At 41.1% G+C, this 57,671-nt stretch carries 46 protein-coding genes, 1 tRNA gene and 1 pseudogene; 15 read left to right on the top strand and 33 right to left on the bottom strand.

Annotated features, from left to right (window positions below; translation table 11 throughout):
* Nucleotides 1-44: 44 nt before the first annotated feature.
* The gene (locus ACFQ3S_RS08790) at nucleotides 45-1,712 is read right to left on the bottom strand and encodes an alpha-L-fucosidase (RefSeq protein ID WP_377163404.1); all 1,668 of its coding nucleotides are present in this window, start codon (nucleotides 1,710-1,712) and stop codon (nucleotides 45-47) included.
* A gap of 331 nt (nucleotides 1,713-2,043) precedes the next feature.
* On the opposite strand from ACFQ3S_RS08790, the gene ACFQ3S_RS08785 reads away from it, so the two are divergent.
* From ACFQ3S_RS08785 to ACFQ3S_RS08765, 5 genes are all read left to right on the top strand, one after another.
* Nucleotides 2,044-5,436 carry a T9SS type A sorting domain-containing protein gene (locus ACFQ3S_RS08785; RefSeq protein ID WP_377163402.1) on the top strand — a complete coding sequence of 1,131 codons (3,393 nt, stop codon included), beginning with the start codon at nucleotides 2,044-2,046 and terminating at the stop codon, nucleotides 5,434-5,436.
* A 391-nt stretch (nucleotides 5,437-5,827) separates the two neighbouring features.
* Complete coding sequence (locus tag ACFQ3S_RS08780; RefSeq protein ID WP_377163709.1) at nucleotides 5,828-6,622, top strand: alpha/beta hydrolase; 795 nt, start codon at nucleotides 5,828-5,830, stop codon at nucleotides 6,620-6,622.
* A 106-nt stretch (nucleotides 6,623-6,728) separates the two neighbouring features.
* The gene (locus ACFQ3S_RS08775; protein WP_377163400.1) at nucleotides 6,729-7,778 is read left to right on the top strand and encodes a glycoside hydrolase family 53 protein; all 1,050 of its coding nucleotides are present in this window, start codon (nucleotides 6,729-6,731) and stop codon (nucleotides 7,776-7,778) included.
* 106 nt (nucleotides 7,779-7,884) lie between these two features.
* Nucleotides 7,885-10,347 carry a beta-galactosidase GalA gene (gene galA, locus ACFQ3S_RS08770; protein WP_377163398.1) on the top strand — a complete coding sequence of 821 codons (2,463 nt, stop codon included), beginning with the start codon at nucleotides 7,885-7,887 and terminating at the stop codon, nucleotides 10,345-10,347.
* Between the two features lie 182 nt (nucleotides 10,348-10,529).
* Nucleotides 10,530-10,694, top strand: coding sequence for an alpha-L-fucosidase (locus tag ACFQ3S_RS08765; protein ID WP_377163707.1), 165 nt, complete (start codon nucleotides 10,530-10,532; stop codon nucleotides 10,692-10,694).
* A 429-nt stretch (nucleotides 10,695-11,123) separates the two neighbouring features.
* Here ACFQ3S_RS08765 and ACFQ3S_RS08760 read toward each other — a convergent pair whose 3' ends face one another.
* The 17 genes from ACFQ3S_RS08760 to ACFQ3S_RS08680 form a co-directional block, all read right to left on the bottom strand.
* Complete coding sequence (locus ACFQ3S_RS08760) at nucleotides 11,124-12,176, bottom strand: L-rhamnose/proton symporter RhaT (protein ID WP_377163395.1); 1,053 nt, start codon at nucleotides 12,174-12,176, stop codon at nucleotides 11,124-11,126.
* A 39-nt stretch (nucleotides 12,177-12,215) separates the two neighbouring features.
* Complete coding sequence (locus ACFQ3S_RS08755) at nucleotides 12,216-13,229, bottom strand: zinc-dependent alcohol dehydrogenase (RefSeq protein WP_377163393.1); 1,014 nt, start codon at nucleotides 13,227-13,229, stop codon at nucleotides 12,216-12,218.
* Nucleotides 13,230-13,245: 16 nt separating this feature from the next.
* The gene (locus tag ACFQ3S_RS08750) at nucleotides 13,246-14,016 is read right to left on the bottom strand and encodes an SDR family oxidoreductase (RefSeq protein WP_377163391.1); all 771 of its coding nucleotides are present in this window, start codon (nucleotides 14,014-14,016) and stop codon (nucleotides 13,246-13,248) included.
* Between the two features lie 2 nt (nucleotides 14,017-14,018).
* Nucleotides 14,019-14,462, bottom strand: a complete 444-nt coding sequence (locus ACFQ3S_RS08745) for a MaoC family dehydratase (protein WP_377163389.1) — start codon at nucleotides 14,460-14,462, stop codon at nucleotides 14,019-14,021.
* Nucleotides 14,463-14,468: 6 nt separating this feature from the next.
* Nucleotides 14,469-15,551, bottom strand: a complete 1,083-nt coding sequence (locus ACFQ3S_RS08740; protein ID WP_377163387.1) for a Gfo/Idh/MocA family protein — start codon at nucleotides 15,549-15,551, stop codon at nucleotides 14,469-14,471.
* Nucleotides 15,535-16,794 carry an extracellular solute-binding protein gene (locus tag ACFQ3S_RS08735; RefSeq protein ID WP_377163385.1) on the bottom strand — a complete coding sequence of 420 codons (1,260 nt, stop codon included), beginning with the start codon at nucleotides 16,792-16,794 and terminating at the stop codon, nucleotides 15,535-15,537. The genes ACFQ3S_RS08740 and ACFQ3S_RS08735 overlap by 17 nt, the downstream gene beginning before the upstream one ends.
* Nucleotides 16,791-17,945 carry a CaiB/BaiF CoA transferase family protein gene (locus ACFQ3S_RS08730; protein WP_377163383.1) on the bottom strand — a complete coding sequence of 385 codons (1,155 nt, stop codon included), beginning with the start codon at nucleotides 17,943-17,945 and terminating at the stop codon, nucleotides 16,791-16,793. The genes ACFQ3S_RS08735 and ACFQ3S_RS08730 overlap by 4 nt, the downstream gene beginning before the upstream one ends.
* On the bottom strand, nucleotides 17,942-19,093 hold the full coding sequence (locus tag ACFQ3S_RS08725; RefSeq protein ID WP_377163381.1) for a CaiB/BaiF CoA transferase family protein: 1,152 nt from the start codon (nucleotides 19,091-19,093) through the stop codon (nucleotides 17,942-17,944). The genes ACFQ3S_RS08730 and ACFQ3S_RS08725 overlap by 4 nt, the downstream gene beginning before the upstream one ends.
* Nucleotides 19,094-19,121: 28 nt before the next feature.
* The gene (locus ACFQ3S_RS08720) at nucleotides 19,122-20,216 is read right to left on the bottom strand and encodes an ABC transporter substrate-binding protein (RefSeq protein ID WP_377163379.1); all 1,095 of its coding nucleotides are present in this window, start codon (nucleotides 20,214-20,216) and stop codon (nucleotides 19,122-19,124) included.
* Between the two features lie 338 nt (nucleotides 20,217-20,554).
* Complete coding sequence (locus tag ACFQ3S_RS08715; protein ID WP_377163377.1) at nucleotides 20,555-21,349, bottom strand: tetratricopeptide repeat protein; 795 nt, start codon at nucleotides 21,347-21,349, stop codon at nucleotides 20,555-20,557.
* Nucleotides 21,350-21,957: 608 nt separating this feature from the next.
* A complete protein-coding gene (locus tag ACFQ3S_RS08710; protein WP_377163375.1) occupies nucleotides 21,958-22,479 on the bottom strand; it encodes a hypothetical protein in 522 nt (173 codons plus the stop codon).
* A 21-nt stretch (nucleotides 22,480-22,500) separates the two neighbouring features.
* The gene (locus tag ACFQ3S_RS08705) at nucleotides 22,501-22,791 is read right to left on the bottom strand and encodes a hypothetical protein (RefSeq protein WP_377163373.1); all 291 of its coding nucleotides are present in this window, start codon (nucleotides 22,789-22,791) and stop codon (nucleotides 22,501-22,503) included.
* The gene (locus tag ACFQ3S_RS08700; protein ID WP_377163371.1) at nucleotides 22,785-23,039 is read right to left on the bottom strand and encodes a DUF6705 family protein; all 255 of its coding nucleotides are present in this window, start codon (nucleotides 23,037-23,039) and stop codon (nucleotides 22,785-22,787) included. Before ACFQ3S_RS08700 ends, ACFQ3S_RS08705 begins: the two co-directional genes overlap by 7 nt.
* A 570-nt stretch (nucleotides 23,040-23,609) precedes the next feature.
* Nucleotides 23,610-24,116 carry a hypothetical protein gene (locus tag ACFQ3S_RS08695; RefSeq protein ID WP_377163369.1) on the bottom strand — a complete coding sequence of 169 codons (507 nt, stop codon included), beginning with the start codon at nucleotides 24,114-24,116 and terminating at the stop codon, nucleotides 23,610-23,612.
* Nucleotides 24,088-25,227 (bottom strand): hypothetical protein, encoded by a 1,140-nt coding sequence (locus tag ACFQ3S_RS08690; RefSeq protein WP_377163367.1) that lies wholly within the window; start codon nucleotides 25,225-25,227, stop codon nucleotides 24,088-24,090. Before ACFQ3S_RS08690 ends, ACFQ3S_RS08695 begins: the two co-directional genes overlap by 29 nt.
* Nucleotides 25,228-25,247: 20 nt before the next feature.
* Nucleotides 25,248-25,559 carry a hypothetical protein gene (locus ACFQ3S_RS08685; protein WP_377163365.1) on the bottom strand — a complete coding sequence of 104 codons (312 nt, stop codon included), beginning with the start codon at nucleotides 25,557-25,559 and terminating at the stop codon, nucleotides 25,248-25,250.
* Between the two features lie 651 nt (nucleotides 25,560-26,210).
* Complete coding sequence (locus tag ACFQ3S_RS08680; protein WP_377163363.1) at nucleotides 26,211-26,993, bottom strand: S1/P1 nuclease; 783 nt, start codon at nucleotides 26,991-26,993, stop codon at nucleotides 26,211-26,213.
* Nucleotides 26,994-27,358: 365 nt separating this feature from the next.
* On the opposite strand from ACFQ3S_RS08680, the gene ACFQ3S_RS08675 reads away from it, so the two are divergent.
* Nucleotides 27,359-27,431 (top strand) — tRNA-Lys (locus ACFQ3S_RS08675).
* Nucleotides 27,432-27,479: 48 nt separating this feature from the next.
* On the opposite strand, the gene ACFQ3S_RS08670 is transcribed toward ACFQ3S_RS08675, so the two are convergent.
* From ACFQ3S_RS08670 to ACFQ3S_RS08620, 11 genes and pseudogenes are all read right to left on the bottom strand, one after another.
* Nucleotides 27,480-28,013, bottom strand: coding sequence for a protein-tyrosine phosphatase family protein (locus tag ACFQ3S_RS08670; RefSeq protein WP_377163361.1), 534 nt, complete (start codon nucleotides 28,011-28,013; stop codon nucleotides 27,480-27,482).
* Nucleotides 28,014-28,018: 5 nt separating this feature from the next.
* The gene (locus ACFQ3S_RS08665; protein WP_377163705.1) at nucleotides 28,019-28,585 is read right to left on the bottom strand and encodes a diacylglycerol/lipid kinase family protein; all 567 of its coding nucleotides are present in this window, start codon (nucleotides 28,583-28,585) and stop codon (nucleotides 28,019-28,021) included.
* Nucleotides 28,559-28,852, bottom strand: a pseudogene (locus ACFQ3S_RS08660) (diacylglycerol/lipid kinase family protein); the annotation flags it as partial. The gene ACFQ3S_RS08665 and the pseudogene ACFQ3S_RS08660, both read right to left, overlap by 27 nt.
* A 437-nt stretch (nucleotides 28,853-29,289) precedes the next feature.
* A complete protein-coding gene (locus tag ACFQ3S_RS08655; protein ID WP_377163358.1) occupies nucleotides 29,290-30,336 on the bottom strand; it encodes a family 43 glycosylhydrolase in 1,047 nt (348 codons plus the stop codon).
* Between the two features lie 53 nt (nucleotides 30,337-30,389).
* On the bottom strand, nucleotides 30,390-31,610 hold the full coding sequence (locus tag ACFQ3S_RS08650) for a hypothetical protein (protein WP_377163356.1): 1,221 nt from the start codon (nucleotides 31,608-31,610) through the stop codon (nucleotides 30,390-30,392).
* A gap of 486 nt (nucleotides 31,611-32,096) precedes the next feature.
* Nucleotides 32,097-32,408 carry a hypothetical protein gene (locus ACFQ3S_RS08645; protein WP_377163354.1) on the bottom strand — a complete coding sequence of 104 codons (312 nt, stop codon included), beginning with the start codon at nucleotides 32,406-32,408 and terminating at the stop codon, nucleotides 32,097-32,099.
* 598 nt (nucleotides 32,409-33,006) lie between these two features.
* On the bottom strand, nucleotides 33,007-33,870 hold the full coding sequence (locus ACFQ3S_RS08640; protein ID WP_377163352.1) for a transporter: 864 nt from the start codon (nucleotides 33,868-33,870) through the stop codon (nucleotides 33,007-33,009).
* Nucleotides 33,871-34,337: 467 nt separating this feature from the next.
* Entirely contained in the window at nucleotides 34,338-35,807 is a 1,470-nt protein-coding gene (gene guaB / locus ACFQ3S_RS08635; RefSeq protein WP_377163350.1) for an IMP dehydrogenase, read from the bottom strand.
* A 335-nt stretch (nucleotides 35,808-36,142) separates the two neighbouring features.
* Nucleotides 36,143-37,417: a M16 family metallopeptidase gene (locus tag ACFQ3S_RS08630; protein ID WP_377163348.1), complete on the bottom strand. Its 1,275-nt coding sequence runs from the start codon at nucleotides 37,415-37,417 to the stop codon at nucleotides 36,143-36,145.
* A gap of 107 nt (nucleotides 37,418-37,524) precedes the next feature.
* Nucleotides 37,525-38,763, bottom strand: coding sequence for a M16 family metallopeptidase (locus ACFQ3S_RS08625; RefSeq protein ID WP_377163346.1), 1,239 nt, complete (start codon nucleotides 38,761-38,763; stop codon nucleotides 37,525-37,527).
* 112 nt (nucleotides 38,764-38,875) lie between these two features.
* Complete coding sequence (locus tag ACFQ3S_RS08620) at nucleotides 38,876-41,626, bottom strand: family 78 glycoside hydrolase catalytic domain (RefSeq protein WP_377163344.1); 2,751 nt, start codon at nucleotides 41,624-41,626, stop codon at nucleotides 38,876-38,878.
* Between the two features lie 141 nt (nucleotides 41,627-41,767).
* On the opposite strand from ACFQ3S_RS08620, the gene ACFQ3S_RS08615 reads away from it, so the two are divergent.
* On the top strand, nucleotides 41,768-42,316 hold the full coding sequence (locus tag ACFQ3S_RS08615) for a hypothetical protein (RefSeq protein WP_377163342.1): 549 nt from the start codon (nucleotides 41,768-41,770) through the stop codon (nucleotides 42,314-42,316).
* A gap of 12 nt (nucleotides 42,317-42,328) precedes the next feature.
* On the opposite strand, the gene ACFQ3S_RS08610 is transcribed toward ACFQ3S_RS08615, so the two are convergent.
* Nucleotides 42,329-42,679 carry a phosphoribosylpyrophosphate synthetase gene (locus ACFQ3S_RS08610; RefSeq protein ID WP_377163340.1) on the bottom strand — a complete coding sequence of 117 codons (351 nt, stop codon included), beginning with the start codon at nucleotides 42,677-42,679 and terminating at the stop codon, nucleotides 42,329-42,331.
* 447 nt (nucleotides 42,680-43,126) lie between these two features.
* Here ACFQ3S_RS08610 and ACFQ3S_RS08605 point away from each other — a divergent pair, with 447 nt between their 5' ends.
* Both ACFQ3S_RS08605 and ACFQ3S_RS08600 read left to right on the top strand, forming a co-directional pair.
* Nucleotides 43,127-45,856, top strand: a complete 2,730-nt coding sequence (locus ACFQ3S_RS08605; RefSeq protein WP_377163338.1) for a M14 family metallopeptidase — start codon at nucleotides 43,127-43,129, stop codon at nucleotides 45,854-45,856.
* 278 nt (nucleotides 45,857-46,134) lie between these two features.
* Nucleotides 46,135-46,776, top strand: coding sequence for an HAD family hydrolase (locus tag ACFQ3S_RS08600; RefSeq protein WP_377163336.1), 642 nt, complete (start codon nucleotides 46,135-46,137; stop codon nucleotides 46,774-46,776).
* 479 nt (nucleotides 46,777-47,255) lie between these two features.
* Here the strand turns inward: ACFQ3S_RS08600 and cysM are convergent, their stop codons facing one another.
* Together cysM and ACFQ3S_RS08590 are read right to left on the bottom strand one after the other, a co-directional pair.
* Nucleotides 47,256-48,128: a cysteine synthase CysM gene (gene cysM / locus ACFQ3S_RS08595; protein WP_377163334.1), complete on the bottom strand. Its 873-nt coding sequence runs from the start codon at nucleotides 48,126-48,128 to the stop codon at nucleotides 47,256-47,258.
* 20 nt (nucleotides 48,129-48,148) lie between these two features.
* Entirely contained in the window at nucleotides 48,149-48,961 is an 813-nt protein-coding gene (locus ACFQ3S_RS08590) for a serine O-acetyltransferase (RefSeq protein WP_377163332.1), read from the bottom strand.
* Between the two features lie 217 nt (nucleotides 48,962-49,178).
* On the opposite strand from ACFQ3S_RS08590, the gene ACFQ3S_RS08585 reads away from it, so the two are divergent.
* The 4 genes from ACFQ3S_RS08585 (at nucleotide 49,179) to miaA (ending at nucleotide 53,241) form a co-directional block, all read left to right on the top strand.
* On the top strand, nucleotides 49,179-49,778 hold the full coding sequence (locus ACFQ3S_RS08585) for a hypothetical protein (RefSeq protein WP_377163330.1): 600 nt from the start codon (nucleotides 49,179-49,181) through the stop codon (nucleotides 49,776-49,778).
* A 332-nt stretch (nucleotides 49,779-50,110) separates the two neighbouring features.
* Complete coding sequence (locus ACFQ3S_RS08580) at nucleotides 50,111-51,523, top strand: CCA tRNA nucleotidyltransferase (RefSeq protein WP_377163328.1); 1,413 nt, start codon at nucleotides 50,111-50,113, stop codon at nucleotides 51,521-51,523.
* A gap of 42 nt (nucleotides 51,524-51,565) precedes the next feature.
* Nucleotides 51,566-52,219, top strand: coding sequence for an IS1096 element passenger TnpR family protein (locus ACFQ3S_RS08575; protein ID WP_377163326.1), 654 nt, complete (start codon nucleotides 51,566-51,568; stop codon nucleotides 52,217-52,219).
* Nucleotides 52,220-52,320: 101 nt separating this feature from the next.
* A complete protein-coding gene (gene miaA, locus ACFQ3S_RS08570) occupies nucleotides 52,321-53,241 on the top strand; it encodes a tRNA (adenosine(37)-N6)-dimethylallyltransferase MiaA (RefSeq protein WP_377163324.1) in 921 nt (306 codons plus the stop codon).
* Here miaA and rfbD read toward each other — a convergent pair.
* Nucleotides 53,219-54,079 (bottom strand): dTDP-4-dehydrorhamnose reductase, encoded by an 861-nt coding sequence (gene rfbD / locus ACFQ3S_RS08565; RefSeq protein WP_377163322.1) that lies wholly within the window; start codon nucleotides 54,077-54,079, stop codon nucleotides 53,219-53,221. The two genes, miaA and rfbD, sit on opposite strands and share 23 nt — an antisense overlap.
* Before the next feature lie 584 nt (nucleotides 54,080-54,663).
* Here rfbD and porK point away from each other — a divergent pair.
* On the top strand, nucleotides 54,664-56,052 hold the full coding sequence (gene porK / locus ACFQ3S_RS08560; protein WP_377163320.1) for a T9SS ring complex lipoprotein PorK/GldK: 1,389 nt from the start codon (nucleotides 54,664-54,666) through the stop codon (nucleotides 56,050-56,052).
* Between the two features lie 83 nt (nucleotides 56,053-56,135).
* Nucleotides 56,136-57,329: a type IX secretion system ring subunit PorN/GldN gene (gene porN, locus ACFQ3S_RS08555; protein ID WP_377163318.1), complete on the top strand. Its 1,194-nt coding sequence runs from the start codon at nucleotides 56,136-56,138 to the stop codon at nucleotides 57,327-57,329.
* Nucleotides 57,330-57,671: the final 342 nt, after the last annotated feature.

Here is a 57,671-nt window from a genome sequence, read left to right as displayed (position 1 = left end):
ATGTATTCAATTGAAGTTGCTTTAACATTTAAAGATATTTTAGATCAGGCAGAGGTAAGTATTTTGAATACACTGGCATAACTGTCCAAGGGTTTATCCTTTGGCAGTGTTATACGCAAGCCTTCTGGTCTGCGTTCAAACTCCAGCACTTGTTTGGTGCTGAGTAGTTCAACACGTTGGATTGGCCCTTGCAAATTAGCAGACCCATTGGCAAGACTTTTAATAACTATACTATCTGTTTCGGGCCAACCAAAAACTGTAGCAAACAAGATGTTCGGTTTACAGGTGAACCGGATATCTGCCGGCCCAAAGGCCCTTCCTTTACCTTCGTTGAACCCTTCCCGTACCAATTGAGCTTCTGTTTCCTGCGCAGGCCCTTCTCCGAAAATTTTCCAGGGAACGGTGTCATAAATACTTTCTCCATTTACCTTCATCCAGCGTCCTATCTCCTGAACGATCTGTTGTTCTTGATCATCAATAGTGCCATCTCCACGAACGGGGATATTTAAAAGGAGATTTCCATTTTTACTTACGATATCAACCAGCATCTGGATAATGGTTTTTGCTGGCTTATAAGCTTTACGTTCATAGATACTCTGATCATAATGCCAGCTACCTATACAAGTATCGGTTTGCCATGGAAGCGGTTCGATAGCGTTGGTTTTGCCCCGCTCAATATCCCAAACCATCGCTTTGCGCTGATTGAGATCGAGGCCTTTAGCATTCATTACCGCTTTAAGGCTGCCATAGTCTTTAATACTTTTATTGTATAAATGCGCGGTTATTTTCAAACACTCATCACTTAACGGCCAAAATGGTAAAACAGCATCATCAAAATAAACCAGATCCGGATTATAGCTATCAATCAGGTCGATGGTTCTATCGATGAAATTGTTGATGTACCGTTGGGTTGGCTTAGCGGCACCGTTTTGCCAGCGCCATTGCTTATTTTCTAGAATGCCATTAACTCCGCTGTTTTCGCTTAGCGGGTGTTTTTGTTCGTACAATTCCTGCGGATCGAGTCCATTCCACCATTTGCCGGCACCATCCTTTTTTTGCAATTTTCCGTCATATGGCACACCAGCTAAAGACCCTGTTTGATCTGAACGCTGCGCTACTTCGTAAAATGTCCAGGCATGAGAGGCATGAACACTTACCCCAAAAGGTAGCCCCTGCTCTTTCGCTGCTTTTGACCAGCCTCCGATAACGTCTTTTTTTGGACCAACGCGGGTTGAATTCCAATTAGGCTGATATTTGCTACGATATAGATCCAGATTATCATGGTGATTGGCCAGTGCCACAAAATATTGGGCCCCTGCGTTTTTATATAAAGCCACTAAACTTTGAGGATCCCATTTTTCGGCTTTCCATTCATGAATAACATCTTTAAATCCAAATACCGATGGATGCCCATACTTCTTGAGGTGAAACTGATAGGTTTTCGAACCTTCCTCATACATACGTCGTGCATACCAGTCACCTGAGCCAGGCTGGCACTGCGGGCCCCAGTGCGCCCATATTCCAAATTTAGCTTTACTGAACCAGTCCGGTGTGTGGTAGTTCTTTTGTAACGACTCCCAATTGGGTAGAAATGTGCCCGGATGAACTGATGCACCATAATGATCAGGTGATTCGAGAGCTTTTACGTATCGACTGAGGAACAGCGTTGAGGCCGTTAAGCCCATACCTTTAATCAAAGATCTTCTTCTCATAAATTTTTAAATAATGGTTACGGTATAATCTTAAACTGGTTTGTAATATATTGGGTAGCAATATTAATTCAATAAAACCGGTTTTTCATTTTATTTTTAAAAACTTCTATTTTTTCCCGCATGAGATCTGCCAACGAATGTTTTAGATTATAAACCAATCAAATCCGCCTTATAATCAATTAGTTCCTTCAATCATTAATCGTTAAGCTGTATCATACTAAAAATAAAAAAATGTTTGCAAAACCGGTTTTCTTTATTAGGTTTGTTGACCAATTATTGATTACGGCTTAACGTGCCTGTTACCTAATAACCTATTCCAATAAAATCACCTATGAAGACAATCAAATTAGTTTCCATTCTTGGAGTATTTCTTTTAACAAGCCTGACGGCCAGTGCGCAGTTTATATTAGATAATCTTTCTGCCATACCGTCTGCCGCATTCAGCATCCGAAAACTCAAAAGCACGGCTACACTGTCTCTAAAAGTCCGTCGCAGCAGCGATAACACCACCAAGGATATTGGCTTCAACTCAAAGGGAGATTTAGACTTAGGGGGATTAATAACTTTTGTAGGTTCTTCAGGTAACGGTTATGTTGTCACTTGGTATGATCAGTCGGGTAACGGACGGGATGCCACAAATACAACTGCAACGGGTCAGCCACGTATTGTAAATGCGGGTATTATTGATATGCAGGACAATAAGCCTGCTATTATTTGGTCTAACAGCCCATTAACCACCTTAACACCGGCAACACCGTTTATTTCTACAGCAGCTCATACCATTTCAATTGTCAATAAATTATCCCGTACGTCAGGATTTCACGTATTTGTTGGTAATGTGAGCACCAATTACCTGGGTTACACAAGTCCAACGGTTTTTAATCTCGACGTTGGAGGAACCACCTCTGCACAGGCCTATACCACAACCCAAACAACTATATCTAACATTTTAACAAATACCAGAAACGGTGCCAGTGGAGAAGTTTGGAAGAACGGCTCTTTGTTGACTAAAAATACCGGTACCTTGGTTGGTACGGCGGCATCAATGACAGGTTTAGGAGGGTTTAGTACATTTGGTGTATCGGGAAGCACCCCCGAAATCATTATCTTTCAATCAGAGATTTCACCAGCAGACCGCCTTTCTCTGGAAGCAAATCAAAGCGCATATTTTACCATTGCTGTTTCAGGTCAGCCGGTTTTAAATAAAATGACCTCAGCCGCATCGGCAGCCTATAGCCTGCGGCGAGTGAAAAACAATGCTAATTTAGCCGTAAAGGTACGCCGAAGCAATGATAACGCTACTCAGGATATTGGCTTCAATACCGAAGGCTCACTTAACACTACGGCGCTTACTACCTTCGTAGGTTCTGCCAGTGCCTACATAACAACCTGGTATGATCAGTCGGGAAATGGCAGAAATGCAGTCAATACAACAACGTCAGGTCAACCCCGCATAGTCAATTCTGGTGTTATAGAAACGCAAAACGGTAAGCCGACCATCATTTGGTCTAATAGCCCAATCACAACACTAACCGCTCCAACTGCATTTATTTCTACATCTAAACATACCATTTCGGTCGTTAACAAACTGAGCCGCACAACGGGTGCTCATATTTTTGTTGGAAATACTAACACTAACCAGTTCGGTTATTCCCATACCGATACTTTGATATTGAATTCTGCAAGAAGCACTAATCAGCAAGCCTACCAAACTGTTCAAAACACTAATACAAATATTATAACAAATACCGAATCCGGTCCCGTCGGTTCTACATGGAAGAACGGCTCATTGCTTGTTAAAAATTATGGAACGTTAACGGGTACTGTAGGTAATTTTTCGAGTCTTGGAGGATTTAGCACTTACGGCGTATCGGGAAGTATGCCAGAAGTACTCATTTTTGATACTGAGATTTCTGCCACGGATCGCCAAATTATGGAAGCTGATCAATTGGGTTTTTATGGCATTCCTTTAACCAACCTTGCTGCACCCACCTACATTAATGCCATTTCTCTTCCAGCCTCGGTCCTGTTACAATGGACTGCTGTAAAAGGAGCAACTGATTATATCATACAATATAAGGCGTCCAGCGCGAGTACATGGAGTACGTTTGCTGACGGCGTATCTACCAAATTAGGTGTAAAAGTAACCGGGCTTACCAATGGGACTGCTTATGATTTCAGGATAAGCACAGTTGATGCGTCATCCGGAATAGGTCCGGTAAGTACATTGCGAACAGCCACGCCTTCTGCAGGTTCAGTAGCTAATTATAATCAGCATATTTTAATCAGCGGACAGAGTCTTTCTTTAGGATGGAATGGAACACCGGCCTTAACCCTTACGCAGCCATACAGTAACAAAATGCTTAACCTTGAAGCAACTGCACTGCTTCCTTTAGTTGAGCCAGCCACCAATGCAAGACCGAATGCCGAATCGATGAGCAGCGCCTTAGCTAACAAACTTTCAAACTTATCAAGTACATCTAATTCTATCGTATCCCTAAACGGAATTGGTGGAACAGAGTATAACCTATTGAAAAAGGGAACGACAGCTTATCAGAACGGAATCGGTTATATTGCTGCCGGTATGGAATTATCTGTTCAAATTAACAAACCTTACCGGGTGTCTGCTACGGCAACAGTTCACGGAGAAAGAGACGAGCAGATAAATACAACCGCTAGTCAATACAGAACCTTTCTTGAAGATTGGCAACAGGACTATCAAAACGATATGACTGCTATAACCGGACAATCGGAAACTATTCCACTCTTTCTCTGTCAGGAGTCTTCATGGAATGTATTCAGAACCTTTCCGAGAGTAGCTCTAGGACAATATGCGGCGGCAAAAAATAATCCCGGTAAAATTTACCTGGTTGCACCTAAATATATGCTCGATTATAGCGATAATTTACATTTAACTAATTATTCGTACAGGCGCCTTGGCGAATATTATGGAAAAGTTATTAAAAAGGTTTTGGTTGATAATCAGGCATGGCTTCCCCTATCTCCAAAATCGGTGAATATTTCCGGCAATATTATTACAGTTCAGTTTAATGTGCCTGTGGGGCCGCTTGTTTTTGATACAACAGCAGTGATGTCAACGGCTAACTACGGATTTGAATATAGAGATGATTCGAATTCTGCATCATTGACGGGCAAAAGTGGTATCAGTATTATAGCCCCGGATAAAGTCAGACTTACTTTAACAAATGCTCCAACGGGGAATAATCCAAAACTTCGTTACGCTTTTTCTGCAGTGCTGGGCTCATTAACCGGAAGAAATATAGCCGGTTCTCCAAAAGGCAATTTACGGGATTCAGATCCTACGACAGCGTTATATCAGGATGCAAATGTTCCTGCAACCATGGGAAATATACTCCGGAATTGGTGTATAACGTTTGAGGAACCGGTGGTGACAACGTTAGCCGGACTTGTACCCCAGGAAGACTTTAAATCAAGTAATGTAGAAACAACGGATCCAGAACTGACTCAATCCGGAGGTTTTAAATTTTATCCTAATCCAGTTGACAGGCTTCTCATGGTTACGGCAAAAGCACCCTTTAGTTACCAAATTTTAGATCATCAAGGCAAAATCTTATTACATGGAAGTTCTGATAAGATTTCAACGGTACAGGTGGATGTTAGCTGGATTCCATCGGGGAATTATTTTTTACATGTGAAAACAGCGAATAGCGTTAACCGGAAACAAATTATTGTAAGTCACTAAATGACCTGTTCCATTCATTATTAATCAGCTAAAAATAAGGACTAGTAAGTAAATTAATATCGGTCAGTAAACAGGCTAAGTAATCTTAAATCTGATCGGTGTTAATTAATAAATTGAAGCATAGCAGTCGTTAATTGTTAACGCAATACTTCTTTCCGCGGTATAGTTATTAAACGAATTAGTAAACTTCCTGCCAGTTAGCTGGCTGCCCAATTATATTAATAAGGAATATACGCCATTAGTTTGTCAAATCAATTTGTATGTAAGGACCAGCTATGGTGTGTGGACTAGAATATAACACCTAGTTTTCTGTTGAACAAATCAGAGCTTAGCATTAAATATGAAATTTTTTAGCACTTTACTAAAATCGTTTTCACTCTTGGCATTACCAATGCTTTCATGGGCGGCAAAAGTTGACACCATAAGTACTTACAGCATTGTTATGCATAAAAGTATTAAGTCAGTTGTAATTATTCCGGACAGTTATTCCGGTCGGAATAGGTACCCAGTTGTGTATCTTTTACACGGCTACGGAGGTAATTACTCCAACTGGATGAAAAATGTCAAGGAGCTTAAGACATGGGTAGATCAATACCAGTTACTCATTGTTTGCCCTGATGGTGGCTGGAGCAGTTGGTACCTGGACAGCCCGGTAGACAGTACATCCAGGTATGAAAGTTATGTCGCATCGGAACTGGTTGGTTTTGTTGACAAGAATTTCCATACCATCCCGAAACGAACTGCCAGGGCCATAACAGGCTTAAGTATGGGAGGACATGGCGCTTTATACCTGGCTATTAAGCACCAAGATGTTTTTGGCGCAGCAGGGAGTATGAGCGGCGGCGTAGACATCAGGCCTTTTCCGGGAAACTGGGAACTGGCTAAACGATTGGGAACTTTTGCTAAACAACAAGAAAACTGGGATAAGAACACCGTAATTAATATGCTTAACCTATTGTCCCCAAACAGCCTTGCGCTAATGATGGACTGCGGGACGGAAGATTTCTTTTATAAAGTTAACCTCGCCCTTCATGAAAAACTGCAGTACCTGAATATCCCCCACGACTACGTCGCACGACCGGGTACGCACAATTGGTCTTATTGGTCCAATGCCATTGGCTATCAGCTATTATTCATGCATAATTATTTTTCTCAAAATCAACCGCTGAGGCCGGAAGGCCATTAAAGAGGAATTACCAAGTTTAGCCTGGAAACTTCAGAATAAGATCTTTTGTAATTTCAGTCCATGACATTGAAAAGGACTAATGTTTATAAACTAATGATAACAACTTATGAAGAAAATCAATACGGGGTCAGCCTTTTGTTTCTTGCTTTTTATTATAGCGGCAGGGTGCACCGTAAAAAAAATCTCCACAGTAAATCACGCTAATAATTTTGTTAAAGGCGCAGACGTAGGTTGGTTACCGCAAATGGAAGCCACCGGGTTTAAGTTTTATAATACAAACGGCAAAGAAGAAGACTGCCTTAAAATTTTGAAAGAACGCGGTATCAATACTGTTCGGCTCAGGGCTTGGGTTAATCCATCGGATGATAAAACAAGAGGGCATTGCAGTACTGAAGAAACTGTAGCTATGGCTGTAAGGGCACAAAAATTAGGGATGCGCGTGATGATCGATCTCCATTACAGTGACAGTTGGGCTTCTCCATTGAAACAGAAAAAACCTAAAGCTTGGGAAGGGCATGATTTTCCTCATTTATTAACTGATGTTTATGAATATACGCTGGGTATAATGAAGTCATTAAAGGCAGCAGAGGTTACTCCGGAATGGGTACAATTAGGCAACGAGATACCCGGCGGAATGATATACCCGGAAGGAAGTACTTCTAACTGGAACCAATTATCGCAATTAATTAATAAGGGTTATGATGCTGTTAAATCAGTTAGCACTAAAACGAAAGTGATATTACACATTGACCGGTGCAATTATAACGACCGCTTTCGAATTTGGTTTGACAACGCCACATCACATAGTAAAAAATACGATGTTATAGGTTTTTCGTATTATCCCTACTGGCTTAAAGGCAAGCCTGATTATACACTTTCTATTGATGATTTGGGAAATAATTTAAAAGATATGGCTTCAAGGTATCACAAAGAAGTGATGGTTGTAGAAGTAGGTGGCGAAGCTACAAAAGCGCAAAACACACATGATATGCTATTGGCTGTTCAAAAGAAAGTAAGGGAAGTGCCTGATGGCAAAGGCTTAGGTGTAATTTATTGGGAGCCAGAGGGCGCCGGCATTTGGAGCCATTATGCCTTAAGTGCGTGGGGCGACGACGGTAAACCAACCAAGGCACTAAATGCTTTTATAAACAATTGATAATAATTCATTGCTTGAACATTTTGTACCGTTTTCTATTACCTGTGCGCTAAGAAAAATGCACGGTCGGACAACAATGTTTAAGGTATTTTTAAATTTAATTCTAATGAAAACAACGTACTGCAATGACAATTTGATGGGAATTGTAAAAATCATCATTGTATTTTTAACAGTTTACACGGCTAATATTCCTTATCAATCATACGCACAATCGCAAAGGCTAAACCTAAATTTTGATGCTGACTGGCAATTTCACAAAGGCGATATCGCTATCAAAAAGGCGGTGAAAGCTGGACGACAAGGCGGCCTGACAGATGCAAATGTTAAATTGATAACCGGAGATGAAGAGATAATTGCTTATACCGATAAAAACAAGATTGTTCCTTATAAACCTACCGACTGGCAAAACATTAACCTGCCTCATGACTGGTTAGTTGATGAACCCGTGGTGAATGATAATACGATCGGTAGCCAGCGAGCCAGTAATGGGTATCATCCGGGTGGAATAGGTTTATACAGAAAGGAATTCAGCGTTGCCGAGACCGACAAAAGCAAGAAAATTACCATAGAATTTGACGGAATATTCAGGAATAGTACGGTTTGGGTAAATGGACATTTGATGGGCAACCACCAAAGTGGATATATACCGGTTAATTATGACCTGACAGATGTGCTGCGATATGGCACGGAGGGGAAAAATGTGATTTTAGTTAAGGTAGATGCCACCGATTACGAAGGTTGGTGGTATGAAGGTGCCGGAATTTATCGTCATACATGGCTAACAAAAACGGACCGTGTTCATGTGACCAGGTTTGGAACCTTTGTAACCACTCCGCAGTTGTCTGCCAGCGAAGCCCGGGTTAATATAAAAACCACAATACAGAATGAGAATTCTACTTCGAAAAGCATAACGCTCATTTCTAAAATTTTAGATAGTAAAGGAACTGTGTTAGATGTACAGACCGCGACTCAAACGGTAGCACCTTACGACCAGCAGGTAGTTGCGCAAAACGGACTTATTAAACATCCCTCGCTGTGGTCACCGGAAGCGCCGACTTTGTATAAACTGCATACCGAAGTTAAAGAACGCGATAATCTGCTTGATACTTATGAAACCACTTTCGGCGTAAGAACGGTTGAGCTAACTAACCAGGGCTTTTTTCTGAATGGAAAGCTTTATCCAATAAAGGGCACGGCGAACCACCAGGATTTTGCAGGTGTCGGCGTTGCGCTGCCAGATAAAATAAACGAATATAAAATAAAGCTCCTCAAGGAAATGGGATGCAATGGCTATCGCTCTGCGCATAACGCACCGAACCCTGAGTTGCTGCATATATGTGATAGCCTGGGTATGCTTGTGCTTGATGAAAACCGGTTGTTGTCTAGTACTGAAGAGGGCATCAAAGATCTAACAACATTAGTGCTGCGTGACAGAAACCACCCTTCGGTGATGATGTGGAACCTCGAAAATGAAGAAAACCTGGAAGGTAATGTAACAGGAACAAGAATCTTGCAAACTCTGGCTGCAACTGTACACAAGCTTGACCCTACGCGGCAGGTAACGGCAGCAATGAACCATGGCTGGAACGAAGGCGGATACAGCGATGTATTAGACGTTGTCGGCTATAATTACGGTCAACGCGGGATGCAATACGTTAAAGATCACGAAAAGTTTCCAAACCGTAAAATGTTGGTTACGGAATCAACCAGCTATGTATCAACACGTGGTGAATATGAAGATAATAAGGAAAAAGCCTACGTTTCTAATCTCGGGAAGGGTGTAGGCTGGGGATTACAACCTGGACAAGATTGGAAACATATCGTGCTTTACCCTTATTTAAGCGGAACCTTTGCATGGACAGGATTTGATTACCGGGGCGAACCCACGCCTTACCTATGGCCAAATATAAGTTCGCATTTCGGTATCATGGACCTATGTGGTTTCCCCAAGGATGGTTACTACGCGTATAAAGCAGCCTGGACTACAGTGCCAACGGTACATATATTCCCACATTGGAACTGGCCCGGAAAAGAAGGTAAAACAATTAAGTTACGCGGATACACTAATTGCGATGAAGTTGAAGTTTTTGTTAATGGCAAAACATTGGGAAAGAAAAAGATTGAACCTTTTGATTATTTCGAATATGACGCGATCTACCAACCGGGCAGGCTTGAGGTAAAAGGATTTAAACAAAATAAATTAATCACAAAAGAGGTAATTGAAACAACAAATAAGCCTTCCCTATTGGCGTTGGTTAGTGATACCCAAACGCTGAAGGCTAATGGTACAGACGTAGCCATTGTAAATATTGCGGTAAAAGACAATAAAGGCCGCGTGGTGCCGACAGCAGATAATTTGGTTAAGTTTTCGATCGCCGGTCCGGGTAGGATCATTGGTGTAGGCAACGGCGACCCGAGCAGCCATGATCCGGAAAAATCTAATCAGCGGAAGGCCTTCAATGGCTATTGCCAGGTTTTAATACAAACCAATAAAAGCCCAGGGAAAATTTTGCTAAAAGCTACTTCGGCAAATTTGAGAGACGCGGAAGTAATTTTACAAGCGTATTAAATATATTAAACGTTAAAATAATATGCTCAAGCTGAAATTTAAAATACAAATTGCAATTGCATTACGATGGTGTTACCTCCTTATTTGGCTTTTTTCCCGGACAGTTGTTTGCACGCAGGATAGGCGCATTCAGTAACCCATCGTATCAGGATATAAGATATTATATCCTGATGGAAAGCTGAATATGGAACCCCGAGCAGTTGGTGGCTTTATATAAAAAAGCAGGTGCAAAATTCTTTGTGAGCATGAGTTTACATCATGATAATTTTTTTCTTCCAAATTCAAAATTACCCCGCTGCAATTCTGTCAATATTAGCCCGCATAAAGATGTGTTTGGAGTATGGTAAAAATCGGCTAAGGCGCAGGGGCTATATTTTAAAGTAGCATAATAGTTAATCAATAATGGCTGGAATTTTTTCGCTCTAAACAATCTTTTATCGACCCATCGATTGGCCATTTATTTGCGAAATAATACTGCCTAGCCACCAATTCACTGAACCTAGACAGTTAATTAAATATAATGCAAATTGCATTTTTAGCTATGAATGTTAAAATCCGGCAAACTAAGAGTTTTAAAGCCTCTTTACCTCATCAACCGAATTCCGATCGTTAGTTTCAGCCAAAATAATCTTATAAAAAGTGGATCTGTTTTAAAATTAGTGATGCCCGAAATTATTGAGTCCTGTTTGATAACGTGAAAAAGTTTTAGATGTTAGCCGTGTCTAGGTATAATTTTCAACCTTTTGTCCAAAGAGTGTTTGTAAATGTTTCTTTAACTAATGGCCACTTACGGTTTCGCCCATAGAGCTTCCATATGTCATCATAACAAAAGAACAACACAATATAAAAAGGGCAATAATAAGAATTAAAGAAGCTTTTTTTGAAACGTCCTTCCATTCCTTCATAATCAATCCAACTACATAACTAAAAAATATGAGCATAGACATATGTATTAGCCAACTAGCAAATTGAAAATTCCCCATTTTCACATGACCCAAGCCGTAAAAGAAAAACTGCATACACCAAAGAAAACCTGCCAAAGCCGACCATAGAAAGTTCCTGATCAAATCGCGAATCGCTAAGCCACCAGAAATTGACATCTCCTTCAATTCCTTATTTTTATACCCTAAATAAAGGAACCAAATTAAATTCACCACAAAACATCCGGATGTGGCTACCACCAACTTGGCATTGCCTTCAAACTGACCGGCCCCAGCTATTGCGGCGGCATCAGCCAACGGCTGGCCATACTCTAGCGCGATATTAAAAACTGCCGACAAGAGCCCGCCAATGATGGTAAGTATAAGCCCTTTTCGCATATTAAATGTTTTATCCGCGCCTAACTCTCTTTCCTTTTTGAATCCTGCCCAGCCGCATAAAATAATTCCCAGAAGCGCTGTTAACATTGCCAGAAAAACAATACCCCCGCCTGGTCTTGTAAAATAGCTTACTAAATTTCCTTTGATAATCAGAGGCACGAGGGTACCTAAAATAGCAGAAATACCTATAGAAATCGTGTAGGTGAGCGAATAACCAATATGCCTGATAGCGTAGCCGAATGACATTCCACCGAAACCATAGCATGCACCTAAGATAAATGTCCCTCCGAGAATTAATGGTTGTGCCCGGTTGATAATGCCGATAAAATCGGTCACGGTCAAAATAGCCAATAACAAGGGGATTAATAACCATGCAAATAATGCTTGTACTAACCAAAAAGAAGTCCAGGACCACTTTTTTGTTTGATGATAAGGAAGATAACAAGTTGATGCAGATATTCCTCCGATAGCATGTAAAGCGGTACCAGCAATTGGATTAGGTGTGATCATCACGATGTAATTTACTTAAATAATTTTTAACCGATTAGCTCAATCAACTTTCAAAAGGTATTTTATACCTGCTGGATTTTCATCAATCGCTTTAAAAACCTCACTAATTTTTTCCAATGGGCTGATGCTTGTAATTAATTCTTCCAGTGGTAAATTGCCAGATGCAGCGATTTGAATAGCTTCGTCAAAATCTTCAGGTTCATAGACCCTAACGCCGATAAGTTTTAATTCTCTCCAAAAAAACCTGAATAAATCAATCTCCCGTTTGACACCGTGAATGGCGACCATAATTATTCGTCCGCGTGCTCGGGCTAACTGGGTCATTATTTCGACTGTCGGAATAACGCCAGCTACTTCAAAGACAACATCCGCCATCGCTCCATGAGAGAATACCTCCACTGCTGAAACTAAGTCATCCAAATTTGGATTAACTACATTAATCCCTAAAGACTTGGCCATTTGTGCTCGGTTAATGTTAGGCTCAGATAGCAAAACACTTGCATTTTTATATTGCGCAATAAGTGCTATCAATACTCCGATAGGGCCACCGCCAAGTACAACAACATTTTCTCCGGCCTTCAATTCACTGAGCCGTACGTCATGACACGCAACTGCCAATGGCTCTATTAATGCACCAATATGCAAAGGCATGTCCTCTGGTAACAAATGCAAAGTATATGCTGGTACGTTCCAGTATGTCTGCATACCGCCCGGGGAATCAATACCTATAAACTTCAGGTTTTTTCCAATATGTAACTGGCCATTATCTGCAGCATCTTCAAGACCTGGCTGAAGTGGGCGTATTGCAACATGATCACCTTTTTTAAATTCGGCGACATCCGGGGCAACCTCTTCAATGACCCCAGCCACTTCGTGTCCAATGATTTGTGGAATTTGCACACGCTGGTCCATTTTACCATGATAAATATGGACATCAGTGCCACAAACACCACAATAAGCGATCTTTACCCTAACCATGCCTGGTATCAAGGCTTCTTGGGTGCCCGGCCTGATATCAAATTTTTCATTTCCGCAATAATATGCTGCTTTCATAATTCTTTTTTAATAATTAGCGTCCCATCCAGCCGCCATCTACGGTCAAAATTGTACCATTAACATAGTCTGAAGCATGTGAAGACAAAAATATCACCGCTCCTCCAAGATCTTCGGCCTGACCCCACCTGCCGGACGGGATACGTGCTAAAATGGCCGCATTCCGACCTTTGTCTTCCCGGAGGGCGGTTGTATTATCGGTTGTGATATAACCTGGAGCAATAGCATTCACATTAACTCCGCTAACAGACCATTCGTTGGCAAGTGCTTTGGTCAATTGTCCAATAGCGCCTTTCGAAGCGGCATAACCAGGCACGTTTATACCCCCTTGAAAAGTCAATAAGGAAGCTGTAAAAACGATTTTGCCATAGCCTTTAGCAACCATTTCTTTCCCAAACTCCCTGGATAGTATAAAGGGCGCATTTTGATTGATTTCAACTATTTCATCCCAATAGGCGTCCGGGTGATCAACTGCTGGCTTTCTAAGAATATTTCCGGCATTGTTAATTAAGATGTCGACGGGTGGACAATCAGCTTTTACTTGATTAATAAATGTATACAACGACTCCCGGTTCTTAAAATCGCATTGATAAGCGAAAAACTTGCGGCCTGCCTCCATTACAGCCAGTTCGACTTCGCTGCCGGATTTTTCCAGTGTAGCTGATACACCTATAATATCCGCACCCGCGTTAGCGAGCGCTAAAGCAAAGGCTTTGCCTATACCGCGCTTGCAGCCGGTGACTAAAGCAGTCTTTCCGGCTAAATTAAATTGCTTTAAAAAATCCATGTTTAATTTTTTCTTTTAGCTAGTAAAATATGATCACATACCAGCACCACCTGTTGATGTTGATTACTTACTTCCACGTGCTCTACCACTTTCCCGAAACCTGTTTTTTTATCGTCGGCAAGTTCACTAATGGTTACATGCGTGGTAATGGTGTCACCAATATGCACAGGTTTTACAAACCGTAACCGGTCGTAGCCCTTAGAAAAAGCTTCAGGATTAATTTCTAACGCAGTTTGTCCAATAGCCACGCTGAAAACTAAGGTGCCGTGCGCTATTCGCTGCTTGAAAGATTGTGTTTTACACCATTCTGCATCCATGTGATGAGGAAAAAAATCTCCTGTATGACCAGCGTGAATCACAAAATCAGTTTCCGTGATCGTACGTCCCAGTGTGGCGCGTGTTTCGTTTAAAATATAATCTTCAAAAAATTTCGATCGGATAAACATATCTTTCTATTTTAAATTAAATGCATCCGCGTCAGGGCGTATGCCATGCGTATGATTAGACTTATAAGCAGCTTCAATAACTGCCATTGTATGAATCACGTCGTCAATTCCGGTAGGTAAAATATTACACTCACCATTGGCAAACATCATCAGTGCGGACATAGTGCCGATAAACGCGTCAGGAAACCAACTACCTACCAATTCAAGCTGCTGCCATACTGGAGCTTCGCCAGGTACTTTCAGGCAATATTCAAAGCAATCCGGTACGCCTTTGGGATAATCCAACAATAAACCCATTTTAGCTTTGATGGCGCCTTTGGTTCCTTCCCATTTGATAAAACTTTCTTGATTGTGCAACCCGAATTCATGATCATGATTGGTATTAATGACCGCGTGAAGCGCATCGCCGTAGTCTAAAATTAATGTAGACCGGGTTGATGCATAATTTTTGGAGGGATGTTTTAACGTTTTGGCGTAAACTCCGTCCGGGTTTCCTAAAAAAGACCTGATCAGATCAATATAATGAATGCTATGCATTTGAATTTCTAGCCGCGGGTGGTTCACCACATTGGGAAAGATACCCCAAGGTGTATGGGTGGTCAATCTAACCTCCATATCATAAACCTGCCCGATAAAGCCTTCATCAATCAGATAACGTGCTGCCAGAACAAAAGGCGCATAGCGTAACTGACAATTAACTGCTGCCTTAAGCTTCTTTCGTTTGCAAACTGCATAAATTTCGCTGGTTTGCTCGAAATAATCACCCATGGGTTTTTGTATCAAAACAGCTGCCCCATCGGGTAGCTTGTTCAAGGCGTCTACAAATTGATCCGGCATTAATGTAAGGTCGTAAATTACATTATTGGGAGCATGTTCAACGGCTTCGGTAAGGGAGGTAAAAACGTGAGGTATACCATAAACTTCCGCAAGTTCCTGGGCTCGTGCCATACTACGATTGGTGATGCCAAAAACTTCAAAGCCAGCTTTTTTGTAAGCAGGTAAATGAGCGTCCCGTACGATGCCTCCAGCCCCAATGATGATGATAGAAGGAGGGTTTTTCGGTAATTCGGGCTTATAAGGTATATTCATCTTTTGGGTACAACAGGTCCAGTTCTATTTGAGCATCTTTAACTATAGCAGAAACCTCGCGGTCGGTGCGAATAACGTTGATCACCATGTCATCGATAATTTTTGCTATATCGGCCCAATTTGTTTGTCGAGGGAGAGATTTGGCGTTAATATGGAGCGGTTCCAATTTATGGTAGAAGGGAACGGCCGCATTGACTTCTGTGTCCCGCCAAGTGGACAGCCTGCAGCCAATACCGCCCTCAAGTGTAAGGAGCTTATCATTTTCCTCATTTATTGCGTAACGAAGGAGATCGTAAGCCAGCAATTTATTAGTGCTTCCTGTAGGTATGATATACAACCAATAAGCATTAAACGACACGCTATGGCCACCAATACCAAACGGTATATCTGCAACGTCAACTTTGCCTTTAACCAAAGAATCGGGATGAACCTCGCTCATAGAGGCAAAGCCAAACCAATTGATCATCATAGCCAGTTCGCCAGATGCAAATGCAAGACCCAATTTAACGGAATCTAAAGACGGACTTAATGGGTGAATTGCAGCTTTATTGCGGAGCATTTCACGGTAAAATAATAAGCCATTAATTGCTTCTGCTGAATTAAGGTTTACCCGGCCATTGTCGTCAGTAAGTTCTCCACCTCTGGTCCAAAGCTGAAGGCAGAAATCAAAAACAGTGTTATGACCATCGGGGTAAGCCGCAAATGCTGTTCCGTAGAGTCCTCTATACGGGCGATGAAAAAATTCAGCTACCTCAGTAAATTCATTCCAGTTACGAGGAACTTGCAGAACTTTACCATACTTAATAAAAAACTGTTCCTGCTCTTGCTGATCTTCAAATAGATCTTTCCGATAAATTAAGCATTCAGGGCCGTCGTGAAATGGAAGTCCAGAAATTTGGTGTTCAAATTGTTGCATACCCAATAATGACGGGGGCCATCCCTCAGGAAATCCTTCAGGAGGGTCCTGATCAATATACGATGTCAAGTCTGTTACCAGTCCCTTGGCATGAGCTTCGGTGATCCAATCCGTATTAAGAATAGCCAAATCCCACTCTTCTGTGCTTAATTCTTGGTTTTTAATTAGTCTGTCATATAGATCGTGCAAAGGTAGCGCGTGGATTTCCAATTCCTGTTTGCACCCGGTCTTACGGCAATACTGATCCCATATCTTTTTCACAGTGACTTCGAATGGCGAAAACTCCCTCAAAGCTATTTTGAATTTCGTTTTTACCTGCGTCGTCATAAAGAATTGGTCATTAAAAGTTCGTTAGTGATTTGCGCGGTATGTTCTCCTAATGTTGGTGCAGCGGTGGAAGAAAAATATGGTTCACCATCTATTTTAATAGGACACCTTGTTGTCAAGTAAGAAAAGTCATCTTTCATCTGAACGCGCTGAACCATTTCCAGGGACTTAAATGCTTCGTGATTGACCAATTGTTGCCAGTTCAAAACCTCGGCGCACCAAATATCAGCCGGTTCCAATATTTGAAGCCAATGCTGTGTAGCCTTACTTAATAAATGATCGGCCAATATGCTTTTTATCTTTTCCCGCTCATGGAACCAGCTAGCAGGTTGCTGATATTCCTGTAATTCGGAACAGCCTAGCAGACTACCGAGTTCGGGGACCGATGCCATGGCGATAGCCAAAAATCCATCCGCTGTTTTATAAACACCATAAGGTGCTCCAAGATAAGCATGTGCGCTATTATGGAGTGTCCTGCGGGTAGGCTGGCCACCGTCCCGGTAATAAGTCGTAATTGTTTCAAATTGAAAATCAGCTGCAACCTCTAACATGCTTACCTGCACTAGCGTTCCTTCTCCTGTAATACCGCGTTGGACGAGGGAAGCCATAATCCCTTGCACTAAGTATGTTCCTGTCAATATATCGATAATGGAAATACCCATTGGTACAGCCCCTTTATCGCTATTGCCATTGAGCCCCGTTAAACCACTAAGCGACTGCACTAATAAGTCCTGGCCGGGCTTACCAGCCCATGGCCCGTCCACACCATAGCCAGAAATTTCTGCGTAAATTATGGAGGTATTAATTTGCTTTATCAAATCATAGTCAAGCTTTAATCTTTCCATCACGCCAGGCCTGAAATTATGAATTAGAACATCCGCCATTTTGATTAATTTAATAACCTGATTATAATCTGCTGACTGCTTGAGATCAGCTATGAAGCTTTCCTTATTCCGGTTTATGGCATGAAAAATAGAAGATTCCCCATTTAAATCAAGGTTAGAAACGTATAATGACCGGCAAATATCTCCTGTTACAGGTCTTTCGATTTTGATCACGCGAGCACCCAAATCGGCTAATCTTAAACTGGCAGACGGCCCAGAGAGAAACTGGCTTAAATCGATTACTAGCAAATCAAGTAATGGTTTCATGATAGATTTAGTTTGAACTCCGAATTGATCTGTTGTGTGTGCTGTCCTAATACCGGAGCAGGCCTGGCAGCGGTTAAGCGTTGTCCATTTAATCTAACAGGATACCTGGTGGTATGTATGTTATCTCCGCTTGTAGTTACAACCGTTTGATCCATTTGTAGAACTTTATAAGCTGCATGGTTCAAAAGCTCTTTATAGTTGAAAACAGCGGCACACCAAACATCTTCCGGCTCTAAAAGATCAAGCCATTCCTGGGTTGTTTTATGCTTCAGCAAATCCTGTAGGATAGCCATGATCTCATCCCGCTTTTCAAACCAGTCAGAACTGTCAAGGAAGGTAGCTAAGCGGTCCGTATGGAGGAGGTTGCCCAATAAGACAACTTCCTCCATAGCTAAAGCCAGGTAGCTATCCTTCGTCTTGTAGATACCGTAGGGGGCACTAAGGTAAGCGTGAGCATTTCCTTGAGCTGATCTTTGGGGCAGCTTGTTCCCGTCATTCAAAAATGTGGTCAAAGCTTCAAATTGCAGATCTATTAACGACTCAAGGAGACTCACTTCGACAAGCGCACCCTGTTTGGTTTTGCCCCGCCTGATCAATGCAGCAAGTATGCCTTGCACAAAATGGGCACCGCAAAAAATGTCTGCAACAGCCAAGCCAAATGGAGTAGGTGGATCTGTCTTGTCCCCGGATAGCCAAGTCAGTCCGGATAAAGCCTGCACCAGCAGGTCTTGTCCGGGTTTGGCTGCCCAAGGTCCCTGATTACCATAACCGGTAATTGTAGCATATACAATCTGGGGGTTTAACGCTTTAACCTGATCATATCCCAAACCGATTTTCTCCATCACCCCAGGCCGGAAATTATGCGTCATTACGTCTGCAACTTTAATAAGCTTCCTTATGCTTGCCAAGTCCTCAGGTGACTTGAGATCGGCCGTGTAGGATTCTTTATTTCGATTGACGGTATGGAATACTATACTATCATCTCCCGAAAAAAGGTTATTAATTGCAATTTTCCGGCCCCCTTCTCCTGTACCCGGTCGCTCTATTTTAATAACCCTGGCTCCCATATCCGCCAGCCGCAATCCGGCAGACGGGCCAGCCATATATTGGCAAAATTCTAATATTATAAGGTTTTCTAAAGGGAGCATCTTATGACATGGGATTTTAAACTGGGTACTAATTTATGTTCAAGCTTCTGACATACAGGGCATTGATTTCTTCGAGAACAATTCCCGGATCCCCTCCATATCTCATAAAATGTTGTATTGGATGGCCTGCATTGTCCTGAAATAACATATAATTAGGATATCGAGGTCTTAAAAAAGCCCTTTCCAAGGCTGGAAGTGTCGCTTTAAAAAAATCCCTACAATTGCCATTTACATGAGCATCTTCCCACGCTTTGCGATGGCCGGGCTGCCCTCCATTATCGAAATATAAACTTTGCTGACAAGTTTCCGAAGCGATGAAGCTGAGGTAATCAATTGCTTTGTCTATGTTTTTACACATAGCGGATATCGCGATTCCTGTTCCGCCTAAGGTGGTTTTTAACTTACCTGTACCAGCAAATTCGACGAGATCATGAAAGTGCAATACTTTATGTGAGTAACCCTGCCTGGAATAGTTGGAGTACCCATAAGCAAACGGGCAGTAAGCGTATTTATCCGTACTGCTCATCGCTTCATAAACTTGTATTGGATTGAACTGATAACATTCAGGATCAATCAACTGTCCTAAAGTATGAAGCGCCGTAAGCGCCTTTGTCCCGACACTCTTTGAAGCCACCTCAGTCTTTTTTGTAAACGGGTCTTCGCCAAAAGCTGAGCAAAGCATATAAAAGTTCATCAGGGTATCCAACGGTATTCCCGGCAAAACAACTAAACCCTTTGCCGCAAGACTGAGTAATTCATCAAAAGTTGTTGGGAGGCTTAATCCTTTGTCCAATAGCAAATCTTTTCTGCTTGAGGCTACCGGTGTAGCAGCGTCAATAGCAAGCGCCCACTGATGGTTATTAAAAGTATAACTCTGGAAAGAAACGCCCACAGAATGCATGGCTTGTTTGGATAAAAATTCTTCACTCAGGTACTCATCCAATGGTATCAAGGCACCAGTATGAGCCGCATAACCTGCCCAAGGGTGGTCGATGACCAGCAGGTCGAATTCACTCGCCAGATCTTCAATAGATTTATCAGCGAATTCCTGAAGGGATCTTTTGCTCCAACTTATTTCAGTTCCCGGCTTAAGCTCGTTAAATCGCTGTGCAGTGGCTACCATAGGTGTGTAACCCCTACTGTGATTCCAGGTTATGCCTTTTAATTTGAAATTAGAAATTGACATGTTTTGAATTGAACGATTACTTGAAATAATTAATAATTGGCTGTATCAATCAAGACGCAATAATAGTTATACAAAACCGGTTTTTCAAATAATTTATAAAAACGGTTGTATGTCGGATTGAACTTTATGCATACATACCTAAATCGGTATTTATAACATGTTACCTACTTTGTCATTCCATACCGATGATGGGGACAACATACGTTGGAAATTATGCCCTGACAATTTCATAAAATGAACACTATTCGGTGATAGGGATAATATTTTAGTAACCTTCAAATATTAATTTCGAACGAAGCGCTACGGCTTTTCAATAATAATTGCTTCTTGACTTGGTTTTTAATGTTGTCGATCACTGGTGACGCAATCTTGATAGGCAATCTCATAATTTTATCGCCCGTTTCAAAAAACTCGGATCTCCGACCTATTTTTGAATAGAACAAAAAGAGATTATATCGTGGAACAAAACGATTGGGAACCATATTAACAGCGAATTTATAAGCATACTCTGCTTCCTTCAGTTTTCCATTTTTATAATAACAATCGCCCAGGTGACTCCAATAGATATAATCGGTCTTCTTACGACAAAGTAATTTTAGAACGCTTTCCGCTTCACGAACATCGCATGTTGAAAGTATTTCAGCGTATTGTGCGAGATATGTTGGATCTTCTTTAAAAGTGTTAAATAAACGTTGGTAGGTATATATAGCCTCGCTTACATAGCCTGCGTTGTATAACTCACTCGCATTATCCAAACTTTTATACTTTTGATAATTCAAAAGATAGTGCCCCCATTGGACATATGATATCGCCATTAAAGCGAGCGTTCCTATGAAGAAGATTATTTTCTTCGAGTAACAGAGTGCAATTATTGTAAATAAGAATATAGTAAATCCAAATTGTACCAACGGTTTTTCGAACACATGCATAAAGAAAGCCGCAACAGCTATTGCAACCAAATGGACAATTGCAAATAGCAGTAATAAATGGCCTTTTTGTTGTTTAAGCGCCTTGGTAATTAAGACTGTGATTGCGGCAACTGCGGCTATAATCAATGACAACCCAATCAATCCCGTTTCAATTATAAATTGCCAATAATCATTAAAAGCATATTTTGTGTTGTCTGCTAATAATAACTCTTTAATGTTGTAATCTTGATTGCTAAAGTAATTTGCCTGATAGTATAAGTAAGTTACTTTAAATTTGTTAAACCCATACCATATAACCAGTTATCACGGAAAATGTGAAATGTAATCTTATATATGAACGCCCTTCCCAATGATGAGTCAGTATTCACAAAAAATATCGCTGTTATTAAACTCAATACAAAGACAGCTCCCCCTAGGCAAAGGATTCTGAATCGGTTGTTTAACTCACCTAAGTAGATAACAATCCATGCTGCCATTAAATAGCCTATGCAAAATGCCCTACTACCTAAGCAAGAAGATATGCCTAAACATACTATAGCATATGCAAGCATAAGTTTGTTATTAAAATTTAAGCTAACACCGAATTCCAAGCTAAGCAATGGATGATTAAATGGTCTAAACCTTTTGGAACGCCAAACTTCCAGTAGCTTGAATTTATGCTTTAAGCGTTTAATAAACCGCAAGAGATAATAGCTGTTAGACATTGTTTACTTTTAACTTGAATTCTAAAGGCTATTTTTCTTAATTGGTTACTCCGGCTTCAGAATAATGTAGATAATTTGTTTTTTATAATCCACCCTTAGAGATTCTACCGCTTGTGTACTCACATAAAGATTTCTTTTATGTACAGGTTTACTATTGTTAACACTCACAAGCAAATTATTATGATCTCCATTAAAATGATAATATTCAAGTAATTGTGTAAGATTTAATACTTTTATTTCGGGCTTAAAGGTCACCTCTGCACCAGCAAATGCACGAACTGTCTTATATTGTTCTGCAAATTCCTTTTTTGTTAAAAGCTTTACCGATTCACAATCGTTAGATGTCAAAATCAGATTGTGGGTAATCACTTTTTGACCTGTTGATGTTTTAAAGATGAATGCGACAGTTTTAATGCTGTCTTCTTGATCATCCTTGATAATTTGACCATTGCAAATATTGTTATAAAGTAACAAGCTTAAAACAATTAATATATAGCTCACCTTAAAAATAACAATATTTAATCTTTTATAACATCCCGAAGAAATCACAAAACGAATGTAAGTCAAGTAGTTTGTGTAATTATAGATTTAATGGACAGATGTATATTGCCTTTTAAGCGTTAGATTATTTAAAAATTCAAGTTTTGGATCTTTTCGTGTGAATTCACCTCTTTCGGTAGTATTTACGGTAAGTACAAGCGTATTTTTATCAATGAGCTTAGCATTAAACAAGGTTCTCACAAATATTTCATTCCCGGTAAATGTTAAAATAATTTGATTTTTGTCATTTTTATACACTTGAGCATGAATATTTTTTTGTAATAGGGTATTAAAAAGTTCTTGTCTGTTTTTAATGAATTGAAAACCACCAACTAACATCTCAAATAAAAGGGGATGCTTACCAAAATTGATTTTTTTTTTTCCAATTTAATAGTTAACTGGCTTTGAGCATCTTGAAAAACCCATGTACCAACAAATTTACTGAAGTGCCTGTTAGAAATCACCGTACCTGCTCTTGGTAGTTTATCAACGTTTAAACTTTCTGCATCTATCGTATCTCTATCTTGGGCTGATGCCAGAGTACCAGATAGGCAAAATGCAAATAGTACTATCGCTAATTTTTTCATAGTTATTTTCATTATTTATTTAAGGTTATGGACAGTTTGTATAGGTGGGTGTTCCGTCATCGTTTCCAACTGTTTTCGAAATAGGGTTAGTTGTCCCAACGTTTTTCATTAAGTTAGGCCCTTACCCCTGACTGAGCTTCCAGTAATTGTACTAAGTGCGCTTCGTTTCGAGCAGCAGTATTGTTTTTATTTATGTAAACATTGTAAAATAGTCAAAAAGGATTGAGATTGGATTGGATTGTCGGCGTTAAAATTGTTATTCTTAAACGTTTCAAACTTTGTAATATCATTAATAGATAATAGATAAGACCCAAATGCGGTTACCAGCGCAAAAGTATAATTTGCCTTATCAGCAGGGTTCGCTGCGGAAATGTCATCGTTATGAGCCCTGTACAATGTATTAACTTCCAACTGAATGGGCCCTGTACAGGATGTTAACTCAAGCCGGCGCCAAACTTTGCAATACTACTCACACATGGCCATGTTATCACCGTATCAATGAAATTAGACTGTTATGTAAGAGTGGTACAGTAATGATAAAGACCGCAATCCTAAAATTTTTAGATACGGTTAATTTATATTATCATACACCGTAATTATCATAGGTTCCAAATTGTAAGTAAGTCCTTTATATGGTTCTCCATCATAGTAATGGTAATACTTAATCATATCATTAAAAGTATCAAAGCCATGCGGACAGCGGTCTGAATTTAATAGATAAGCTAAAGGAAACACAATTCCGCAACTTTTGAGTTTCTTATCATGAATTAATTTTTCAATTTCCTTTAGCGTAAAGCTACTCCTTGCAGCAGCTAACGCCCTTTTAAGTAGTTCCGGAGCACTATCAGACAAACGAATGGTTGTAATTTTACCTTTGTTAGAAACCTGAAGTAACAGGTTGGTATAAGTAACGACACAATTATCGCTGAGTTCCGATGGGTATTTTAAGTTTTTAAATATACTTTTAGTAAAAAGTTTGTAATCTTGTGCTTTGGCCGTTTGTAATGAAAAAGCTATTGTTAAAGTTAAGATCGTTAAAAATATGTGCCTAATGGCACCTTGTACCTTTGTTTCCATTATGATCTAAATAGGCTTGATTAATTAATAAAATATTATTTGCTTTTGTTGGATTGCTGCTAACTAAATCCGTCCAGGCTGCAGTTTTGGATAAGCCTCCCCACGCTAATGCTTCCGCATTATCAGGTAACATTGAAGGAAACATACTCAGTAAATCATTCTTCATGTAATTGACATAATTTACAGCCATATTTTGATGTTGTTCAAAAGTAGGTAATGACCCCATCCATGTAATATATGCATGGATTGTCTCATGCATAACTACAGCAGCAGTGAATTCTTTGGAGGCTGTTGGCAAGAGATTTTGATTTAAACCAATTGAAGCATGGAAACTATGTCCGCTACCATACACATTCATTGTTTTCCCAGATATACTGTCCTGTAAGTTTGCGTCAATGAATTCAAGGTTGATGTCGTCTTGAACACCACCAAACAAAGAATTAGCAATTTGGGAAGTAAAAGTAGTTAAACCAGCGTTTATGACAGCATTGACCCCATTATGAACACAAGAGTCTGTTATGTTGTTGTTGATGATCTGAGAATTTTCATTTAGAGGTGGATTTTCATCGCATATTCCATAATCCCTACATGGGTCAGGTTGAGGATCTTCTTCCGGATCGCAATTTATGCCATAATCAATGCATGAATCACCCGTTAAACCATCGTCACACATAATAGGTGTGTTTATATAATACATTATATAAGGGGTACAATTGTTGTCGCCAGTCTCGCCTGCATCAATACACGCATAACCGTATACGGGTTCGCTATCAACGCCGCACTGATACAGACCATTGGATTTCTTTATTCCACCCGAACTGCGGTTAACGAACGCCTCATAGCTCTCGACTTGCATGCCTTTAAAACCAATCCGTTTTACGATCTTATGATTTTTGATCACAAGGAGATAAAGTGGCTGGCCATTGGCATCGCTGAATTGCAGGGTACCGTCAAAGTTAGGGTCAAGCTTATTTAACTGATTGCTACTGATATCGCCGTGATGCAGGCGTAGGTAATTAAGAGCAGGTATGTAGGTTAATATCTTTTGTTTGATTTTACCTGTGACTTTGCTTTTATAAATCAGAATCCTATTAATGGTGCCCTTAAACACTTCTACTTCTTGTTCCGCTGTTAACTTACGGCCATAATTATAAACAAGTTTGAACGCTGCTCATAAACCAACGGCGCTTCTACAAACCAAGCCCTGCGGGTCGATGCAGAATAGCCCTTTCTGAATATGACATGCTTCGTGTTATTCTTCTTTATCGACATCACTGAAGCTGATACCCGGTCGGTTACCGCATTGGATTGCTCTTTTAAAGATTCGAGGTAGAACTTCTTGGCACCAGCAAGATCAAGTGCGGTATTTGGGTCGGTAAGCGTGATAACATCTCCATCATAGGATACTTTATGGCAGGAGTAAAGCAAGAGAGCCCCAACCATTAAGCACACAAGCCACCGAAATTTAAGTATTTGTCTTTTCATATTGTTCTAAGGTCTTGAAGAACAATGATACAAATATAAAACCCGGTTTTTCAAATAGTCTCCCTAATTGGAGATCCCGCATGGGTTGACCATACCATTCCGTAGGATTTAGACCACCGATTTGTGTAATCTGATTTTCAATTTAATTTCATTCAGTCAATAAATTAGCCTGGTCAAAGTGTTGTGGAATCGATTTATTACATTCCCAGATTGAGGTGGTCAATGGCCTCGGAATTTCCACGTTCTGTCAAATGAGGTGACCCTGACTTACCATTTAGGCAGCAATTTATTAAATAGAAGCGTCTTGTAATCCAATAAGCACGATGCCAAAGGAACCGTCTTATGACTCATGGGGCGGTTCTTTTGTTTACAGCTAACTTTCTGAAGATACTTTCTTAGAACTGTTATGATACCCGCCACGGATCCCGTTCATGCTATTCAATTGTCTCCTCAGATCAGGTAAGTAGATAAGAAGTGGCAAGTGTGTCCTAAGGGTGCCAGAATGCTGCATATTTATAAATGGTGAAAACAACCGCTCGGGATCATGTAAGTATGCCATGCGCAGACTTCAATTTATTCTCTGATAAGGAAAAAGCAACTTCTAAACTTTTACTTAAAGAGTTCGTTAAGGGTACCTGCGAGGCGGATACCAGCCATTTCAATACGCTGATGAACTACCGGGATGTTTGCTTCGTAGTAGGCGTCACCGGGTTTTCTGCCGTTTTTCTCCATATCATCATATATATTGCTGGCTATCTGGTAACTTTCGAAGACCCATTTCATAGGGCTTTCGCTTTGCCATTGTTTGATTCGTGAGGGTGTGGCGATATCGTAGTCTTTCGCCATTTGGTCAAAGGTCTTACCTTCCTTATTGATGAGGCCGCTGTCCCAAAGGCTGTGCAGATTGGAGCCTTTGCCGTTGAACTGGATCTGAAAATCGTTGCCCCCTCTGTCGCTTGCTTTGCTTAGGTGCATAGGCTGGTGACAATCGCCGATAAAATGAACGAGAAATTTAAGCGCAATGGCTTTTTGCGCGGTAGTGGTTGTAGGATTTTTGATATCCCGTTCACATTTCAGGATAGCGCCGTAAACATTATTGCTATCGAGGGTGTTGACATGAGCGGTGAAATCTTGGTAATTCATGCCAAGCGTGAATTCCAGGTAATGCCAAGGCCCAGTATATTTATAGGCGGGTGTCGAACGTGCCTGGTCAGCCCAGGAAGCGATATCTGCGATAGCGGTATCACCGATGAGGTTGCGGATACCGGCTTTAGCCTGTGGTGTCAGATGTCTTTCAGCAATGGTGCCAATGGTCCTGTGACCTACTCCTCCCCAGGAAATCAGGGCGGCAGCTATGGCAATAAATAATCCAGTGAACACATTTTTCTTCATAGGGTAAAAGTAGCAGCCTAATGTTATATTAGTGTTAACAATATAATTTGAATGCTAATGCTGGCAAAGAAAACCTTTATTGTGCATGGTACAAAGATGAGACATAAGCTATGCAAAAAGTTGCAGCAAATACAAGATATATGGAAAATATTATTCCTTAGAAAGAAAAGCTTTTAGCGCTAAAAGCCGGTCGAAATATATATCAAAAATAGGATAAAACGTCTGTCACGTTACAAAAAGCGTCACAAATACGTCACGAAGATTTTTTGGGCAATAATTTAATAGTGTATGAATAGATAAAATAATTTGTAAATTAGCCCAAGATAATCCACAAACGACGTTTTTTGATAAATTATGTACTGTATGACTTCTTAGCTCAGCCGGTAGAGCAACTGACTCTTAATCAGTGGGTCCGGAGTTCGATCCTCCGAGGGGTCACCTTTAAACGGGACAATAGCAGCTAAAGATGCTTTGTCCCGTTTTGTATTACCCATGGTTCCGATAATAATTTTCCAGTTCTTTTAAACGGCTAAGCTGCCCGGAGCGTGGATTAATAAAAGAACGGGACTTTTTTATCAACGTTATAGCATCTTCTACAGTTAAGCCTGTTTTTAGTAAATAAGCAATGGCCATGGTAGGTCCGCGGCCTAATCCCTGACGGCAATGAATGTACACTTTACCGCCGCTTTTAATTTCAGCATCTGCAAAATCTGCACCTCTGATTAGTACGTCCATGGGTGGTGGTGTGTTATCGGGTGTTGCCAGGTGCAAGTATTTAAACCCTTCATACTGCGACCTGGTATAAACTGAATGCATACGCATGTTAATAATGGCTGTAATAGCAAGCGCTTTCATTTTTCGTAAACCTACCCGGTTATACTGGCTGCCTAAAAACAGGTTTGCCGTAATTTGACAACGTTTAAGGCGCGGCATACCAAAAGTCACCCTGTACAGGTTATCGTAATTGTACTGTAAAAACAGTTCGCCCAATTTAAACAGGCTTTTAATTTTTTTCAGCATATTGTTTATTGAACTTCAGCGGGCACTAATATTTTAATTGAACCAGGAGCAACTTCAATATTTAATTTATCAGCCCTCATTTCTATATCATCACAAATAAAAGCTTGTTCACTGTCCATACTAATTACTACTTTTTTAACCTTCCAATGCTGCAAAGCCTCGGTGTTTTGTTGTAAAAGTGTACTGCCTGCAATTTTTAAAATGGATGTTAAACTGTTGTCTTTCATCAATATCACATCCAGCAAGCCATCTGTAATACTTATACCGGGCTGTAAAGTAAAATCGCCAACACCCATGTTACCCGAATTGGTTACGGTTAAAGATACTCCCTGCGCTATTAACTCTTCTCCATCCAATGTTAAAGAGTATCTGATACTTTCGGCATGGGCAACAGCCTTTAAAGCCGTAATTCCGTAAGCCAACTGCCCAATATTGTTCTTCATATCGCGGTCGGCATCGGTAACCATAGCAGCCATAATACCCAGGTTAACCCGCAGTAAAAATGGCGTACTGTTTACTATGCCCATATCCACATTAATTACCTGGTGATCGTTACTGGCGAGCAACTCCAGCGCTTCCCGTGTATCTAAGGGTATATTTAACTCTTTTGCCATTACATTAGCTGTACCACCCGGAATAATAGCTATTGGCGTATCGGTATTACATAGTGCCGAAGCTACCTCCGTCACACATCCATCACCTCCGTAAATAGCTACCAAATCTGTATTACCAACCAATTTTCGGGCAACATCCTGGGCTCCTACATTTTTTTTGGTTATAGTTATATCCCAATTTGTATGGCTTGCCGCCATAGCTTTGTTAATGTAAGATAAAACAGGCTCTTCTTTTCCGCTGGCAGGTTAACAATAAAATGGATGTGTTTGAACATAATTCACAATACTTTTAGTAAGGAACACCGGCCTGTAATATTAGTTTAGCAATAAGCTTATATTCATAAACATAGATAATTTTATTTTTATATTTTGCTACACGAGCTCCAATTTGACGAACATCAGATCACGAAACATAACGATATAAAAGACCTGAATATTGTTTTTAGCGATCGCGATGAAATGATGCAGAAGTCACAGGCTGTAAATGTCTAAGAAAGTTGGTTTAAGAGAATACCAACGCCTATTACAAATAACTTTCCTGTTACTACCTGGAAAAGTGTCAGCCAGTTGCATATCTATCATTTAATAATTAATTGCAATAGTTTACCTAAACCAAAAAAAACAGGATGTGCTATAAACTTAGTACACTCCGCTTTTTATTTTTATTTAGTCGAAACCAGTTTTGGCCAGCCTTTTATCCAACTGAGCTTATCTATCTTTAACTTAGAAATTCCCTTATCGGCGGCATCGTAACCGTGATACACTATATAATTGGTGCCGTTAAAAGTGCAAACGGCATTATGCCCTACACCATACCAATCCCTATCACCAGCTAACAAAATTGAACCTCCGCCATAGGCCATCTTTTTCCCATCTTTATCGGCATAGGGTCCTAATAGCTTTTTAGAACGGCCAACCAGCATTTTGTAAGTACTTTTTGGCCCTTTGCAACAATAATCAACCGATACGAAAAGATAATAATAACTTCCTTTTTTAAAGATGAACGGTGCTTCAATGGCATTACCACCGGCACTTGGCGGATTATCTTCTACAGCGGCAGGATTTACTTTTGCGGCCGGGTCGGCAATGCGGCTGGCTATAGTTAGAAGGTTATCGGTTGTTTGGGCCAGGCTTATTCTATCAGTATTCAACTTTACTATTTTCAAACCTCCCCAAAAAGAGCCAAAAGCTAAATAGGGCGTACCATCTTTATCGGTTATTAAATTAGGGTCAATGGCGTTCCAGTTAGTTTTTCCGGGAATGGATTGAATGAGTTTGCCATAATCTGTCCAACTGTAATCCGGGCTTGCGGTATCGAAAGTTTTAGTGGTGGCTACACCAATGCAAGAGGTGTTTTTACCGAAAACTGATACGGAATAGTACAAGTAATACAATCCATTATGGTAAGAAATATCGGGAGCCCAAATATGGCCCTTAAAACCCGGAACTGATTCAACAGCCCATTGCGGCGGCTCGGCAAACACGGGTTTTTCGGCTTTCCAATGTACCATATCGGTCGAACTCCAGGAGGTTATTCCCCTGCCCGTACAATAAAGGTGATAAACAGAATCCTGCCTGATCATCACCGGGTCATGTACCGAAATATTAGTTCTTAACTCCTGTGAATTTATTGCACTTTTGGTTTGTGCTCCGGCATTAAATGAAACGAATGCAGCGAAAATAGTTAAAGCGTATAGCCTGATTATCATACCCTAAAGTAACACATCCCGGTTATTATTATGCAGAATATTTATGAATAAATTTACCTGATACCGTATAACTTTATAGCAGGCTGATATTGATATACCACTTGGTAAGGTATATTTTTCAGCTTACTGGATACCTGTCCTATGCGCAGATCTTCGGGTTGCAATGTAGGTTCACATACCGAATAAACTTTGCCATTGTACACTATGGTTTCGCCTTCAGGCTTATCAAACTGTACCGCTATGGTAATATGTGTAGGATATAATAAGGCTATCATCGGCACATCGTATATCTCTTTAACCAGGTAAAAAAATAAACCTGCACGGTCATCACAATCACTATAGTTTGAAAATAGTGTTTCGCCCGGCGACATCCGCTTTTCTTTACCATAATTAACTACATCGTCTTCATACAAAAAAGCATAGCGGGTAAAACGCATCAGGTAATCTACGCCCTTCTTCTGATCCATTTTTTTAACGTTTCTGCGTAGAAGTGGTATTAGTGATCCATAAGTTTCTTTAGTTAAGGGGATATTGAAATATGACTTGAAATCTACGCCCGGATAATTGATAAATATATTTTCCACATCGTGGCTCAACTTTATATTAAAGTGGTAGGTTTTATGATCGTAAACAAAAGCCAGTTGCTTATCAAAATAATTAGCAGGTTTAAAATCGGGCATGCGGGTTACCTCGTATGAAAATGCACGATTTGCATTAAAAACCTTAATATTTACCGGGCTTGGCAGCTCCTGGTGAAGATCGGTGTTAGGATAGTCATGGTAATTTAAGCACATGAACTTTTTACCGTCTACCATAAAAAATGGAATATCGCTGATATCCTCATTATTGTAAATATAGAAAATAACTTTACGTTTAGATAAAGCCAGCCTGGCATCATAACCCGATTTTGCCAGCAAAAACCACTTGTACAAGGTGTACCTCGCATAGTTATCTGCCTTATGACTTATTTGCTGGGCAACACGACGAACAAGTTGGTAATACAGCCAGTCATTTAAATGATGTTCTTTTTGGTATGCCAGTAACGAATCCACCAGCGGCTGATAGTGGCCCGTGTCCACTTTTTTATAAAAAGCCCTAATAGCTTCCTCAGAAACATTCGTATCGAGATTAACCAAGATGGAGGAATCGGCACATGCCCGGAATGGGTCATTGTAGAGCTCTAAATTAACAGGCAATCCCCTCCCCTGCCCGTATGTAATAGTAATTATACAGGTATATAACAGAGGAAGTAAATTTTTTAACAGCCTGAGCATAGGCTAATAATTGGTTACATTAAAGATACATTATTTTAATGTATTATTAACGTAATAATAGAAAATTTTATTTCTGTAATGTGTGCATCAACTAACATTTCTATCCATCATATTTTGTTACACCTTAATACTTTTGTATTATTGGTGCCACTCTTAATGATGCCGTTATCTCAGTTATTTGATCAATTAAATGAAACTGGTCCGTTTCCATAACAGCCTGCAAAGCGTTATTATAGTTTGGCCGGTATAGTTTTCCTTATTAATAGCCGATGTAGGCTCATCCCAATTATCCTGCATAAAAGGCAAATTTTACGCCTGAAATGAACTGGTTGAAGAGGTTTGAGATAACTTGATTTTGAAGAGCAAATAAACTGACTATATCGAAGCCATACCACCAGTATTCAACAGTAAAATTAACTCAATACTCTTAGCCCTTAGTATCTTAGGTATTAAATTAAACTTGAGAGCACTATTAAGTTTGTGCTATTACAATAAAACAGTTTCTTTTTTAGCTTTTGGGGCTTTGGTTTTTAATACAGGTTCGGTCTCATTTATAGCTTCTGGTTGTTTCACTTCTTCGCTAACTTCTGCAAATACGGTAGTATCAAACTTTAATACTTTGGCCACTTTTTTAGCCAGTTGCTTGGCACCTTTATTAATTTCTTTTTCTACACTTTTGGTATTAGGTGCCAAATTAGTAGTTAGTTCTTTAACTTGAATAATTACGCTTTGTTCAATATCTTTTTTTGCTGACTTACGGGCTTCTTTAACCAGTAATTTAAGTTTACTTTTCTTCATGTGTTGTTTTGTATCTGATTGTAGAACAAAGATATGTTACGTAACGATTAATCCAATGTTATCATTATGTTAAGTAATTTCGATTTTGTGTATAAATCTGGGCTATTTATTTGACAGATGTATATCTATAATGCTACTTACTGTTTTTCCACTTTGTTAAATACCAATACAGCACACACCCCAAACACAACATGTGCCAATACCAATTGCTTATAATAATTTTCAAGGTCTACTCCCGGTGGATTAGGGTGCGCTTTAAATGTAATATGCCAGATGAATGCTCCGCCAACTCCGCTAAAGCTCCATATAGTGCACCATTTAAGAGGGTGGGTTTGGTTTTAGTTTTTTTAAGGTAATTATATAAACCGCTGCAAATACCTGTTCTACTACATAATGCCCCGCATACTCCGCCAAGCGCTATTCTGATCTATTTAGTATCGTTATCCGATTCAGCAATTCGCCTAAAATTTCGGCCTCATTATAATTACTTTCCTCCACTTTCAATAGCACTTTGCTAAATAGAGTCATAAACATAGTACCTTTTATACCTGCTTTCAGTACTGCTTTATTGGTGCTCATGATTATTTAATTGCAATGGTCAATATCTGAAGGCAATACCTAAAAAGAAATCTTTATGTGCCGTTTTTTGCAAACCATAATTTATACCTGCATCTATCTTAACATCGTGGTACACTTCATACTCCAATGCAGCGTCAAAAAAGTTTTGTATTTGGTGGTCTTTAAAGTTATAGCTATAATAAGTTTCACCAAACACCTCCAACTTTTTAAAAAAAACATGGCTGATGACTACCGATTGCAACAACTCGGCATGCCGGGCGTTTGTATTATCGTCTTTCAGGTAATCGCCTTCAACCTGCAAGCCTATCTTCCAATCGTGCGGTAGCTTAACCAACATAGGTACAATAAGCCCCTCTTCATATATTTTATTATCAGAGAAGCTATTAGTAGGAAGCTTTACATAAGGCATTAACGCTATACTAAAAACACCTGTGTAATTATTATATAAGCACTGCTTTAAACGTAATGTAATATCACCGAAACCCGATGCCTCCTGCTTTTCATTAGTAAGAAGATCGCGATTTATTTCTTTTCCGTAACTCTGTAAAATAGCTTGAAACTCCGTATTTTTTGATATTCCTAATTTGAAATTAGCCTGGTTTACAAGCCAACGGCGCTGGCGGCTATCATCGCTTGTTTCACGCTGGTTTTTATAAAGATCGGCTTCGTATTGAAAGTGCCCCGCATCAACGGTATGCGGTGATTCAGTAATACTCGGCCTGTCGGTTTCCATATCTTCGCGCATTAAATTACGTGGAATTGGCTTCAATACAGTCCATTTTGTCCGGCTGGTGTCCTGGGCTTGTGCGCAGGTAAGGGCTATAATATTTAGGAACAAGCCGTAAAAAGTTATTTGAAATATGTGTTTAGTATAAACGCGCATTTGTAGACTATTAATTACCAGTTGTATTGATATTTAGTACAGCAACTTAAAAAATCGTAAAGTGTTTTTATTCCGGGTAGTTGTAAAAAAATATATGAATGGAGATAACAATAACAGGTTTGGAGATAAAATACTATTTACCTTTACCCAAACAAGAGCGGTGTGATTATGGGTATGCCCCATATCTGTTATAATAACAATAACCTGCATATGCCGGATGTAAGCCCTATGATAATAACAAAAGCCGACCAGCCTTATTTTCAATGAAATTTTAATTCATACCCGCAGAAATAGGAGGTATAAAATATCATTATCCATTCCGGCTAATCATCAGGCGAACGGCTTCATTTTCAGTAAACTATTTTTATGCAATAACAGTTGTAAAACTGTATTGTGATTGCGGTTTTCTGTAATTACTTTCATAGTGGTTGTTAAGCTATCAAAATAATAACTTTATCAACCAATAATTAACGGCTGTAATTCGGTGCTTCTTTAGTGATGGTAATATCATGCGGGTGCGATTCGCGGATACCGGCCGAGGTTATGCGTACAAACTTAGCCTTTTGCAAGGTTTCAATATCTTTAGCACCGCAGTAACCCATACTGGCTTTTAAACCACCTACAAATTGATAAGTAATTTCGGCCAGAGTACCTTTCAGCGGTACGCGGCCCACGATACCTTCGGGAACCAGTTTTTTAATATCATCTTCCGCATCCTGAAAATAGCGATCCTTCGAACCGGTCTCCATGGCTTCGATAGAACCCATACCTCGGTATGATTTAAAGCGACGACCTTCATATATAATCGTTTCGCCCGGCGATTCCTCCACCCCGGCAAACAACGAACCTGCCATGATAGAACTTGCACCGGCTGCTATGGCCTTGGCAATATCGCCCGTGTGTTTAATACCACCATCAGCAATAACCGGTATGCCGGTACCTTCCAAAGCTTTGGCACACTCGTAAACAGCATATAATTGCGGTACACCCACACCGGCAATAATACGGGTGGTGCAAATACTACCCGGACCAATACCCACTTTAACGGCATCGGCACCAGCTTCGGCCAGCGCACGGGCGGCATCGGCAGTAGCAATGTTTCCGGCTATTACCTGCAGATCGGGGTATTTGGCTTTTACCGCTTTCAGTTGATTAATCACTCCTTTTGAATGACCATGCGCTGTATCAATGGCAATTACATCAACACCGGCCTTTACCAGGGCATCTACACGCTCCATGGTATCGGCAGTTACGCCAACAGCAGCGCCTACCCTCAGCCGGCCATGCTCGTCTTTACAGGCAATAGGGTAGTTTTTAAACTTTTGAATATCTTTAAAAGTGATCAGTCCGCAAAGGCGACCGTCATTATCAACAACCGGCAGCTTCTCAATTTTGTGATTTTGCAGTATCTCTTCGGCCTGGGTAAGGCTGGTTTTTAGCGGGGCGGTAATAAGGTTTTCGGTAGTCATTACCTCACGTACCGGCTTATCCATAATTTTCTGGAAGCGCAAGTCGCGGTTGGTCACAATACCTTTCAGCTTACGGTCGGCATCAATTACCGGGATACCACCAATGCGGTACTCGCGCATAATTTTAATAGCATCGGCCACTATAGCGTTTTCATCCAGCGTAACCGGGTCTTGTATCATGCCGCTTTCCGAGCGTTTTACTTTACGCACCTCGTCAGCCTGACCTTGAATGCTCATGTTTTTGTGCAGCATGCCTAAACCACCAGCTTGTGCAATAGCTATAGCCAAAGCCGATTCGGTCACGGTATCCATAGCGGCCGAAACAATAGGAATGTTCAGTTTGATTTTTTTGGTGAGATACGAACTCGTATCAACTTCGCGCGGTAAAACTTCAGAGTAAGCCGGTAAAAGCAGTACATCATCGTACGTTAAACCTTCGGCAACAAATTTGGAGGGGTCGAGCTGCATGGCAAATAATTATGGTTATTTGCCGGGCAAAGGTAAGGTTAAATGTGCAGATGTGCAAATGAGAGAATTTGCAGGTGGTTGAAATGACAATTGAATGTGGAAGATTTTTGAAGTGAAATTTAGAAAAATTCAGGATTAACGGAATTACTTGAAAATAGCCTGAAAAATAATGTCATTGCGAGCGATAGTCTGGTAATACCGTCGTATGTACATTTAAACGCGATGGGATTGCCACATCGCTACACTATTCCTATGACAGGGTTTTTAAGTTTCGAAACTCAGGATCAATAATATGGCTCTCAATTCCAAATTTGAACATTCGAATTTCTATATCCCTAATACTTCCCTACAATCACTTTATAAAAGCTCTCAAAATCCCAGTAGCGGTTAGCCAATTGCAGCAAGTCTTCGGCGGTAACAGATTTAATAATGTTGGTATAGCGGGTATAGTAATCGTAATTTAAACCGGCAAAATGAATGATCTTGAATTTATCAGCATGCGAAAACACATTCTCTAAACTACCCAGCAGGCTGCCCAGCATGTAGTTGCGCACCAAGGATAGTTCTTCTTCGGTGATCAGTTCGGTTTTCAACAGGTTAATCTCTTTTTCAATTTCGGCTACGGCGTTGCGGCAAACATCGGCACCAACTTCAGTAGCTATAAAAAAGGCACCGGCATGTTTAAGCGATGAAATACCCGAGCCAATGCCGTAAGTATAACCTTTATCTTCCCTAATATTAGTCATTAAACGCGACCCGAAGTAACCGCCCAATACGGTGTTTAAAACCTGCAAGGCCGGAAAATCGGGGTGAGTACGGTTAACCATAGGCAAGCCCATACGAATGGCCGATTGTAAGGCTTCAGGCTTCTCGGTGAAGTAAAAACGTTCGTTTAAAGGCTCAATAGCCGATTGTGTTGTATTGGCCGCCTTGCCCGTATTTGTCCAGCTATCGAATGCTCCGGTTATTTGCTGCAAAGTAGCTTCGTCGACCTTACCGGCAATGATTAGGGTACAGTTCGACGGCTGGTACATTTGTTTGAAATGAGCCAGCAGATCTTCGCGCTGTAACTGCTGGTAATCGGCAGCCTCACCCGATTGGCCGTAAATACTGTGACCATAAACCACTTTGTTAAACGCACGGCGGGCCAGCACATCGTTCTTTTGCAAACTTACCTGTAATTTTTGCTGCTGGTTACGGATGAACGTTTCCAGTTCCTTTTCTGGAAACTGGCTATCAGTTAAAATATCCAGTATCACCGGTAGCGTATTGCCCAGGTGGCGGGTAAGGCTGTATAGCGTAACGTTCGATTGATCGTACCCGTATTCGGCTTGTAAAAAAGCGCCGTAGTAATCTATCCGGTCGGCTATCTGGCTGGAGGTCAGCGTTGACGTACCCTCGGTAATCATGGTGTTTGCCGCCATGTTAAGCAACGGTTTATTGGCATCAAAACGTAGGTTACCAAAAATCCACTCCATGCGCACCAGTTCCTGGTCGCCGCTGTTAAACCAGTACACCCGGCAGCCGTTAGGCAGCACGGTATGGCCGGGTTCAATTAGTTTTATATTATCAATAGACCCAAATTCGGGTGCAATAGTTCTGTTTAACATGTTACTTATTAACGGTGTCATATCGAGTAGCCCCACCTAAATCCTCCCCGGGAGGGAGGACTTTAAATTGTTGTTCGCTATCAATCAAATGACAAGTGTGATGTTTGTTACTTCTCTGCTAAGTAAATTAAGGTTGATGAATTATCCTTGCGGAAAATAGCTTTGGATTCCTGTTGGATCTGCTCGGCGGTTACGGCTAAGTATTTGGCCGTTTCGTGGTTAAAAAGGTCGGCATCGCCCAGCAATTCAAAAAATGCCAGGTTCATGGCCTTATCCAGCAAAGCCATTTCCGAGAACACCATCGTGCTTTCGGTCTTGTTTTTCACCTTGGTAAGTTCCTCTTCGGGCACTGCCTCATTGCATATTTTTTCCAGTTCTACCCAAATGGCAGCTTCGGCTTCTTCAATGCTTACGGTTTCCAGCGGTTTACCTTCAATCAACAGCATCCCTTTGTCCGAACTTCCGGTGGCATGGGCATGGATCTCGCTAAACAACTGCTTTTCCTTTACCAGTGAACGGTAAAGGCGTGATGATTGCCCGCGAGATAAAATATCCGAAATCAGATCAAGCGTAAAGTAATCGCCATCGGTACGGGCAGGCACCTGGAAGGCAATATATATATCGTTCAAAGGCACCTTAGCGGTAACCGTTTCGCGGCGCTCTTCATGCTGATCTGGTTCCTGCGGTAAATGGCGATTATACTTTTCACCAGCCGGTATAGGCGCAAACCATTTTTCGGCCAGTTGCTTAACCTGCTCGGTAGTTACATCGCCCCCTACTACTAAAATGGCGTTTTGCGGGGTATAGTGCTTTTTAAAGAAGGCTTTTACATCTTCAATTTTAGCGTGTTCAATATGTTCCAGACTTTTACCGATGGTTGCCCACTGGTAAGGGTGGTGCTTATACACCATAGGGCGCAAACGCAGCATTACATCACCATAAGGCTGGTTAAGGTAACGCTGCTTAAACTCTTCCATTACCACATTGCGCTGTACTTCCAGGCTTTTTTCGCTGAAAGCGAGGTTTAGCATGCGGTCGCTCTCTAACCAAAAGACGGTTTCAATATTGGCAGCCGGCAGTGTAATGTAGTAGTTGGTAATATCGTTGCTGGTAAAAGCATTATTTTCGCCACCCACGCGTTGCAAGGGCTCATCATATGCCGGTATATTGATTGATCCGCCAAACATAAGATGCTCAAACAAGTGAGCAAAGCCAGTTTGTTCGGGGTTTTCATCGCGGGCGCCAACATCGTATAAAACGTTAATTACCGCCATTGGCGTGGTATTATCTTCGTGAACAATAACGCGCAGGCCATTATTCAGTGTAAAACGGTTGAATTTAACCATGTAGTTCAGAACAAATTTTATAGACCGGCAAATGTAAAGGTTTTAGTGATGAATTTGGAAACAGAAAACCACAACTTTACAATTGTTGCCCTTAAAGCAACATACAAAACTATTATTTTACACTGCGCTCAAAGCGGTGTACACCCGAACCTATATTACCGGCTAAAATATACTCGCCTTCTTGAATACCCGTAATTTGTTTGCCATCTACCCATATACTATTACCGGGTTTACCACATTTAGGTATATATATTTTAGCGGTTACATTAGCCGGAATGGTTACGGTCATTAAATAACGCTGAGTATTGCGTTCCCAGTTAACCGCTAAATTTCCCCTATCGCCCGGGAAAACGCCTTTGGCAAATTTTAGCTGGTCCCCAAAATCGAGCGGTTTAATTTGCACCAGTTCATACTGCGGTTTCAGTACCGTTACTCCTAACATATATTGCTGCATAGCCAGCAAACCAATGGCTCCCCATGGGTGCGACAGGCTTTCGTTGGCTACATCGGCGTCCCATGCTTCCCAGGTCATGGTGCCGCCTTTAGCAACGGTTTTGGCCCAGCCATCCCAGGTTGTATTGGTGTAAAGGTCAATTAGGTGCTCACCATCGCCCGCCTGGCCAATAGCCTCGGGTAAATAACGCAGGGTAACCATCCCCGATGCCATTTTGCGTTCCTTAATACCTGCAAAAACGGTGTTCCTGTTTTCGTTAGGAACTATTCCGGTTGCATAGGCATACATATTGGCCTGCTGAGATATATGTTTACTTTGCGAAAGATCGGTCATCAGCCCATCAATATATACCCCATCGGTATTAAGCAGTTTGACGTTCATAGCCTTTTTTATATCGCTGGCATAGGTATTGTAAATTTCCTTATCGGGTGCATTGCCTAATACGGCGGCTATTTTAGCCATAATATCGTAATCAATGTATGCCAGCGCATCAATCACCGTGCGCGATTCGGTACCCATATCGTACCCGTAGCGCATACTTTGCGGCCAGTCGATAATCCCATATTTGTAAGCACCTCCGCCACCTGCCAGGTTATGAATGAGGCCTGTGGCTGGGTTGGTGTAAGCGTGCACATAATCGGCCACCTTTTTCAGTTTTGCGTAGTTGGTTTTTAAAAACTCAACATTACCTGTTAGCAGGTAATAATCCCATACCCATATCAGGTACTCCTGCGTATAATCAGGAATATCACGCTTACCATCTACATTAGGGTAAACGGCGTTCAACCTGCCATCTGGCCAGTACTGGTCCTGCGAATCTAAAAATTCGAGCAGTACACGGTGGTTCATGGCACGCTCGCCCATGGTGCTCATGGCAGGCGGGCCCTGGTAACTACCATCGCCCAAAAAGGCACCTTTTTCACGTGTTGGAGTATCTACAAAACCTTCCTGCGCACCTTGTACCAGCGAGTGGATCATGAGGTTCCAAACCTGGTTAAGCATATTGTGAGATGATGTGAACTGCGCCTTGGACTCATCCAGTTCGAAGTGGCGGGTAATAAACTGCACGTTATCAACCGTAAGTACATTGGGCGAATTATCTACCTGGATATACCGGTAAGCCAAATACACCAAAGGCTGAAACATAGATTGTTTGCCATTCAACGTAAAGTAATAAGCCAGGTTGGTACTTTGGTTTCCGCTTTTGGTGGAAGCCGTGCCATCATCATCGAGCAGGTAAGCACCTCGAATATTTACCACATCGCCAGCCTTGCCGCCTGTAAAGTTAATGGAAGGTACCCCTGCATATATTTTACCCAGGTCTATAATAAATTTACCGGCACCTAAACTTTTTACCGACACAGGCTTGATAGTTTGCTCGATGACCCGGGTAAGATCGGCCCGTAAAGGGTTTACCCATGGGGCAACGGGTGGTGCGCCAATTTCAACCGCGGCATCCCAGTTGGCATCGTTACAAGCAACGGTATTCCAGCCGTTAATAGCATTTCGGGCATCTATCCTGTCTAAATAACCGTTTCCCTCACCGTTACGTGCAGGCTGACCGGCGGTCCAGTAGGTGGCTTGCTTTTGTTTCCAGCTATTATCGGTACCCGCCAAACTTTTACTGCCGTCGGTGTATTCGGTCACCATTTTTAAAATAAACCCCCGGCTCCCGGTTGCCCTGCCCTGCCCGCCACCATACCAATGCGTTAATGCCGACAGGTTATTCACCACACCAGCTTTTACAGCAGTAGTTACATCAAAAGCATTGTAATAAGCATATTGCGGGTAGTGATTTGATGAACCTTTGGAAACAATTTTACCATTCAAATATAGTTCGTAGTTATGACAGGCTGCCACATACACCACAGCCCTTTTAACAGTTTTTTTAGATAAGGTGAAGTTTTTACGATAATAGGTGTAGTCGTCCTTATCCAAAGTATTGCGCTTTACCCATTTAGCGCCTACCCAGTCATCAGCCGTAAAAAGACCTGTATCAAAATAGCTGGTAGCCGAATAAGGGCCTGCAACACCGGCTTTATCCCAGCTGCGTACTTTCCAATAATAACGGGTGGCTGGTATAACGGCGTTGCCCAGCATGTTTACATAATTTTGCATAGATGATGGCACCTTTCCACTATCCCATACATCGCCTTTGCCGGCATTGAGTTTAGCAAGGCTGTTTGCTACCAAAATCTGGTAAGCGCTTTGCAGCTCGTTTTTATCAGCATCGTTAACATACCAGCCAAAAAATGGTTTATTGTTGGTTCCTACAGGTTTAATTTTATCGCAAGTACGTAAATTAGAAGGCGCTCCGGGGGCAGTGGCATAGCATAACCCGGTATTTACGATAAGTATAAAAACGGGCAACATAAGCGCACTGCGTATAAAAAGAATAACGGTTTTCATTGGTTTATTGGTTAGCTAAGTAAATAAAGCCTAACGCTTTTGAAACGCTATTATAGCTATAATTTATTTTTAAAAACCAATATCTATATTAACAAAGCCGTTACATAATCTATTAAACCAATTTTTTATATTTGAAAGTAAATGTTAAACCCTGTTTCGTTACTAAAGCTGCTGAAGCGCCCCCGTTATAAAAACTGGATATACGACCTGGCGATGGAAGTGTCTTATAAAGGCTTTGTTTTAACAGACCTCTTAAATTTAACTCTTCACCAAGATACGCAAACGGCTTTTCATGCCGTGTGGTTGTTAGACACCATAATCGCATTTGAGCCATCGAATTTTGCCGGCAATTTACCACTCTTTTTAAACTATGCCAGGCAAAATAAAAACCCAAGCTGCAAGCGACACTATGCCCGTATTTTTATGTACTGCACTAAAGATCAGGATTTTGTAGCTTCATTTGCCATAACAGACCTGGAACCAATGGTAGAATTGTGCTTCGACTGGCTGATAGATCCCAAGATAAAAATAGCCGTAAAGGTTTGCGCCAGCGAAACGTTATGTAATTTAAGGTATAGCTACCCCTGGATTGCCGAAGAATTGCAAAACCAGCTAAGATACTTAATGCAAAACGGCAGCCCCGCTATACAAACTACAGGCTGCCGTTTACTCAGCACTTTACAGCACTAATAATTATTTTTATTATTCTTTAGGACGATCTTCGCCATGCAGGTTATCGCTCACCTGGTGGTGGTGCAATTTGGCCTCAATAGCCGAGGTACTGGTGTTGGCATAGGTGCCATAGGCATCAACCAAAACTCCTTTTAAATTATACTTAGCCGATGATATGGCATATACGATAGACATATCTGAAGGATTACTGGCGCCTTCAAAACGGAAGAACTCATCTACCTCAAAGTCTTCGGCATGCATGTGTATGTTATTGCTTTTATCATCTATAGTTTCACCATCATCCTCAAAACTCAGGTTAGCGGTGTATCCTCTTTGCATTAAATCGTTAGTGGCGTCCACTAAGGTTTCATAATTTTTCATGGCAATACAGTTTAGTGTTTGAATTAAACACAACCTGTTTAAAGGCTGTTATTGTAACAACCAATGCGGCGGTAAAGTTGTTTTGCTGGTTTAAGAAAAGAAATGAAGTACGGAGTTTTTAGTCGTTAGTCCGTTAGTCCGTTAGTCCGTTAGTGGCGATACGGGATGAGAAGTATTGTTTTCATTTTTTCAACTTCCCTCCTTGGGGAGGGGTGCGGTTGGATGTGCGTTGGCGGGGAGGGGTTTGATCACAAGATCAGCCTCTTTGCTAAACCCCTCCCTGCCCTCCCCCCGGATGGATGAAGTTAATCCTGCTTCTGGACTTTCTCCTCTTCCTACTTCTCGCGGACTAACGGACTCCCTAACTCTTTCAACACAAAAAAGTTACATGCACCAAGTACTTAATTTTTTAAATTAGTAAAGTCAAACTAAAACTATTTATTCCTGATGAAACTAAACTTACTTGGTACGCTGGCCTTTTCGTTATGGCTTGCCACGGCCGCCCAGGCTCAAAACGTCCCCTCGCCCAAAGCGCATTTCGGCTTTAACATTGGTGACGATTATCAACTGGCTAACTACACGCAAACTGAAGCTTACTTTAAAAAGCTATCGGCCTCGCCGCGTACCAAACTGGTTGATATTGGCTTAACCGAAGAAGGACGTCACCAGTGGATGCTCATTGTTTCATCGCCCGAAAACATTAAGAACTTAGATAAATACAAGGACATTTCGCGCAAGTTGGCCCGTGCCGAAGGTTTAACCGACGACCAGGCCAAGGCTTTAGCCGCACAAGGCAAGGCCATAGTGTGGATAGACGGCGGCCTGCATGCAACCGAAACCGTGGGTACCCATCAATTGATAGAAACCGCTTACGAATTAGTGAGCCGTACCGATGCCGAAACGATGCGCATTTTAAATGATGCCGTAATATTGTTGGTGCATGCCAACCCCGACGGGCAAGAACTGGTGAGTAACTGGTACATGAGCCAAAAAGACCCGGCCAAGCGTAATATGAACATTCCGCGCCTTTACGAGAAATACATTGGGCACGATAACAACCGCGATTTTTTTATGATGAACATGAAAGAATCGCAAAATATTACGCGTCAGCAATATTTGGAGTGGCTGCCGCAAGTGGTATATAACCACCACCAAACCGGTCCCGCCGGATCTGTAGTGGCTGGTCCGCCGTACCGCGACCCGTTCAATTACGTTTACGACCCTTTGCTGGTTACCAGTATTGATGCTTTGGGCGCTGCCATGAGCAGCCGTTTGAATGCCGAGAACAAGCCGGGTTATACCGAGCGTAACGGTACCAGTTTTTCTACCTGGTGGAACGGAGGTTTACGTACCACTACCTATTTCCACAACATGGTAGGTTTGTTAACCGAAATTATTGGCAGCCCTACACCAGCCACAGTACCTTTAGTACCCGAGCGTTTGGTGCCCAGCAGTAACACGCCTTACCCGGTAACCCCGCAAAGCTGGCATTATAAGCAGTCTATCGATTATTCGTTATCCTTAAACTACGCTGTATTGGGTTATGCCGTACGCCAGCGCGATCAAATGCTATACAACATGTACATCATGGGTAAAAACTCTATCAATCGTGGTAATAAAGACAATTGGACGCTTTCGCCTAAACGTGCCGACTCTATTAATGCAGCTTATCGTAAAGATACACCTCCCCCTACGTCAGGTGGCGCTGGAGGTGGTTTAGGCGGTGGCCGTAATGCTGGTGTACCTGTTAAATATTACGACCAGGTTTTAAAAGACCCTACCCTACGCGACCCGCGTGGTTATATAATTCCGGCTAATCAAACCGATTTTCCTACAGCGGTTAAGTTTATTAATACGCTCGTACGTGCTGGTATCCTGATACAAAAATCAACAGCTGAGTTTAAGGTGAATGGCATAAGCTATCCTGCCGGTTCGTACGTGGTAAAAACCGATCAGGCTTTTCGTCCGCATATCCTGGATATGTTTGAGCCGCAGGATCACCCTAACGATTTTCAATACCCCGGAGGTCCTCCTATCCGCCCGTACGATAATGCGGGCTGGACACTGGCTTTTCAAATGGGCGTTAAATTCGACCGCATGATGGAAAGTTTCGATGGTCCTTTTAAACCGGTACCATACGGCGAATTGCAAAACCCACCGGTGCAAACTGCTGCTTCAGTTGCCAAAGGCGGCTATATGCTGAGTTCGGCAGTAAACAACAGTTTTACTATTGTAAATGACCTGCTTAAAGCCGGTGCCGAAGTTTACCGTGTGCCTGCCGAAAGCGGTGCGTTTTACATCCCGGCATCAGCGCAAGCCAAAACCGTTTTAGGTACCGATGCTATTTTGGGTGTAAAGGCAACTACATTGGCTAAAGCCCCTAAAGGTGCCATCAAGGTTAAAAACTTACGTATTGGTTTATGGGACACTTATGGCGGTTCCATACCATCGGGCTGGGTGCGCTGGTTATTTGAGCAGCAGCACTTTACTTTTGAGCGTGTGTACGCACAGGAAATTGATGCCGGAAACCTGAAGAACAAATTTGACGTGCTGGTATTTGTAGGCGGTGCTATCCCTTCGGCCAACGTGCGCGCTGGCGGCTTTGGTGAATTTGGCGGACGCACACCATCACCAGAAGAATTACCAGCCGAGTACCGCACTCAAACCGGGCGTGTAACTGCCGATAAATCTGTACCGCAATTAAAAGCCTTTTTAGAAGCAGGTGGTAACATCGTAACTATTGGCAGCAGTGCCAACCTGGCCTATCACCTTAAATTACCGGTAAGCAATGCATTGGTTGAAACTATTGGCGGACAAGAAAGACCACTACCAGGCGATAAATTTTACATACCAGGCAGTGTTTTACAGGTAACTTACGATACCACCCAACCTGCAACCTGGGGTATGCCTGCCACCGGCGATGTACAGTTTGATAGCAGCCCGGTATTTAAACTATCCGATGGCAGCCTTAAACCGTTGGCTACCTACACCAGCGCCACGCCATTGCGCAGCGGCTGGGCATGGGGACAAAAATATCTACAAAACAATGTGGCCGCATTTATGGCCCCAGTAGGTGCCGGTAAACTATATGTGTTTGGTCCCGAGATCACTTTCAGGGCACAGGCACATGGTACGTTTAAACTATTGTTTAACCAGTTATACGCTGCGGCAAAGTAAAGCTATTTTTGATGTGTTTTGTGGGAACTGCCGCAAGGTGGTTCCTTTTTTTTGTTGTGGCAATAATAGTGATGCCGAACTTTGTTTAGCAACTCATTATAACGGTTGAAGATGTAAACAGTAATTAACGGGCTAATTTGCAGCTGAGATGCTGAGATTCATCAGCATGATAGTAGATTTTAGCATGACGCTTGATTGAGCTGGGGTTGGACTACTACTACTTAAACATTCATTCGTAAAACATACTTTTTACGGTTATTTGCGTTAAATAGACCAAGATGAAAATTGAAGCGGTAATTTTTGATTTAGACGGCACCATTGCCAATACACTACCTTTATGTATAGCTGCCTTCCGAAAAAGCATTGAGCCCCTGCTACAAAGAAGCGTTAGCGATGAAGAGATTATTGCCAGCTTCGGCCCTTCGGAAGAGGGCACCATCCGCAAACTTATACCCGAACACGAGGAAGAAGGTGTTAAAGCCTACGTCCAAAATTATGCCGACATGCATGATACTTGCCCCGTTGCATTTGAGGGCATTAAAGAATTGCTGGAGCTTTTGAAGGACAATGGTGTGAAACTGGCTATGATTACCGGTAAAGGGCAGCATAGTACCCGCATTTCGTTAGATAGATTTAGTTTAGCAGAATACTTCGAGATACTGGAAACCGGATCGCCCGAGGGGCCTAACAAAGTTAATGGACTGATTAACGTATTAGACCGCCTCAACAGCAATATTACCAACACCATTTATGTAGGCGATGCGTCAAGCGATATTACCTATTGCCAGCAACTAACCATTCCTATAGCCGCCGCAGCCTGGGCAGGTACCGCTAACGTTAACGAATTAGAACTCCTAAACCCTGACTGGATCTTTTATTCGGTAGGAGAGTTTAGAGATTGGATCAGCGGGGAGATTTGATAGCAAAAGTTGGTAAACAGCCTGTAAAACCCTTATCAAACATACATTGTAGTAAATAGGTGGTTCTTTAATTGAAACAGAACTATTGACCATGCATACTACAGACCCTAAAAATCAGGAAAGAAAACAAGCTGCCGGATTTTATTGAACCCGACACCGAAGCGAAAGGCTTTGGCGAAACCAGCAACCCCGAAACAGAATAGGAAAGCTTTCCATAAAACGAATTTCAATTAATAACCAGTTCCTCTACCGGTAAAAGTGATTTAGACGTAGAACCCAACGAAGACTGCGATAATAACCTTGCGAAAGTGAATGATTGAGAGCCTTTAATCCAAGCTTGTTATAGCATAATATTATTGCCGTTGTCAAAATTGCTCCTGGGGGAGAGGTGCGGCTGGTTTGAGGGAGGCACGGAGGGGTTACGCCATTAATTTACATCAAACCCCTCCATGCCCTCCCCAAGGAGGGATGAAAAAAACTTACCCAAATAACGCACTGCTCAAATACCTGTCGCCCCTGTCGCAGGCTATAAATACAATGAGGCCTTCCTGTAGTTCTTGGGCCAGTTTTATGGCAGCCGTGCAAGCGCCACCCGTGCTCATACCCGAAAACACGCCTTCAATCCTGGCCAATTGCCGGGCCATTGCTGTCGATTCGGCTTCTGATACATCCAGCACGCGGTCTACCCGGCTTGGGTCGAATATTTTGGGAAGGTAAGCCTCGGGCCAGCGGCGTATGCCAGGAATGGATGAACCTTCGGTAGGCTGGCAACCCACAATTTGTATATCGGCGTTTTTCTCTTTCAGGTATTTTGAACAGCCCATAATAGTACCCGTAGTCCCCATCGAACTTACAAAATGAGAGATCCGGCCTTCGGTATCGCGCCATAATTCAGGACCTGTGGTTTTGTAATGTGCCATATAGTTATCGGCGTTGGCAAATTGGTTGAGCAGATAGTAGCCCTCGGTAGCACCTTTTTCTTCAGCATAATCGCGGCAAATTTCAATACTTTCCAGTAAAGTGACTTTAGCACCAAAGGCCTCCATTGTAAGGGTGCGTTCGCGTGTAGAGTTTGCGGGCATTACCAGCTCAATATCTAAATTAAAAAGGCTCGCTATCATAGCCAGGGCTATGCCGGTGTTACCGCTGGTAGCCTCCACCAATTTGGTACCTTCTTTAATTTCGCCACGCTCTACAGCACTGCGTATCATATTTAGCGATGCACGGTCTTTTACACTACCCCCGGGGTTATGGCCTTCCAGTTTGGCGAAGATCTTTACGTTAGGGTTTGGGTTAAGTTTGGCTATCTCCACCAGCGGCGTATTGCCTATCAAGTCTATAATACCTGCCATAATTTTTATTGTAATAAATTTTAAATGCTTTCGGTTATACTTTGTACCGTTATCATCGGGGTATGGTACACGGTAGAATGCGAAGCTACACTTTGAGTTAGCCAAACATTGCCACCTATTACGCTATCGTGCCCTATCACAGTATCACCACCCAAAATGGTTGCGCCCGAGTAGATCACCACCCGGTCTTCAACCGTAGGGTGCCGCTTGGTACCTGCCATATTTTTACGTACACTTAAAGCCCCTAACGTTACCCCCTGGTACATTTTTACATGGCGGCCAATAGTACAGGTTTCGCCTATAACAATGCCGGTTCCATGGTCTATATGAAAATATTCGCCAATAATTGCCGCAGGGTGAATATCGATACCTGTTTTAGAATGCGCGTACTCCGTTAATATACGTGGCACCAATGGCACATCAAATGTAAACAGCAAATGCGCTACACGATAAAAGCAAATAGCATAAAAACCAGGATAGGTTCTGATAACTTCAAACTCACTTTGAGCGGCCGGATCGCCATTATATATAGCTTGTATGTCCGTATTTAAAATGCGGTATAAATCTGGTAAACGGTCAAAAAAACGAGCCGCCAACAGTTGGCTATGCGCATGCGTGTAATCGCTGCTTGCGCAAATGATCTCCTCCAAAGTTTCGTGGAGCTTTGCAGTATATAGCGTTAAATCCTCCAAGGTGTTAAACCTATGCCCCGCATGCTCGGGGTACAGCAAATGAACCACGCTTAAAGCCCACTCCGCTATTTGTGTGTTTGATGGAATGGCTTTGATATCGTGCGTCTTTTCCCATATATGCCTATAAAATTCCTCTTTCATACGCTATTTTAAATATTACCTGTTAGTAAGGCAACAGTAATAAGCTAATATTGTGCTTTATACCAGCAAATAGTTGCATCAGTTTTAAAGGATATAAAAATAATATTTATCCGTTTGCTAAAAATCATTCGCAGGTAAAGTAATAAAAAGCATCTTTATAAAAAATGAATGTTATTTTCGATACCATTATTTAACTTGGTTCACAAAAATTTATATTATGCGTTATCTGTTATTCATACTATCGGGTCTTTTCTTTTTTATACAAGCCAGTGCACAAAAGAACAGTTTTGTGGCCGATTCCATAGGATATGCCGCCATTAAACAATGTGAGCAAACCTTTCCCCAGTTTTATCGGGAGTTTGAGTACATTAAAGCCCAGGATACGCTGATTAAAAAGTTTGTATTTGTTCAGCAGCCGGGCACTGGCCCTGCTTTTGCCTCGCCCAAAGGCGTTATTACCATTAATATAAGCTATTTAAATAAGCCTAAACCTAATTTTGACGATAACCGGTTAATCGTGGTGCTGTACCATGAGGTGGGCCACCTCCATTATTTTCTAACTATAGACCGCACAAAATGGAACCCCGAAGACAGCGAAAAGGCGGCCTTTGAATATTCGTTGCTTAAGACCAAAGAAATGGCCGAAAAAAATGATTGTTTGCCGCTGGCAACCGGTTTAAAATTTATGAAACTGCGCAGCATGAGTAATGATTTACAGGACGCGCATGTAAGGGCGTTAAAGCGCATGGTTAACGAGCCATTATATACAGGTTATGTAAAATATGTTAGCAGCAAATGTAATATGACCATAAAATAAACAATACACCCTACATTACATAATTGTGGAAACACAGAAATTTTTAAAGACATAGCTATTAAGTTTCGAAAGCCCAACACTTCGTTTTAAATAAATTTAAATGCTTTTATAAATTAAAGCTGGCACTAAGTTTGCCTAACTCTTTACATATTGTGCGTGTGATTTTGATGCAGAGTGAGTAAGGCAGCCATGTTAAAAACGTGGCTGTTTTTTTGTGTATTAGCAGTACTAATTTGGTTAAACTAAAATGTTGATATGATTACATCTGTGTAATTAAAATTTAGTAATTACCTTTGCGGCCAAATTAAGTACTGGGCTACACTAACCCTATCATGAAACAACATTTGCAGCATCCTGTATTTAAAGTACTTTCGGCCACAGCAGCCGAAAAGCAAGTGCAGGCCTATGTTATAGGTGGTTTCGTGCGCGATATTTTTCTTAACCGCCCCTCAAAAGATATTGATATTGTAATTATTGGCAACGGTATTGATTTTGCCGAGGCCGTGGCAAAAAAACTCCATGTAAAATTAGCGGTATTTAAGAGTTTTGGTACTGCCATGTTAAAATATCAGGATGTAGAGGTAGAGTTTGTGGGCGCCCGAAAAGAATCGTACAGAGTTCAATCGCGTAAGCCCATTGTAGAAAACGGCACCCTTAAAGACGATCAGCTACGGCGCGATTTTACCATTAACGCCTTGGCCATTGCACTGCAACCAGCTAATTTTGGCGAGTTGATAGATCCTTTTGCCGGAATGGCCGATCTGGAAAATAAACTGATCCGTACACCTTTAAACCCCGAAGAAACGTTTTCGGACGACCCGTTGCGCATGATGCGGGCTATCCGGTTTGCAACACAGCTTAATTTTACTATTCACCAAACAGCCATAGATGCTATAAAGCTGAATAAAGAACGTATTCACATCGTATCGCAAGAACGCATAACCGATGAACTGAACAAGATCATCCTTTCGCCGCTGCCTTCTATTGGTTTTAAGTATCTGATGGATACCGGCTTACTACAGGTTATTTTCCCGCAAATGGCAAACCTGTATGGCGTGGAGTATGTTAACGGGCGTGGACATAAAGACAACTTTTACCATACTTTACAGGTGCTTGATAATATAGCAGCCACTACCGATGATCTTTGGCTACGATGGAGCGCTATACTGCATGACATAGCCAAGCCGGCTACCAAGCGCTTTGAACCCGGCCACGGCTGGACTTTTCATGGCCACGAAGACCGCGGCGCGCGCATGGTTCCCAAATTATTCGGCCAGCTTAAACTGCCCATGAACGAGCGTATGAAGTTTGTGCAAAAACTGGTTCAGCTGCACATGCGCCCCATTGTTTTAACGCAGGATATAGTAACAGACTCGGCCGTGCGGCGTTTGCTGTTTGAGGCTGGCGATGATATCGAAAGCCTAATGCTGTTATGCAAAGCAGACATTACCACCAAAAATGAGTACAAAGTAAAAAAATACCGCCAGAATTTTGAACTGGTTCAGCAGAAATTAAAAGATGTGGAAGAGCGCGACCAGCTACGTAACTGGCAGCCACCTATAACCGGAAACGATATTATGCAAATTTTTGGCTTAAAAGAAGGTAAGGAAGTAGGTATAATTAAAAACCACATACGTGAAGCTATACTGGAAGGCGAGATACCAAACACCTATGATGCAGCGTTACAGTTCACAATTAACAAGGGCCATGAAATTGGCTTAAAAGTTGTAGCGAACTCAAATTAAATTTAAAAACAGTATTTTTACCACCAAATCAACCTACTAAAAATGGCACTATACCGGTTCAGGGTAACTTTTGAAGATTATGATGATGTAAGCAGGGAAGTTGATATTAAATCGACTCATACTTTTGCCGATCTGCACCAGGCTATTCATCAATCTATAGGCTACAACCCCGATTATTCTTCTTCTTTTTATATCAGTAACGACCAGTGGACCAAAGGCGAAGAAATTGCTTTTAAACCTAACGAACGCAAAGTAAACCGTGGCGTAGCTTTAATGGAAAACTCCAGGCTTACCGCCTTTATTGACGATCCGCACCAGAAGTTTTATTATACATTCAACTTTGAACGTCCATTTGATTTTCATGTAGAATTAGTAAAAATATTAGATGAAACACCCGGCGTAACTTATCCGGCAACTATAAAAACTGTAGGCGAGGCACCAAAACAGTTTGGTAATGTGTACACTCCCGCTGCCGAAGCCGCCGTCGAAGATGAAGATTTTGACTTTTTAAACGAAATGGAATACAATCCTGAAGAAACGGAAGACTTTACTGAAGTAACGGCTACAGGCGACGTTGTGGTAGATGACGAAGAAGTACCTGAAGAAGAGGACGAGTTTGGTGGTGACTTTGCCGATAATGAAGGTTTCGAAGACGAAGATCATGGTGGTGGCCGTGGCAAAAGCGACGATTATTAAACTCACCCCGGCCCTATCCAAAGGAGAGGGAATAAAAAAATTTATACTTCCTAAATCTTCTCCTTTGGAGAGGATTTAGTTGAGGCTAATTATCCCAGCCTATGCATAGCAGCCAATACCTTATTAGCATAGCCGGCCCAACAGCTATTGGCAAAACTGCTGCTGCTATTGCGCTTGCCCAACACTATCATACAGAGATCCTCTCAGCCGATTCGCGCCAGTTTTACCGTGAAATGAGTATTGGCACTGCCAAACCTTCAGCAAACGAATTAGCTGCGGCTCCCCACCATTATATTAATTCGCACAGTATTACCGACACTTTTAATGTTGGAGATTTTGAGAAGCAGGGATTAAGTACGCTGGATGAGTTATTTAAACAACATAGTGTGGTACTGATGGCAGGTGGTTCGGGGCTTTACCTGAAGGCTATTACCGAAGGATTTGATGAACTGCCGGATATTGATCCGTCTATCCGCCAAAACCTGAACAACCTGTTTGCAGAACAGGGCATCAGCGTTTTACAGCAAAAACTTCAACTGGCCGATCCGGAATATTTTAACCGTGTTGACCTGCATAACCCGCAACGCCTCATTCGTGCGCTCGAGGTTTTTGAAAGCACTGGTCAACCCTACTCATCGTACCGTAAAGGCAGTTATCAGCAACGTTCTTTTCAAACTATAAAAATTGGATTAGATATGCACCGGGAAGAATTGTACAAGCGTATTAATCAACGGGTGGATATAATGATTGCAGACGGATTGGTAGACGAAGTGAAAAAACTGCTTCCTTACCGAAATTTAAATGCGTTGAACACGGTTGGATACTCAGAGATATTTAATTACCTGGATGGTAATACAGATCTGCCACACGCAGTAGAAATGATCAAACAAAACACGCGTCGCTTTGCCAAACGCCAGCTTACCTGGTTTAAAAAAGACAAGGACATCAAATGGTTTTTGCCCACTGATGTCCCCTCTATTATTTCTTATGTAGACGATACTATTGCTCGCTTAAACGCATAATACAAACCTCCAGGCTATCGCGCCAATAAGGTATTTCTATATTAAAGGTTGATTTAATTTTACTTTTATCCATTACCGAAAACGTTGGCCTTACCGCTGGTGTAGGGTATTGCGATGTACGGATAGGACTAACTTTAACCTCGGTTTTAAAGATATCGAATATGCCCTTAGCAAAATCATACCAAGAGGTAACTCCTTCGTTACTGTAATGATATATACCATACTGTTTATTATCAGCAGCAATAATGTCCAAAATACATCCGGCCAAATCAATAGCATAAGTTGGTGTACCTATTTGGTCGGCAATAATATTCAGTTCATCTCTTTCAGCACCCAAGCGCAGCATGGTTTTCACAAAGTTATTACCATATTCTGAATACAGCCAACTGGTACGCAGGGTATAATGCTCGGGTAAAACATCGCTGATAGCTTGTTCACCTTCTAACTTGGTTAAGCCGTAAACATTAATTGGGTTGGTAGCATCGGTTTCAACCAGTGGATAGGGCGTGTTACCTTCAAACACGAAATCGGTAGATACATGAACCATTGTAGCCCTATGTGTTTTGCATAATTTAGCCAGGTTAGCTGCCCCATCCTTATTTACTTTACGCGCAGTGGTAATATCTTCCTCAGCCTTATCAACAGCTGTGTAAGCAGCGCAATTGATACAGAATTGTGGTTTATATTTTTCAAACAGCCTTTCCAGCCCGGCTTCATCTAAAATATTGGCCTCACCCTCTTCTGGAAAATAGATACCGGTAACTTGCTTTTCTGCAGCTACCTTTTTTATACAATGGCCTAACTGCCCCAATGCTCCAAAAACTAAAATCGTATTCATAGTATATGATAAAATAAAGAATGGCTTAAAGATAATAAAAAAGCAATATATTCGGGTTTGAACAATCGAGGCTAATTTCCTAAAACTATAGCGTATTCTGTTTTTACTTGTATGCCCAATAATTGAAATAAATTATGAATTGCTCTTTCCTTAAATTAGTTATTGTAAATACCTTGTACTTATTACATTATTATTCATAAAAGTAAAAAAATATACTCCTCAGTTAAACCTAATAGATAATTATTGTTCTATCCTAAAGATATTATATTCCATATATAATTATTAAATATTTTGTTTAAATAACATTATTTAACTTAAAATTATTTACATGAATAATAGCACAGTTAAATCACCTTTTTTTATAATGTTTTATTACTGAGAAAGAATTTATTATTATTATTGTAATGATTAATGAAGATTTTTTTGTAAGTTGCAGAAACAATACACAATTTTAGTTGATTTATCAATGTATAAATTTAAAATCTTGTTAAGTGTTAACAACTGCTTAACATCATTACACATTAAAAGTAAAAGATAATTAAGACCTTTACACCATAATTTATTTGAATATAATTGCTTTATCAATGAATATTAAATTTTCTCAAATTGCTATTACCCTTTCAGCTGTGTTAGCTGTTACGTCTTGTAAAACCAACAAGCGCCTGGAAGGAATGGATAACATTGGAAAATCAAAGCCAACGCTACAAACGCTAACTCCTTTAGCTCCGCATGGTATGGTTTTCGTACCGGCAGGAACTATTATTGAAAAAGAGGCCGTTACAGACACTTCAATGGCTGTTGATACGGTTCCAAAAACAGTAACTGTCAGTGCATTTTTCATGGATCAAACTGAGGTTACCAACAAGCAATACCGTACATTTGTTGATTGGGTTGCCGATTCTGTTGCTGTTACAGATTTCTTGAAAGATGATAAATATTTTCATAAAATTAAGAAGGCATCGGCTCCAAAAGCGTCTAAAAGCAAGGGTAAAAATCAAACTGCTGCTGATGTAACAACATTTGCCGATACCACCAAAACTATTGATTGGGTAAAGGTTGGAGGCAGGATACCTTTGTGGCAAAGTCCCGATCCGCAGATCAGAGGTTTGCTTATGGGTAAGATTTTAACCATGGAAAATGGAAAACCAACTTTAATAAAGGATGCTGTAAAGTATCGTTATGATCGTTTGTCTGTGAACCGTTCAGGTGCGAGTAAATACATTACCGATACTGTTGCTGTTGCTCCAAATACCAAAGTATGGTCAACAGATTTTCCAAATTCTCAAATGGAGGTAATGGATAATAATTATTACACCAACGTTGGTTATCAAGATCATCCTGTTGTTGGTGTAAGCTGGAAACAAGCCCGGGCATTTGCCAATTGGCGCAGCAAAATGATATTTGCTACAGTTGGAGACAGATCATTAGTTAAAACTTACAACTTACAATACAGCCTGCCTACCGAAGCACAATGGGAATATGCTGCTTCTAAAGATCTTAAACCTACCGAGTTTGATCAACTATCAACAGTTAATATTAGAGATAAAAAGACAAAAAAGAATGTGGACGCTCTTGCTGTAAACTTTAAGCAGCAGGAAGGAGATTACCGTAAAGATGGTGGTACATTTACCATGCACGTTAAATCATACGCTCCTAATTCTGTTGGGTTATATAACATGATGGGTAACGTATCTGAATGGACATTGGATGCCTTTAGCCCATCATACAAAGAGTTAGTTCATGATTTGAATCCTGTATTACTTTATGATGCAGATGATTCAGAAAGTGAGGCTATGAAACGTAAAGTGATTCGTGGTGGTTCGTGGAAAGATAATGCAGATCTGCTTACTCCATCCACCAGGGCTTACGAAATTCAAAACGTATCACATTCATATATCGGTTTCAGATGTGTAATGCCTGCACCCGACATTGTTGTTGAACAAACCAAAACCAGGAAAATAGCTAAAAATTAATTATTAAATAGGTAGCCGTTGTAGGGTCTTTGAAACTTTACTTAGCTAAAAAAAGAGCTACAACACAAACAACGACTAAAGAGATGAAAAATTTAGCACATAAAATTTACATAACGGCTTTTTGCTTGTTAGGTATATTATTTTTAAGCAGTACGGCAGATGCTCAGAAAAAGAAATCGAGAAGTACTAAGGCCAAAAGTACTGTTAAAGCCAAACCAAAAGTAACTAAGCCAGTTGCTGCCGAACCGTTAATTGCCCAGGAAACTTTACCAGTTACAACTTCTACACCTGTTATTGCACAAACAGCAGTTAAAGATTCACTTCCGGCCGACTCATTACCTCCTATGGATGGTTTTTACAAAAACGAAATGTACACTAATGCCAAGGCATTTAATTACCCTGCCATTAACTCGCGTGATGTAAAGTTCTTTAAACGGGTATGGCGCGATATTGATGTAAAAGACCCTAAAAATTCCCTTTTAAATACACCTGGCGCCACACTTGCCGAAATGATATTAGAAGGTGTTAGAACAGGCAAACTTACCGCTTACGAACCAAGTGCTACCAATAATGATAGTACTTTTGCAAAAAGAATAGATTCAAGGTCAGCATTATCAAGGTTTCAGGATAGCGCCATGGTAGATAAGTTTGATGCCAATGGCAACAAGGTTAGCTCACAAATGGTTTTAAATGCATTTAACCCTGAAAATGTTACCAAATTCAGGACTAAGGAAGATATTTATTTCGATAAAAAACGTTCAATGGTGGTTACACGCATTATTGGCATCGCTCCATTGAAAGCTATTCAGGCTGCTGGCTCAACTGTTGGTGAAGCTCCAGTATTTTGGTTATATTTTCCACAGTGCCGCGATTTCTTTGCTACCAAAGACATATCTGACCCAGATCGTAATTTGTACGATACTACTTTAGATGACATTTTTGTACAAAGGAAGTATGCGAGTACTATTAATAGGGCAACAGGTTCCGAAGCTGCACGCACAACTGCGCAGTTAGCCGCCGCTGCAACTGTACCAGGTGCCACCGCTGCAGATATTATTAATGCAGATCAGGACAAATCAGTAAAATCAAAACAAATAGAAGCCAGCATTGAAAAATTCAAGGCTAACACCTGGGATTACAAAATAAAGAAAACACCTACCGCTGCTGAAAAGAAAGCTGCTGCTGCCGCTGAAAAGAAAACTACTGCTGCTGAAAAAAATGCAGAAAAAGCAAGCAAAAAAGCTGCTGACCAAACTGCTAAGCCTACTAAAAGTTAATATATATTTAAAAGGATTTCACACAAAGCGCGCACAGAAATGTGGGTGCTTTTTTTATGAGGAATTTTACAACTTAGCACTTGAGTAGATATTTGTTTTCATAAATCTATTGTGCCAGGTTCAAATAAGATTGATAGTATGTTGTTAGCGATTACCCATCTAATAATTGCAGTTTAACTTTAATGCGCATAACTCTCGAATCGATTTGACTGCTACCTTACAACAAAAAGGCCTGAAAGTTTTATACTTCAGGCCTTCTTGTTCTAACTATAACTAAATTAATAAATATTATTTATTGAATTGAGAGAACTCCTTGTGTTCGATAACGTGCTGTGGGAGTGA

Origin of the sequence: Mucilaginibacter terrae, assembly GCF_042679325.1 — a bacterium.
GTDB lineage: Bacteria > Bacteroidota > Bacteroidia > Sphingobacteriales > Sphingobacteriaceae > Mucilaginibacter > Mucilaginibacter terrae.
Note: the sequence above shows the minus strand (reverse complement) of the source record. Positions and strands in the feature narration are given on the sequence as shown.

Bases quoted from the DNA above. Each gene is read 5' to 3' on its own strand.
- ACFQ3S_RS08750 (WP_377163391.1), bottom strand. From the start codon at position 14,016: ATGGATTTTTTAAAGCAATTTAATTTAGCCGGAAAGACTGCTTTAGTC.
- ACFQ3S_RS08600 (WP_377163336.1), top strand. From the start codon at position 46,135: ATGAAAATTGAAGCGGTAATTTTTGATTTAGACGGCACCATTGCCAAT.
- ACFQ3S_RS08700 (WP_377163371.1), bottom strand. From the start codon at position 23,039: ATGAAAAAATTAGCGATAGTACTATTTGCATTTTGCCTATCTGGTACT.
- porK (WP_377163320.1), top strand. From the start codon at position 54,664: ATGAATATTAAATTTTCTCAAATTGCTATTACCCTTTCAGCTGTGTTA.
- ACFQ3S_RS08615 (WP_377163342.1), top strand. From the start codon at position 41,768: ATGTTAAACCCTGTTTCGTTACTAAAGCTGCTGAAGCGCCCCCGTTAT.
- ACFQ3S_RS08630 (WP_377163348.1), bottom strand. From the start codon at position 37,417: ATGTTAAACAGAACTATTGCACCCGAATTTGGGTCTATTGATAATATA.
- ACFQ3S_RS08625 (WP_377163346.1), bottom strand. From the start codon at position 38,763: ATGGTTAAATTCAACCGTTTTACACTGAATAATGGCCTGCGCGTTATT.
- ACFQ3S_RS08685 (WP_377163365.1), bottom strand. From the start codon at position 25,559: ATGGTTGGGGCTCTCTTGCTTTACTCCTGCCATAAAGTATCCTATGAT.
- rfbD (WP_377163322.1), bottom strand. From the start codon at position 54,079: ATGAATACGATTTTAGTTTTTGGAGCATTGGGGCAGTTAGGCCATTGT.
- ACFQ3S_RS08760 (WP_377163395.1), bottom strand. From the start codon at position 12,176: ATGATCACACCTAATCCAATTGCTGGTACCGCTTTACATGCTATCGGA.
- ACFQ3S_RS08755 (WP_377163393.1), bottom strand. From the start codon at position 13,229: ATGAAAGCAGCATATTATTGCGGAAATGAAAAATTTGATATCAGGCCG.
- ACFQ3S_RS08585 (WP_377163330.1), top strand. From the start codon at position 49,179: ATGCGTTATCTGTTATTCATACTATCGGGTCTTTTCTTTTTTATACAA.
- ACFQ3S_RS08650 (WP_377163356.1), bottom strand. From the start codon at position 31,610: ATGCTCAGGCTGTTAAAAAATTTACTTCCTCTGTTATATACCTGTATA.
- ACFQ3S_RS08745 (WP_377163389.1), bottom strand. From the start codon at position 14,462: ATGTTTATCCGATCGAAATTTTTTGAAGATTATATTTTAAACGAAACA.
- ACFQ3S_RS08645 (WP_377163354.1), bottom strand. From the start codon at position 32,408: ATGAAGAAAAGTAAACTTAAATTACTGGTTAAAGAAGCCCGTAAGTCA.
- ACFQ3S_RS08655 (WP_377163358.1), bottom strand. From the start codon at position 30,336: ATGATAATCAGGCTATACGCTTTAACTATTTTCGCTGCATTCGTTTCA.
- ACFQ3S_RS08790 (WP_377163404.1), bottom strand. From the start codon at position 1,712: ATGAGAAGAAGATCTTTGATTAAAGGTATGGGCTTAACGGCCTCAACG.
- miaA (WP_377163324.1), top strand. From the start codon at position 52,321: ATGCATAGCAGCCAATACCTTATTAGCATAGCCGGCCCAACAGCTATT.
- ACFQ3S_RS08605 (WP_377163338.1), top strand. From the start codon at position 43,127: ATGAAACTAAACTTACTTGGTACGCTGGCCTTTTCGTTATGGCTTGCC.
- ACFQ3S_RS08735 (WP_377163385.1), bottom strand. From the start codon at position 16,794: ATGACGACGCAGGTAAAAACGAAATTCAAAATAGCTTTGAGGGAGTTT.
- ACFQ3S_RS08610 (WP_377163340.1), bottom strand. From the start codon at position 42,679: ATGAAAAATTATGAAACCTTAGTGGACGCCACTAACGATTTAATGCAA.
- ACFQ3S_RS08725 (WP_377163381.1), bottom strand. From the start codon at position 19,093: ATGCTCCCTTTAGAAAACCTTATAATATTAGAATTTTGCCAATATATG.
- ACFQ3S_RS08580 (WP_377163328.1), top strand. From the start codon at position 50,111: ATGAAACAACATTTGCAGCATCCTGTATTTAAAGTACTTTCGGCCACA.
- guaB (WP_377163350.1), bottom strand. From the start codon at position 35,807: ATGCAGCTCGACCCCTCCAAATTTGTTGCCGAAGGTTTAACGTACGAT.
- ACFQ3S_RS08575 (WP_377163326.1), top strand. From the start codon at position 51,566: ATGGCACTATACCGGTTCAGGGTAACTTTTGAAGATTATGATGATGTA.
- ACFQ3S_RS08680 (WP_377163363.1), bottom strand. From the start codon at position 26,993: ATGAAGAAAAATGTGTTCACTGGATTATTTATTGCCATAGCTGCCGCC.
- ACFQ3S_RS08670 (WP_377163361.1), bottom strand. From the start codon at position 28,013: ATGCTGAAAAAAATTAAAAGCCTGTTTAAATTGGGCGAACTGTTTTTA.
- galA (WP_377163398.1), top strand. From the start codon at position 7,885: ATGAAAACAACGTACTGCAATGACAATTTGATGGGAATTGTAAAAATC.
- ACFQ3S_RS08640 (WP_377163352.1), bottom strand. From the start codon at position 33,870: ATGCGCGTTTATACTAAACACATATTTCAAATAACTTTTTACGGCTTG.
- ACFQ3S_RS08705 (WP_377163373.1), bottom strand. From the start codon at position 22,791: ATGTTAGTTGGTGGTTTTCAATTCATTAAAAACAGACAAGAACTTTTT.
- ACFQ3S_RS08740 (WP_377163387.1), bottom strand. From the start codon at position 15,551: ATGAATATACCTTATAAGCCCGAATTACCGAAAAACCCTCCTTCTATC.
- ACFQ3S_RS08785 (WP_377163402.1), top strand. From the start codon at position 2,044: ATGAAGACAATCAAATTAGTTTCCATTCTTGGAGTATTTCTTTTAACA.
- ACFQ3S_RS08695 (WP_377163369.1), bottom strand. From the start codon at position 24,116: ATGGAAACAAAGGTACAAGGTGCCATTAGGCACATATTTTTAACGATC.
- ACFQ3S_RS08780 (WP_377163709.1), top strand. From the start codon at position 5,828: ATGCTTTCATGGGCGGCAAAAGTTGACACCATAAGTACTTACAGCATT.
- ACFQ3S_RS08620 (WP_377163344.1), bottom strand. From the start codon at position 41,626: ATGAAAACCGTTATTCTTTTTATACGCAGTGCGCTTATGTTGCCCGTT.
- ACFQ3S_RS08775 (WP_377163400.1), top strand. From the start codon at position 6,729: ATGAAGAAAATCAATACGGGGTCAGCCTTTTGTTTCTTGCTTTTTATT.
- porN (WP_377163318.1), top strand. From the start codon at position 56,136: ATGAAAAATTTAGCACATAAAATTTACATAACGGCTTTTTGCTTGTTA.
- ACFQ3S_RS08730 (WP_377163383.1), bottom strand. From the start codon at position 17,945: ATGAAACCATTACTTGATTTGCTAGTAATCGATTTAAGCCAGTTTCTC.
- ACFQ3S_RS08720 (WP_377163379.1), bottom strand. From the start codon at position 20,216: ATGGTAGCCACTGCACAGCGATTTAACGAGCTTAAGCCGGGAACTGAA.
- cysM (WP_377163334.1), bottom strand. From the start codon at position 48,128: ATGGCAGGTATTATAGACTTGATAGGCAATACGCCGCTGGTGGAGATA.
- ACFQ3S_RS08590 (WP_377163332.1), bottom strand. From the start codon at position 48,961: ATGAAAGAGGAATTTTATAGGCATATATGGGAAAAGACGCACGATATC.